The following is a 57,671-nucleotide window of genomic DNA, read 5'->3' as shown; positions in this document are numbered from 1 at the left end:
CAACAAGTGGAACAAATGTCGGACACGCAAGAGGAATTATTTTCGCCTTCGTACTTAAAGAAAGTAGAGCAGTTTCATATGCACCACTTTTAATTGTTCCTTCAGTAGCGAGTACTACAATTTCATTCCTTTTTGTTTTCTTTTCAGCAGCACGTGCTCCAGCATTAATTACACCGATAACAGGGATCGATAGATGGGTTTGTAAACTATCTAGAGCAACTGCTGTTGCAGTATTGCATGCGATGACAAGCATCTTGATATTATGTTTTTCTAATGTTTTCGCCATTTGCCATGTGAACTTTTGTACCTCACGCTTATCTCTTGGTCCATATGGGCATCTAGCTGTATCACCGATATAATAAATGGTTTCATTTGGTAATTTTTTCATAATTTGTTTTGCAACTGTTAAGCCGCCAACACCTGAATCAATAACGCCAATCGGGGCATTCACTTAAAACCGCCTCAATCCTCTTTCATTTGTAAATGAAATTTTTGCAATAATTTTGATAAAAGTTCTACTTCTTCTTTGTCAAAATCTACCAATAGTTCATTTAAGTAATTTTGACGTTTTCAATCACTTCTTCAATTAATCTTCACCTTCTTGAAGTAAATGAATGTGCACTACTCGGCGGTCTTGGTCATCACGAATTCGCATTACTAATTCATTTTTTCCATACGATCAACTAAATCTGTCGTCGTACTAAATGCTAAATACATTATATTCGATAATTCACCAATTGTCATATCTCCCAATTCATGTAACCACTGAAGTGCAATAAATTGTGGAGGAGTAATAGTATAATTACTAAATTTCTCTGCCTTCTTGTTTAATTAGATGAGAAGTATAACGAAGTTTTTTCTCTAAAAATGCAACCTCTACATGACTGTGTATTTCACTTACTTTCATTGTCTTACATTCACTCCTCAAGAACTGTACATCAATTACGCTTTGGCGTAATTGCAACCGTCAATTATCATACAGTAACAAAAATATCTGTCACTAAGCTTTCATGCTATAAACAGCTAAACATGCATTTAGGCTGAACAATTGACGGAGGCTACTTCCTTCTTATTTTTATTTTTAAAAGAAGTAAGTTCTGCATCCATTCTCACTACCTATTTAGAAGTGACGTATACCGAATATGAATTTTCAGTACACAATAAATGCTGATTGATTTTCTAGTTCTATTTTGAAGTGTTTTTCATTAAATAGCAAGCATGATTCAATGAAGTGATAATTCGTCAAGCCTAAGCAATTCAATCAATGCTTGGGATCGACTAGAAACACCCAGCTTTTGAATTGTATTTGAAATATGATTACGCACCGTCTTCTCGCTAATATTGAGTTTTTGTGAAATTTCCTTTGTTGAGTAATCCAAGATTAACAATTGGAAAATTTCACGTTCTCTTTTAGTCAAAAGCGAACGATGCTGCGGGCTATTCATAATGGCAACACCCTCCTATCTCCTCTTCTATGTAAAGTATGTTAAGACTTGATAGGCTGTGAGGGCATTTTAACTATTTCCCAAGCAATATTTTTTCTTTTTCGACTTCCGTTAAAGGTACTGCTTTTCCAGTTCCCTTATTAATTTGCACAATTGTCCCTCTGCCCGTAAAGCAAGTTTCATTATTTTCGTTTTTGGCTAGATAATGTAAGTCTAAAGAAGACTTCCCAATCCTTGCTGTCTTAACAAAAACACGTAGTTTCTCATCAAAAAATACTTGTTTTACATAATCACAATGGAGGTCTGCAACTACAGGTATCAATTCCGGTTCCCTTGACGTCCATTCATTCATGAAACCAATTGACTTTAAATATTCAATTCTTGCATATTCAAAATAAGCAAATGGTACAGTATTGTTCAAATGTCCAAACATGTCAGTTTCTGAAAATCTTACGGTTACCTCAACAAAAAACTGAAACTCTTCTTCCCACTGTTGAGAATTTTCGATATAACTCGGCTTCATATGTTTCCCCCTCTGGCTACAAGTTTAATATTCATTAATTATACAATAATTAATGAGTCAACTTAGTACTTAAACTTTGTATATTCCATTTTTGGAGGAGTATTATTCAATCCATATCCAACAGACACTACTTATACTACTATAGTTTAAGAATATGTTTTAGTCATCTAATCATTGATATTCATGATGTGAACGTGTTTGTTAATTCTTAATATTTTATGCAAGAAAATAAAATAAGGCATCAATAAATCGAATGATTTATTAATGCCTTATAATGAATTGAATTAAATCTCTAATTAACTAGTAATCTAAATTAGTCTACCATGTGGTCAGATCCGAAGAAGTTACGGAACATTTGAACAGAAGTAGCACGGTTTAATGAAGCGATTGAAGTAGTTAATGGAATTCCTTTTGGACATGCAGCAACACAGTTTTGAGAGTTACCACAGTTTGCAAGGCCACCATCTCCCATAATTTCTAATAAACGTTCGTCTTTAACCATCGCACCAGTTGGGTGTGTGTTAAATAGACGTACTTGTGAAAGTGGAGCTGGTCCGATAAATGAAGATTTTTCAGATACGTTTGGACATGCTTCCATACAAACACCACAAGTCATACATTTAGATAATTCGTAAGCCCATTGACGTTTACGTTCTGGCATACGAGGACCTTCCCCTAAATCATAAGTTCCATCGATTGGAACCCATGCTTTAACTTTTTTCAATGCATTAAACATACGAGTACGGTCAACTTGTAAGTCACGCACTACTGGGAAAGTTTTCATTGGTTCTAATTTTACAGGTTGTTCTAATTGGTCAATTAATGTTGAACATGATTGACGAGGACGACCATTAATTACCATAGAACAAGCTCCACATACTTCTTCAAGACAGTTCATATCCCAAGTTACTGGTGTAGTAGTTTTACCATCAGCAGTAACAGGATTACTACGAATAGCCATTAAAGCAGAGATTACGTTCATACCAGGGCGATAAGGAACTTCGAATTTTTCCCAACGAGTTGCCCCACCTTCAGTATCTTGACGAAGGATTTCAAGTTTAACCGTTCTAGTAGTAGTTCCTACGGCTGTTGTCATGATTAATGACCTCCCTTTTATTATTACTTAGAATAGTTACGTTCACGTGGTGGAATTAAAGATACGTCTACTTCTGCATAAGTAATCACAGGTTCACCAGTTGCTGGATCAAACTTCGCCATCGTTGTTTTTAAGAAGTTCTCATCATCACGCTCTGGGAAGTCTGGTTTGTAGTGAGCTCCACGAGATTCGTTACGTAAAAGTGCACCTTTAGTAATTACACGTGCAAGATATAACATATTTTTCAACTGACGAGTGAAGTGTGCGCCTTGGTTACTCCACTTCTGAGTGTCATTGATGTTAATGTTTTCCCAACGCTGTAGTAACTCTGTAATTTTTTCATAAGTCGCTTCTAATTTATCGTTATAACGTACAACAGTAACGTTGTCAGTCATTAATTCACCAAGTTCTTTATGAATTAAGTATGCGTTTTCAGTACCATTTAATTTTAGGATTGCTTCCCATTTCTCTTGTTCTTCTTTTACACGTGCGTCATAAAGAGATTGCGGAAGATCTTCTGCATGCTTTTTCAGACCTTTAATATATTTCACGGCGTTCGGACCTGCTACAGAACCACCATAAATAGCTGATAGTAAAGAGTTTGCACCTAGACGGTTTGCACCATGTTGTGAGTAATCACATTCACCAGCAGCAAATAAGCCAGGAATTTCTGTCATTTGATCGTAATCAACCCATAAACCACCCATTGAATAGTGAACTGCAGGGAAGATTTTCATTGGTAATTTACGAGGATCGTCACCTACGAATTTTTCATAAATTTCAATGATACCACCAAGTTTAACATCTAGTTCATGTGGATCTTTATGAGATAGATCTAGATATACTACGTTTTCACCGTTAACACCTAATTTTTGATTTACACAAACATCAAAAATTTCACGTGTTGCAATATCACGAGGTACTAAGTTACCATAAGCTGGATATTTTTCTTCTAAGAAGTACCATGGTTTACCGTCTTTATAAGTCCAAACACGACCACCTTCACCACGAGCTGATTCTGACATTAAACGGTTTTTGTCATCTCCAGGAATCGCTGTTGGGTGAATTTGAATCATTTCACCGTTTGAATATGTTGCACCTTGTTGATAAACAATAGAAGCAGCAGATCCAGTGTTGATTACTGAGTTAGTTGATTTACCGAAGATAATACCAGGACCACCAGTTGCCATAATTACAGCATCTGAACGGAATGCTCTGATTTCTTCATTTTTCATATCTTGTGCTACGATACCACGGCAGTGGCCTTCGTCATCAAGGACCGCACCTAAGAATTCCCAGTGCTCATATTTTGTAACTAGACCTGCAACTTCGAAACGACGAACTTGTTCATCAAGTGCGTAAAGTAATTGTTGCCCAGTTGTTGCACCAGAGAATGCAGTACGGTGATGCATTGTTCCACCAAAACGACGGAAGTCTAAAAGACCTTCAGGTGTACGGTTGAACATAACTCCCATACGGTCAAATAAGTGAATAATTCCAGGAGCAGCTTCACACATAGCCTTAACTGGTGGTTGGTTTGCTAAGAAGTCCCCACCATATACTGTATCATCAAAGTGGATCCATGGAGAATCCCCTTCCCCTTTTGTATTTACTGCACCATTAATTCCGCCCTGTGCACATACAGAGTGTGAACGTTTTACGGGAACTAATGAGAATAATTCTACTTCAGTGCCTTCTTCGGCAGCTCTAAGAGTAGCCATTAAACCGGCTAAACCGCCACCAACGACGATAATTTTGCTCTTCGCCATAATTATTACTCACTCCTCTAATTTTGCTGAAAACCCTAATGGATGTCCTACTCTCTAATTAGCTTATTATACGAACGCTAGAATTGCAGCCACACCAATAATACTTACAAGAACAAAGAATATCATTGTTACGTATGTTGCAACTTTTTGAGAGCTAGGTGATTGTGTAATACCCCAACTTACTAAGAATGACCAAAGTCCGTTAGCTAAATGGAAAGTAGCAGATAAAATACCTACAATGTAGAACGCTAACATTAAAGGATTTGAAACAATTTGTTCCATCATATTGAAGTCTACATCTGCTCCAAGAGCTTTTTGAATACGAGTTTGGAAGATATGCCAAGCTATGAAAATCACTAAGAATACACCAGTAAAACGTTGTAATGCGAACATCCAGTTACGGAATGTGCCGAAACGATTTACGTTATGTGTAGCAGTAAAGGCAATATACACACCGTATAAACCGTGGAATAATAATGGTATGTAGATTACTATCCACTCAACAATTAACAGTAATGAATGTGGTACTAAGTCCATCACTCCTGTAGAATTGTTGTAAGCATCTTCTCCACCAGTTGCGGTGAAGTTCAAAGATAAGTGAAACACTAAGAACAAACCTACTGGAATTACTCCTAATAGAGAATGTAAGCGTCTCCAGTAAAACTCTCGATTGTTTGACAAGATTGTTACCCCCCTCAGTACTTTTGAATAGTGAGCCAATTTCGTCAACAAATTGTAATTGTTCATTCATTGACTCAGCAGTTCAGTTTGGTACAATATTATGACATGTCCATTGTACTCTCAAGATTTAGTAGCGTCAAGGTTGCTCCTAATTTTTATTGTATACAATATAAGTAAGTTTTTTCTACTTTAACAACATTTCTTCTGTTTAAAGTACATATTTAACTTTTTTCGCGGTAAATAAGAAAATTCGAGAGGAGTTTTTTACATGTCTTCCTATGAAATAAAAACTGTACCCGCCTTTGGTTATGAATTATTCCGGGACCATTTACTGCCTGCTATACTAGGAAAACACCAAGATGATGTTCTATACTGGGCAGGAAAAGATTTAGCTAGAAAATTTCCATGCACTGATAATCAATTAATTATTTCCTTCTTTGAAGATGCTGGTTGGGGCAAACTAACATTAGAAAAGGAAGAAAAAGATGGTTATATCTTTCATTTAACAAATGATGATGATTTATTAAATATTTCAAATCGAACATTCCGTCTTGAAGCAGGATTTATCGCAGAGCAGTTACAAATTTTTAAAGGATACTTAACTGAATGTTATGATGAAAAAAAAGAAAAACAATGCTTAGTAGAATTCCATGTGAAATGGGATCTTAAAGAAAGAGTAAACGAAAAATAATTGGACCTCACATAATTTTATAGGTCCATGAAAAAGGCCGTCTCAATCAAAATGAGACGACCTTTTTTATTTATTCGAATGCACATTGGAAGACTAAGTGCCGCGATTTTGTCGCGTTGAAACATGTCCAGAAATTACCCTCGCTTGCGTTGGTAATTTCCCCTAACAATTTTTGGCATCCACCGAAGACTTGGGCCAACAGGACCTTGGTCACATATAGCTGATGCCACAGCAAGTGGCATTTTCAGCGATAAGTGGTGTTCTTTAATCTGAGTTCTTTAATTTTGATTCAGAGTTGAGTCCTTTGTTAGAATTGCAAAACCTTTTGAATTCATATGACCACTTACGGTTCTACTGAATGAAGTTAAACGTATTCTTCAACTAAATTAAATTCGTCATGCAAAGCATTTGCTGCTCGAACCATATCCTCTTGAGGCACTACTACTGACACCTTAATTTCAGATGTACTTACCATTTTAACAGGTATATTTTCTTTACAAAGTCGGTTAAACATACGAGCTGCAACACCAGGGTTAGAAACCATTCCTGAGCCAACAATCGATACTTTTGCTAATCCAACTTCAAAATCTGCGAAACTAAATCCTAATGTACTTTTATTCGATTCAAGTACTTTGATTGCATCAGCAAAATCTTCTTTATCGATTGAAAATGAAACAGTTGGTTTTACCCCGTCAATTACAGATTGAACGATAATATCAACATCAATTTGATGATCTGCTAATGTTGTAAATATATTAGCAAGTAAAGCATGTTCATATTTTTCATAGCCTACTGTTAATCGAATAATTTCTGCTTCATATGCTACACCACGAACAATTAAGTTTTTCTCCATTTCAACCTCTCCCTTTATTAACGTACCCGGAATATCACTCGTACTGGAACGAACTATAATTGGCATATCGTATTTTTTTGCCATTTCTACTGCACGTGGGTGAACAATTTTTGAACCTAGATGAGTTAGTTCGAGCAGTTCATCATAAGAAATTTGTTTTAATTTTTTTGCTCGTGGCACTATAGATGGTTCTGCAGTATATATACCTTCAGAGTTTGTTAAAATCTCAACACATTCTGCTTCAATTGCCGCGGCTATCGCCACTGCCGTTGTATCAGAGCCACCCATTCCTAGTATAGAAATTTTATTATTTTTGTAATCAAATCCTTGAGAGCCCGCTACAATTGGAATGTCACCCTTACTGATATAGTTAATGATTGATTCAATTTTAATCTGTTCAATTCGAACCTTTTGATTTACTTCAACAGTTTCAATTCCTGCTTGCCATCCTGTTAATGAAACAGCTTTAAAGCCGCGTTGTTGAATAGCAATCGCTAAAAGAGCACTAGTAGCTTGCGACCCTATAGATTGCAAAACATCTAATTCACGTTTTGATGGTTGTTTTGAAAGTGCATAAGCAAATTTTCTATAGGGTTCTTCCAGTAATTCTTCTGAAGAAACAACAACAATAATATTACGACCTCGTTTTTTCTCTTCAACAATTCGTTTCGATATTTGCTCAATATTCGCTGGTGTAGATAATGAAAAACTATCAATTTTTACAACTACACTTGTCATCCTTACACTCCCCTTTAATAAACCGCTCTTCAACTAAAATTTGAAATATTAAAATCTTTTATTAATTAATTTTATCATACTTTAGGATTTGAAATAGATAAAATAAAGAAGCAACCATTCACAAAAAAACGTGAAGAGCTGCTCCATTTCTTCCATATAAAAAATCTATATACAACATTTCCCAATTTCCATATTACAGTACAATTATTCAGTTGTTGATGGATCTTTTTGGAAATGATTATAAATTGCAGTTGCAGTATTACTTGGAATATTCGCTTCCATTAAGTCTTCAATTGTTGCTTCTCGAATTTTTTTGATTGACCCGAAATGCTTAAGTAATTGTTTTTTACGTTTTGGTCCAACACCTTCAATTTCGTCTAGCACAGAATGAATGGCATTTGTACCATGTTGCTGACGAAGGAAAGTAATCGCAAAGCGGTGCACCTCATCCTGAATTCTTTGTAATAAGTAGAAGCCATCACTTGTTCGTTTAAGTGGAATTGGTTCTGGTGGATCTCCATATAGTAATTGGGAAGTATTATGTTTATCATCTTTTGCTAATCCAGCTATCGGAATATAGAGACCAAGCTCATCCTCAATTACTTCTCTCGCAACTTCCATTTGTCCTTTCCCACCATCAATAATAATTAAATCTGGTAAAGGTAAATTTTCTTTTAGCACACGACTATAGCGTCTACGTATAACTTCTTGCATTGCTCCATAATCATCATGTTTGGCTGCTTCTCTCAGCTTATATTTTCGATATTCCTTTTTCGCTGGCTTTCCATCAATAAAAACGACCATGGCAGAAACGGCATCAGTACCATGCATATGACTATTATCAAATGCTTCAATACGAAGTGGTGTCCCAATATACATAGCATCACCCAATTCTTCGCACGCTCCAATTGTTCTTTCTTCTTGACGTTCAATTAATTGGAATTTTTCATGTATTGCAATTTCTGCATTTTTCATTGCTAACTTGACGAGTTCCTTTTTCGACCCTCGTTTTGGAATTATTACCTTTATATCAAGTAATTTTTCCAAAATGGTTTCATCAATTGTATCGGGAATAAATATTTCCTTTGGCTTAATATGTTCAGCTATATCATAAAAACGACCAACAAATGTTAAAAACTCCTCTTCCGGGTCGCGATATATTGGAAAAATGGAAACATCTCGTTCAATTAATTTTCCTTGACGCACAAAAAATACTTGGACACACATCCATCCTTTTTCCACTGAATAACCAAATACATCTCGATTCGATAAATCACCAGAAACAATTTTTTGTTTTTGCATTATTGTCTCTATATGTGTTATCTGGTCACGGAATTCTTTAGCACGTTCAAATTCAAGTTTTTCCGCTGCATCCAACATTTTGGCTTCCAAATCTTTTTTCACTTCTTCATATCCACCGCTTAAAAACTTCGATATTTCATCGATCATATCATCGTATATTTTCGGCTCCACTTCTTTTACACAAGGTGCTAAACATTGGCCAAGATGATAGTACAAGCAAACACGATCTGGTAGATTTGCACATTTTCGTAAAGGATAGATTCGATCCAAAAGTTTACGAGTTTCATTTGCAGCAAAGGCATTTGGATAAGGGCCGAAATATTTCGCCTTATCTTTCTTCACTTTTCTAGTTGTAAGTATACGCGGATATTTTTCATTTGTTATTTTAATATAAGGATAGGATTTATCATCCTTTAACATAATGTTATATTTTGGATCATGTAGTTTAATTAAATTTAATTCTAAAATTAATGCTTCTAAATCACTCGATGTAACAATATATTCAAAGTCCACAATTTCACTAACTAGTCTTTGAGTTTTCCCATCATGTGAACCAGTGAAATAGGAACGCACACGATTTTTCAGCACCTTTGCCTTTCCAACATAGATAATAGTTCCTTGTCGGTCCTTCATTAAATAACATCCAGGATTTTCTGGAAGAATAGCTAATTTATTTTGAATGGTTTCATTCATTGACATCACCTAAAATTCTCTTTTTTTTATTATACGGTGAATAGGGGGCTAATAGAAAATAAAATAAGTTTGTTAATTTTTATCAACAACTTTAGTAGTTGTTAGGTATGTAAACTAATTTGTAAACACTTTACAAACGATAACAAAAAAACTGAGCACAATAGTGTACTCAGTTTTTTAATCGTTTATTAAAATTATTTATTTGTATTAATGAAATCGATTAATGCTTCTTTTGGTTGGAATCCAACAGTTTTTCCTTTTAGCTCCCCATCTTTGAAAAGTAGTAAAGTTGGGATTGACATTACTTGATATTCTGCAGCAGTCGCCTGGTTATTATCAACATCAAGTTTAGCAATTTTAACTTCATTTCCAATTTCTGCATCAATTTCTTCTAAAACTGGTGCAATCATTTTACAAGGTCCACACCAAGTTGCCCAAAAATCTACTAACACAACGCCTGAAGCGATTTCTTCTGAAAAGTTTTGATCTGTAACATTAACAATTGCCATTTAAATTGCCTCCTTAAATCTAACATCTGAATGTAGTATAGCACGATAAAAAAAAGAACGACAGTAAAGTGTTTTGGATTAGAGATGAAAATTTTACATAAATTTCATATAAATTAAATAATTAATCCAATAATAAAACACGTCCCATTATCGTTATGAGACGTGTTTTCTTGCAAAATTATGCGTTCACTTTTAATGCTTTAAATTCTTCAATAAGTAATGGAATCACTTCAAATAAATCTCCAACAATTCCATAATCAGCTACTTTAAATATATTTGCTTCCGGATCTTTATTAATTGCAACAATTACTTTTGAATTTGACATACCAGCTAAATGTTGGATTGCACCTGAAATACCTGCTGCGATGTATAAATCTGGTGTTACAACTTTACCTGTTTGTCCAATTTGTAATGAATAGTCACAGTAATCTGCGTCACACGCACCCCTCGATGCTCCAACTGCGCCACCTAGTAAATCAGCAAGTTGTTGAAGTGGTTCAAATCCTTCAGCTGACTTCACTCCACGTCCGCCAGCAACCACTACTTTTGCCTCAGATAAATCTACACCAGTAGTAGATTTTCGAACAACTTCCTTAATGATTGTACGTAGGTTTGTAATTTCGACTGATAATGCTGAAACTGCACCCGTTCGCCCTGTATCCTTTGTTAGTGGGGCAATATTATTAGGACGAACAGTCACAAATGTAATGCCCTCTTTAACCTTCACCTTTTCAAATGCTTTACCAGAATAGATAGGTCGAATATAAACTGCTGCACTACCAGACCCTTCAATTTCTGTTACGTCTGAAATTAACCCAGATTGTAATTTAGAAGCAATTTTTGGTGATAAATCTTTTCCTAATGAAGTATGACCAAAAACAACTGCATTTGGTTTTTCTTGATTATAAACCGCTAAAAATGCTTGGCTAAAACCGTCTGATGTATATGTTTTCAGATGAGGATGTTCAACTGTTACAACACGGTCAGCTCCGTAAGCAATTAACTCCCCAGCTAATTGTGAAACCCCGTCGCCAATTAATACACCTACAACCTCTCCACCATCTGCAATTTGTTTAGATGCAGCAATGGCTTCAAATGAAACATTACGTAATACCCCTTCACGAACTTCAGCTAACACTAACACTTTGTTTGACATGATAACCCCTCCATTACCGTTTCTGTACTATTTTTGATCTTTAGACAACCTTTGCTTCCGAATGAAGTAAATTTACAAGTTCCTTTACTTGCTCCGATAATTCACCCTGTAAAATACGACCAGCTTCTTTTTTCGGAGGTAAAAATACTTCCACTGTTTCAACTTTTACTTCTACGTCATCTTCGTCAATGTCTAAATCATCTAATTCTAGTTCTGCTAGCGGCTTCTTTTTCGCTTTCATGATACCTGGTAAAGAAGGATATCGTGGCTCATTTAATCCTTGTTGTGCAGTTACTAATAACGGTAATGAAGTCTCGATTATTTCTGAATCCCCTTCGATGTCACGCACGATCTTAACGCTTGTACCATCAATTTTTAAATCTGTAATTGTTGTTACATAGTTTATGCCTAATAGGTCAGCTACACGAGGTCCTACTTGTCCAGTTCCACCATCAATAGCTACGTTTCCAGCTAATATTAAATCAACCTCTTTATCTTTAAAATACTCAGCTAGAATTAAAGCAGTTGAATATTGATCTAATTCATCTAAATCATCTTCGGTATTAATTAGGACAGCTTCGTCTGCTCCCATTGCTAATGCGGTACGTAGTTGTTTTTCTGCATCTTCTCCCCCGATAGTAACAACCGTTACCTTACCGCCCTTAGCATCTCGAACTTGTATAGCTTCTTCTATTGCGTACTCATCATACGGATTGATGATATATTCAGCACCATCGTCTTGAATTTTCCCACCTGAAATAGTAATTTTTTCCTCTGTGTCAAACGTGCGTTTTACTAATACAAAAATGTTCATATTAGACCCTCCCCTTTTGCTAATTGAATATTATTAATTCTACTTCGGCGTTATTCCATCAAAGAATTTCGGACTCGTCTTTTCACGAGTCATCCCCTTACGAAATCACATGACTAGCCGGAAGATTTAATATTATTCAGCCTTTAATTAGTAGTTCTACCAATTAGAAAGCAAGGTCTGGATTCACTCGCAACTAAAGGTAGTAGATGCTGAATAATATTATTTACCCGTAAAAGTTGGTTGACGTTTTTCGATAAATGCTTGGATTCCCTCTTTAGCATCAGCCGACTCAAAGACTGTACCAAAGCTCTCTGCTTCCGCTTTAATTCCCTTATGGAAAGCATCACTTTTACTGAACTGTAGCATTGTGATTGCTGCTTGCAATGCAATTGGACTCTTTAATGCAATTTTTTTAGCAAGCTCTAATGTTTTCGGTAGAAGTTCTTCTACAGGGAAAGCTTTATTTGCTAGTCCCCATTCCACTGCTTCTAAACCAGAAATCGGCTCACTTGTAAACAACATTTCAGCTGCTTTTGCAGTGCCAACATATCGCGGTAAGCGTTGAGTTCCACCAAAACCAGGTATTAAACCAAGACTTAATTCGGGTAACCCTAATTTTGCATCTTCTGCTACGTACCTGATATGGCAACCCATAGCAAGTTCTAAACCGCCACCTAACGCAGCTCCATGAATAGCTGCAATTACAGGTTTATCATAAGATTCAATTCTTTCAAATACTTGTTGACCTAGGCTAGCAAGCTTTGAAAACTCTGAACCTGAAGATACTTCAGTAAATTCTTTGATGTCAGCTCCAGCTGAAAAGAAGCGACCGTCCCCATGGAGGACAATAACACGAATTGAAGGATTATGATCAATTTCATCCAAAATGGAATTAAGTGCTGTAATTAGTGCACTAGATAATGCATTTGCAGGTGGTCGTTGAATTGTAATGAGTCCAACCCCATCCTCAACGGATAACTTAAGAAAGTCCATTTTTCCATCCCCTTTTACCCTTTAAGTCCATTTAATAATAGCTCTCTAACTTTTGGAACATTATCTAATAAATCATAACGAAACTCATTCATGACCCAAGATGTAATGGTCTCATCAATTGTTCCAAAAACCATTTGTCGTGCTAAACGCACATCCATCGTTGGGTTAAATTCTCCATTTAACATACCCTCAATTAAAATATCATCTAGCAACTTTAAATATTCTTTTAATATTGTATTTATTTTTATTCTTAGTTCTTTATTTGATTGTCTTAACTCTAGTTGTGTCACTGTTGCGAGGTGGCGGTCTATTGCTAAAACTTTAAAATGATTTTCAATCATCTGGGACAATTTATCCGTAGAAGATTCACCTATTTGGATAATTTCTTGTAAGCTTTCTACGAACAAACCCATTTTTTCTTGAAATACGGAAATCAGGATGTCTTCTTTGTTTTTAAAATACAAATAAATTGTTCCATCAGCGACACCGGCTTGCTTTGCAATTTTAGATACTTGCGCATGATGATAACCATTTTCTGCAATGGCAATAATCGCCGCGTCTATAATTTGTTTGTACTTGGGTTTTTCGCGTTTCAAGTAGTTCACCACCAAAAAAATATGAAAATATGAATGACCATTCATTCACATTTTCATATTATAATTAATAGAAGATTCTGTCAATAGAATGTTAAGCCTCTAATTGAGACAACTTAGCTTTTTCTTCTTCGAGCAATGTACGCCTCAATATTTTACCAACAGCGGTTTTAGGTAATTCAGTTCTGAATTCATAAAGACGAGGTACTTTGTAAGAAGCGAGATTCTTCCTGCAATATTTATTTAATTCTTCTTCGGTCATCGTTTTTCCTTCTTTAAACACAATATATGCCTTAACCGTTTCGCCGCGATAAGGATCCGGAACTCCAATTACCACACATTCTTGTATTGCTTCTATTTCATAAAGAACTTCTTCAACTTCACGGGGATAAATATTAAACCCACTCGCAATAATCATGTCTTTTTTACGGTCAACAACATAAAAATATCCTTCGCTATCCATATACCCCAAATCTCCAGTTAAAAACCAACCGTTAATAAATGAAGCAGATGTATCCTCTGGGCGATTCCAGTAACCTTTCATCACTTGTGGCCCTTTGATGGCAATTTCTCCAATTTCACCAGAGGGTAGAATCTCTCCATTGCTTGATTTAATAATGACTGCATCGGTATCTGGCCAAGGAACACCAATCGATCCTTTCACACGTTTACCCCAAATAAAATTTGCATGGGTGACTGGTGATGTCTCCGTTAAACCGTATCCTTCTACCAGTTTACCTCCTGTTATTTCTTCAAAACGCTCTTGAACTTCTACAGGGAGAGGGGCAGAACCACTGATACAAGCTTTAATGGATGACAAATCATATTTCCCAACATCCGGATGATTTAAAATACCAATATACATTGTAGGGGCGCCAGGGAATAGTGTTGGTTTTTGTCTATCAATTAATTTTAATGCCTGTTCAACATCAAATTTAGGTATAAGAACCATTTTGTTTGATTTAACAACAGATAACAACAATACGGTTGTCATTCCATAGACGTGGAAGAATGGTAGCATACCTAAAATTGCTTCTTCACCTTCTTTACATTTAAATAACCACCTGTCGCACATTTTTGTGTTTGCAATGAGGTTTTTATGAGTTAACATAACACCTTTAGGTAATCCAGTTGTACCACCTGTATACTGTATTAATGCTAAATCTTCATTTATATCAATCTCTAATTCAATTGGTCGCGCAACTGCAATTCGCATAATTTCGTTAAATAAATGAGATATCCCTTTGTGCTCAACTTTCACGCTAAATCCATATTGCCTCTTTTGTATAAACGGATAAACCAAATTTTTAGGGAATGGTAAATAATCTTTAATAGCTGTTATGATAACGTTTTCAATTTTGGTTTCTTTGATCACTTTCATGACTCTTGGATATAAGATATCCATTGTCAATAAAACTTTTGCTCCCGAGTCCATCATTTGATACTGCAATTCTCTTTCGGTGTATAAAGGATTAGTCTGGACAACGATTCCACCTGCAAATAATGCACCATAATATGCAATTACTGATTGCGGACAATTAGGAAGCATAATGGCAACTCGGTCTCCTTTTTCAACACCAATCATTTGTAAATAATTCGCAAACTTAAGTGACGACTCATAAAGTTCTTTATACGTTAGTTCCCTACCTAAGAAATGAATTGCAATTTTATTTGGGTTCTTTTCATATGCTCTAACCAAGAAGTGTTGTACAGGACTATTATCATAGGTCAAACTGCGTGGTATTTCTTCCGGATATTGAGAAAGCCAAACCTTATCAGACATGATTTTCCCCCTTTGAGCAAGAGTTAGAATTTTCTTACTATTTATTATAATTAAAAAGAAATTAATTATCAATCAAATTTTGGATAAACTACAAATTTTAGCTAGAAAACGTAATCATTATACTATTTATTGCGTATTTTCTATAACATTCACTTTGTAATTTGATGTCGATTATTGAGAGTTGAATTTTTTCCAATATAATATTCAACAAGATTATCTTATATAAAAAAAGCTAGTAAATAGCATGAAATGCTATTTACTAGCCAACTTTATTTAACGTAAAGTGCATTATAATGTTATTAAATAGTAAATACCTACAAGGATAAATAGAACACAGCATATTATTAATGCCTTCGCTAACTTTTCCATAAATTTCTCTCCTAAGTGATACTTGCGCCAATAACAAACGATAATCCTAATGAAATTGTAAACGAAATAAACCCTACAGAGCGGTTATCTTTTGCGATTTCATCGTCTACTTTAAAATTTGGTGTGAAAAATTCAAAAAGTAGATAAGCGAAGATTAATAATACAAAACCGAATAATCCCCAACAAATCATTTGTAATAAACTAGAATGGCTTTCAATTGAATATCTAAAAATATTACAGACACCTAGTATTTTACCACCTGTTGCTAATGCAACTGCAACATTTCCATTCTTTATTTCTTCCCAGTTTTTATATTTAGTGACAATTTCGAACAACACCATTGCGACAACCAAACATAGTGTTACTACACTAAAATAACCAACTGTTTCTACTAAAGGATGTTGCCAAAAATTTGTACCCAGCACATTTTCATCCCCTCAAATCGAAATTAAAACTCAGAAAAACCACTTATATCTTTTTATTTTAATTCAACAACTGTTACGCCAAATCCACCTTCGCCCGCTTCCCCAAAGCGGAAAGACTTCACTCGTTTATGACCCTTTAAATAATTTTGGATTCCTTGACGTAATGCGCCGGTTCCTTTTCCATGGATAATCGAAACACGTTGATAATTAGCTAGTAAAGCATCATCAATATATTTTTCGGTTTTTAAAATAGCTTCTTCATAACGTTCTCCACGTAAATCCAACTCTAATTTCACATGATTATTTCGATTTTTAATATTTGCCATTGTAACTGTTTGCTTTTGTTTTTCTGGTTTAACGTACTGTAAATCAGAGTCCTCTAATTTCATTTTTAAGATTCCAATTTGTACAACCCATTCATGATCAGAGACTTTTTCTATTAAAGTTCCTTTTTGCCCGTAACTTAAAACTTTTACCTCATCGCCAACCTGTAAATTTTGAGCTCGTTCTCTTATAACTGCTTGTTTTTTAAGTACTTTATTTTCTTCTTCTGGAGCAGCTTCCTCAAGTCGCTTCTTCGCATCAATTAATTCATGCTCCTTAACCGCTTGGGCAGCGTTTTTCTTCATTTCTTTAAGCTCTTCAATAATTTTTTCAGCTTCTTTTTTAGCTTCATCAACGATTTTACGAGCTTTCTCTTTTGCTTTTTTCTCTAAATTTTCTTTTTTCTCATCGAATGTTTGTAATCGTTCTTGTAAATCCTCTTGTAAACGCTCCGCTTCTTCAAGGAGAGCATGAGCTTCATCCGCTTCTCTTTCTGAACGAAGACGGCTTTCCTCAAGTGATGCAATCATCGACTCTACTTCATGTCGATCTGTACCAGTAAAGACTCTTGCGCGTTCAATAATAGTTTCCTTTAATCCTAACCGTTTAGAAATTTCAAAGGCATTTGAACGTCCAGGAACACCGATTAATAATCTATAGGTTGGACTCAATGTTTCAACATCAAATTCTACACTTGCATTCACAACACCTGGTCGATTATATCCATAAGCTTTTAATTCAGGATAGTGCGTTGTAGCCATTATTCGAGCACCACGGTCCACCACTTCATCTAGTATAGAAATGGCAAGTGCAGCTCCCTCCTGAGGATCTGTTCCTGCTCCAAGTTCATCAAATAAGACTAGGGAGCGAGAATCAAATTTACTTAATATATCAACAATATTCACCATATGTGAGGAGAAAGTTGATAAAGATTGTTCTATTGATTGTTCATCACCTATGTCAGCAAATAGTTGGTCAAATACTGCCAGTTCGGAGCCATCTAAAGCAGGTACCGGGATTCCGGCTTGTGCCATTAACGTACATAAACCAACCGTTTTGAGCGTTACGGTTTTCCCCCCTGTATTAGGTCCCGTTATCACAATTGCAGTGATATCACGTCCAAATTCAATTGTATTAGGTACCGCAACATCAATTGAAATTAGCGGGTGTCTTGCACGAACTAGTCGAATATACCCTTCATCATTCATTTTGGGTTTTGAGCATTTATTTGCTTGTCCGTATTTGGCTTTTGCCAGGATAATGTCGATATCTCCTAAAATTTGAACAAGTACAAAAATTTCATGACTGACTTCTTGTACTTTTGCAGATAATTCCATTAATATTCGTTCGATTTCAACTTGTTCTTTAACTTTTAGTCTACCGATTTCATTATTTAATTGAACAATTGAGTCCGGTTCAATGAATAATGTTTGCCCTGAAGAAGATTGATCGTGAACAATCCCACCATAATGAGAACGATATTCTTGTTTAACTGGTATTACAAATCGATCATTTCGAATGGTAACAATTGAGTCAGAGAGCATTTTTGCTGCATTAGCACCTCGTGTTAAACTCTCTAACTTTTGACGGACTTTCGCCTCCTCAGCGCGTAGTGACTGTCTAATAGAACGTAACACGGTACTTGCAGAGTCCAATACTACTCCATTTTCATCAATACAATCATTGATTTCGTGCTGTAAACCAGTTAAAACTGGCATTTGCTCTTTTCGTTCTAAAAAGTGCGGTATGTTAATATCTCCTTCTGCCTCGATATCTTCAATAAAATTACGAAGGATTCTACTTGCCCGAATTGTACTTGCAATTTCCATTAATTCAGTTGGACTTAACATTCCACCAATTTGGGCTCTTTTTGAGTGTGGTCGAACATCAAAAATCCCACCCATTGGAACATTTCCTTTAACACGTAAAATTGATAGTCCCTCATCCATTTCATCTAACAACTCAACCACTTGATTGAACTCTGTTTCAGGAATCAGTTGGTCAATTGCACTTTTTCCGATAGAAGATGTACAAAAGTTTGCGACTTGTTCCCGTACTTTATCAAATTCTAACGTTTTCAATGCTCTTTGTGCGATCACTTCAGTTACATCTCCTGTCTGTTTACTTAATCTCTATAGTACATTTACTTATTCTTTCGTATAAAAGTTTCAAATTGTTGTAAAGACCATGTATTTACAACTAATTCTTTCTTAACCCAAGCTTTTTGCGCATAACCTACACCAGTTGCCATACTAGATAATTGTTCAATTGCATGGGCATCTGTATTAATGGCTACTGGTACATTTAGTGCCATGGCCATTTCTAAATGTTCTGCACACAAGTCAAGACGGTAAGGACTAGCATTTAATTCAAGGATTTTACCATATTCAGCAGCCCATTGTATTAATGTTTTCATATCAGGATTATAACCTTCACGTTTACCGATTACTCTTCCTGTTGGATGTGCAATCATATGGACATATGGATTTTGAATTGCTTGATGCAGGCGTTCCATGATTTTATCTTGTGATTGGGTAAAACTTGAGTGAATAGAAGCTATAACAAAATCTAGTTCTTTTAATACTTCATCTTCAAAGTCTAATTGGCCATTTGGCAAAATATCCATTTCTGTTCCAGCGAATAGTCGAAAATTCGAATGTGTTTCATTAAACTCATAAATTTCCAATCGTTGTTTCTCTAAACGTTCTGGCGTTAGCCCATTTGCTACTCTTAAAAATTGTGAATGATCCGTAATGACCCCATGTGTATATCCACGATCGATAAGTGCTTCTCCCATCTCTTGAATTGAGTGAGCTCCATCTGACCATGTTGTGTGCATATGTAAGTCAGATAGAATGGAATCAAGTGTAACTAAATTCCCAATCTCCTCTAAACGCTCTAATTCTTTCCCACTTTCCCTTATAGTTGGTGGAATAAATGGTAAATCAAAATGTGCATAAAACGCTTCTTCGGATTCAAATGTTTGTACTGTTCCATCTGGTTGTTCAACACCATACTCACTAATTTTCTTATCTTGTTGCTTTGCAAGTTGACGCATACGCACATTATGGTCCTTCGATCCAGTAAAATGATGCAAAGCAGTTGCAAATTCTGCAATACTTACAAGACGAAAATCAATACTTAATGGGTGATCCATATCTAAAATGACCGAAACCTTCGTATCTCCAGCACCAATCACTTCTTTAATCACAAGAGTAGATAGCAGATGTTCCCTTACTATTTCAGGGTCGCGTGTTGCAATGATAAAATCTAAATCCTTACTCGTCTCATTTACTCTTCTAAAGCTTCCTGCAACTGAAAATTTTTGAATTTCTTTTATGGACGAAAGTAATTTCGAAAGCTCCTCAACAATCGGCTCTAATGACCAATATGGATGACGTTCATTATGCAAACCAAACTGTTCAAGTTCTTTTAATATTTTTTCTTCTGTTTTTGCACCAAAGCCGGCTAATTTTTGAACTTTGTTAGATAAGCAAACTTCTTTTAAACTATCAATTCCATCTACACCAAGTTCTGAATAAAGTTTTGCAAGTTTTTTTCCGCCTAAACCAGGCAATTTTAAGAGTGGAATTAATCCTTTTGGAACAGACTCTTCAAGCTCTTTTAATTGTGTTGACTCCCCTGTTTCCATAAGTTCCTGGATAACAGCAGCTGTTCCTTTCCCAATACCTTTTATGGCTGTTATATCACCAATAGCACTTAAACTACGCTCATCTGTCTCTAGTGCTGCTGCAGCCTTTCTAAAAGCTGATATTTTAAAAGGATTTTCACCTTTTAGTTCTAAATATAATGCAATTTTTTCTAATGTTTGAATTACAATTTTTTTATTCACGTTATTCCCTTCTTTCCATAAATCAACTTTATTTTATTCGGTTCCTTGAATGAAGTTAAAAAACTTCCCTCGATTCGAGAGAAGCTAATAGAATATTCGCTTATTCAGTATAAATGTACCACCAATGTTGAAACAGTTTAGATAATACTGGTGTATGCTCAAGCATAAATCCAACAATCACCGAACTTCCCATAAAATTTTGAACTGATGGAACGGGAATAAGAGCAATTACATACATCGCAATAAATAAAACAAAATAAAATTCTGCAAAGCAAAGAACAGCCCCTAAAACACGGTTAATTGAATTCAATATAGGTAGGTATGTTAAGAAGTCAAAAATTGATCCCACAATTTGCAATGCAATTTTCACCGCAAAAAATATGACAGCAAATGCTATGACTCGATAAAATGTACGATCAACATCAAGCGAATCTAACATCAATGTCAGGGATGCATTTTCAGTAAACCCTGGATACGGTATCCATAGGACAAATTTATCTGCTAAAGGTTTATAGTATATATAGGCAACAATTAGTGCAATAAAAAAACTTGCAAGGTGAATGACTTGCACAACGAAGCCTCTTTTAATTCCTACAAGTAAACTAGCAGCAAAAATTAAAATTAGTATTAAATCTAGCATTTACTTCAACCCTTTAATCTTTTTAATTCTTCCTCGAGCTTTTCCACTTGTTCTTTTAGTTTCAAAAAATCATTAACAGTGTTTACTGCTGTTAAGACCGCTAGTTTTGCAGTGTCTAAGGATGGATTATGTATACTAATTTCTTTCATTTTATCATCTACTATGGAAGCTACTAAACGCATATGGCCAGTAGACTCAGTCCCTACCATTTTATAAGTATGACCGTAAATATCCACCGATATTCGATTTTTTTCTTGTTCAGCCAATGTGGTACCCCCTACAAAACGTAAACAATGATCATGAATTTATGAGAAAAGCGGAAGGCGCCCGCTTTTCAGCGACAAGCATAAGGCGAGCGCTGACAGAAGGCGCTCTTTGCCTTCCGAAGCGATTGACTTATGACCTCGAGCTGATGGCGCCTGGAGCTAGACACCAAAAATCAACTTAGATTAAGATTTTTAGGTGTTTTAAAAGTAGCAATTATCCAATAAAGCGACACAATTCCCTACTAGATTAGAATTTTTTACAAAATTATATATAATACCTATCATACCATTGTATGTTTGAATTAGGCAACATAACCATCGATTTAGAGCCAATTCATTACTCGAATTTGCCTTACCGTGAAAGTAGATTGCGCGTAGAATATGCTGTTATTTGACGAATTTTATTAGTTTATAAAATTTTAAATTAATGTAAAATTGAGGAAGATAACAAGCTTAGTGAAGAATGGATCGAAGAAATTTATGTTATATTTTATTGATGATTGTGTATCATGGAAAGCTTATTACTATCATAATGTAACCTGGAACTTATTTACGCAAATCAGTAGCTGATCATGAAAGGAACGAATTTATGTCAAATATCGTATTAGTACTTTCACTTGAAAAACAAAAGGAAGTAAAAGCATATTATTCAGCTTCTAAGGTTGACCGGAATGCACCAGGAGTAATCTTTGCTGCCAAACTCCCTGATACTGCTATAACCGTCTACAAATCAGGAAAAGTAATGTTTCAAGGAAGTGGAGCTGAAAGAGAGGCAAGTAAATTTGGAGAAGTTAATACTACTGCTTCACCTCAACCAAATTCTCCAGTTAAAACTAAAGGGGACAAACTTCCGGAAGATTTCCACATCATGTCCGTTATAGGATCCGATGAAACAGGAACTGGAGACTATTTTGGCCCCGTTACCGTTGCAGCAGTATACGTACCTAAAGATAAAATTGAGCTGATTCGCGAGCTTGGCGTAAAAGACTCTAAAATGCTGACAGATTCAATCATGTTAAAAATGGCAAAGGATATAATGCTTGTCTGCCCATACAGTATCTTAACTTTAAACAATACCAAATATAATGAAATTCAGGGGAAAGGCTATTCACAAGGTAAAATAAAAGCAATGCTCCATAATCAGGCTTTAAAACATGTTTTAAAAAAAATCGAGCCTGAAAAACCAGATTATATTTTAATTGATCAGTTTGCTGAACGTGATACTTACTATAAGCACATTCAAAATGAAAAAGAAATAATTCGTGAAAATGTATTATTTTCAACGAAAGCTGAGCAATTACATGTCGCTGTAGCTGCTGCTTCAATTTTAGCGCGCTATGCCTTTTTAAAAGAAATGAATCGTCTTTCTTCCGAAGTTGGGATTACTCTACAAAAAGGTGCAAGTAATAAAGTAGACGAAATGGCCGCAAAGATCTGGCTAAAACATGGAGAAGAACAATTAAAATCGATTAGTAAATGGCACTTCGCCAATACGGAGAAAGCAAAGAAGATCATCAACTTAAAACGTAAAAAATAAGAAGAAGGGGCAAAATAATTGCCCCTTCTTCTTATTTAATTAACTTGCTTATTGCTTTGAACGTTTCGCCCTTAGCAATTTGTTGCATTTCGTATAATGCCATTTCTACGCTTGTTACTTTTGCTCCTAATTGCATCATTTTTTGAATACCAATTTGACTGTTTCGTTCAGTACGTGATGAAACACAATCAACCAACACTTCCACCTCATAATTGTTCGCTAATAAATGAGCTGCTGTTTGATAAACACAAATATGTGATTCAATTCCCGCAATTAATACTTTCTTTCTTCCTGTTGCTTCTAGCTGTGTTACAAATTCTGGTGTATCATAGGCACTAAAAGTAATTTTTTCAATCGGTGTTAAATCCGTGAGATGTTGTGAAATTTGGTCTACAGTAGGCCCAAGTCCTTTTGGATATTGCTCTAACCAAATACAGGTAAATCTAACAATCTAGCACCTACTGTCACTTTCTCAATATTATTAACAATAATTTCACTTTCGTTTACAATTTGAGCTAGTTTTCCTTGGATATCAATTAAAACTAAAACCGTATCATTTGATTGAAGCATTTAATATCTCCTTTTTACTTTTAACTTTCTTCTACTCTATTTATTACATATTTTCTAGAAAAAAGAAATATTCCCTTCTTCAGTTCAGGGAAATTTATCCGATTATATTCAAGGTACTACAACTTTGAATACATTGTGATTTATCCACCAACTTCCATGAAAACTAAATTGTTTACATTTTGTTTACAGACAAATAAAATTTACATATTTAATAATTAGACCTACTTCTTTGTATTAAAGAGAGGAATTGAAATTTATGCTTAAACTAAGTTGGCTAATAAGTCTAGGGATTACTTTAATCGGATTTTTATCCATTCAACAATTTTTCACCATACAACCTGAAGGGGTTTCCGCTAATGGCAATTTAGGTTTAGTTGGAATCGTAATTGTCACTCCTTTTTTACTATTAAGCCTTTATACTACTTATCGTTTTTTCCTTGTACGAATTAAAGAAGGAAAAGACAAAGTAATGAAAATTATTTCAATCTTTGTCGGATTTTTTATGATTGCAGTACTATTCTACCTTGTGATTGATTACAAAAACACTGTCGTTACTTCATTGGAATCCAATATTAACATCGATGAGTTTCCACAATTAAATGAATTTACATTTGATATTTTCTTTAATTTTTACACGTATGCCCTAGTACATACAGTTAGCGGAGTCATCGGCACAATGGTTGGCTTCATTCAGCCAAAGAAAACAAAAGAAGAGTTAGCCAAATAAAGGCAACTCTTCTTTTCTAATTTCATTATTACTTCTACCATAAGCATAGGTAAACAATTACTATAGCTTATCGTACTTCTGCACCCGCTTCAGATAATGCTTTTAATACTTTATTATGGGCATTTACTACTTCGTCATCCGTTAACGTACGTTCTGGATCAAAGTATGTTAATGAGAAGGCTACAGATTTTTTACCTGCTTCCATCTTATCACCTTCATATACATCGAACACTTTTACATCTTTTAATAATTTTGTTCCAGCGTCACGAATAACTTTCTCGATTTCTCCTGCTGGTTTATTGCGGTCAAGTTCTAATGCGATATCACGAGTAACTGCTGGGAAGCGAGGTACAGCAGAGTATACTAACTCTTCTGTTACCGTTTCAATAATTGCTTTTAAGTTTAATTCAGCAACGAATGTTTCTTTTAAATCATATTTCTTACGTTCTATCGGGTGAAGTCCACCGATTAGTCCAACTTTTTCACCATCAAGTAGTATGGCTGCTGTTTGACCAGGGTGTAATCCATCGACAGATGCTTTTTCATAAGAAACTCGATTAGTTAACCCTAATTTTTCAAATAATCCTTCAACAATTCCTTTTGCTACAAAGAAATCTGCATTTAATTTCTCACCTTGCCACGAATTGTCAACCCATTTACCTGTCACGACAAAAGCAAGATGTTCTTCTTCATATGGAAGTTCTTCTGCTGTTTGACCAAGGAATACAGATCCAATTTCATATAAGGAAACTAATTCAGCTGAACGTGCTACATTATAGCTTGCAGCTTCAACTAAATGTGGAATTAAGCTTTGACGTAGAGTTGCTCTTTCTTCACTCATTGGCATCAATAGTTTAGTCGTTTCTTCCGCTTTAAGAGCAAATTTTTGCGCCAATTCGTCCGAAGTTAATGAATACGTTACTGCCTGATAAAGTCCAGCACCTTCCATGAAATTACGCACTATACGGCGTTTCAATTGGTAAGGAGTTAGCCCCCCAATTTGAGTATTTCCTTCAGGAAGAGTAATCGGAATTTCATCATAACCATAAAGCCTTGCGATTTCTTCTACGATATCTTCCTCGATTTTAATATCTTGTCGTCGAGTTGGGACATCAATAATGAGTAAACCGTTTGCAGCTTCTACATCGAATTTTAATCGTTCTAAAATAGCTAGCATGTCTTCTAATGAAATTTTCATTCCTAGACGAGTATTAATGAAATCTGGCGACACCACTACGCGTGCAGGTGTTTTATCTAATTGATCAACTAGAACAGTACCTTCTAGCACTTCACCATTAGCAAGTTCGACAAGTAATTGCGCTGCACGTTCTGCTGCAAGGATGACACGGTTGGGATCAACACCTTTTTCAAAGCGAGCAGATGAATCTGAACGTAAGCCAATTTCTTTTGAAGTACGGCGAACAGATTGACCGTTAAAGTAAGCTGCCTCAATTACTACCGTTGTAGTTGACTCAGTAACTTCAGAATTCGCACCACCCATTACCCCAGCAAGAGCAACTGGTTCTAAACCATTCGTAATCACAAGATTATGATCATTTAATGTGCGTTCTTGGTCATCTAATGTAATGATCTTCTCGCCTTCTTTGGCAAGTCGAACAACGATTTCTTTCGTTTCTAGTGAATCATAGTCAAAAGCATGTAATGGTTGGCCATATTCCATTAGAATGTAATTCGTAATATCCACTACATTATTATGAGGGCGCACACCAGCAGCCATTAAGTAGTGCTGTAACCAAAGTGGCGATTCAGCAATTTTTACGTTTTTAATTACTTTTGCAGCATATAAAGGATTTTCTTCTAATGCATCAACACGAAGTTTTAAATAATCTTCTGCTTTCTCAGAAACAGTTTCATACTGTATATTCGGAAGGTTTACTTCTTTCGATAAAATTGCAGCCACTTCATAAGCTACACCAAGCATTGATAAAGCATCCGAACGATTTGGTGTTAAACCTAATTCTAAAACTGTGTCACGCAATCCAACTAATTCTAATGCATCACTTCCTGGCACTGCATCTTCTGGTAATACATAAATTCCTTCAGCATATGCTTTTGGTACTAAACGGCTTTCTACTCCTAGTTCTTGCAATGAACAAATCATACCGTTTGATTCTTGACCGCGCATTTTTGCTTTTTTAATTTTAATGCCACCCGGTAATCGTGCACCCGGTAAAGCTACGATTACTTTTTGACCAGCATCTACATTAGGAGCACCACAAATAATTTGTCGTACATCCCCTTCACCCACCTCAACTTGACAAACGTTTAATTTGTCTGCATCTGGATGTTTTTCTTTTGACACAACATACCCAACTACGATGTTTGTCATTCCTTCTGAACGGTCAATTACTGCATCCACTTCAATTCCTGAACGCGTGATTTTTTCCGCTAATTCTTGTGGTGCTAAACCATCTATATCAACATATTGTTTTAACCAATTTAATGAAACTAACATGTTCGTACCCCCTTACCCTTCTGTTCTATGGAATTGTGATAAGAAACGATTGTCATTTGTATAGAAATGACGAATATCATCTACTCCATATTTCAACATCGCAATGCGTTCTGCACCGATTCCAAATGCAAATCCAGATACTTTCTTCGAATCATATCCAGCCATTTCTAATACATTTGGATGTACCATGCCGGCACCTAAAATTTCAATCCAACCTGTATGTTTACATACGTTACACCCTGAACCACCACATTTATGACATGAAACGTCTACCTCAACAGATGGTTCTGTGAATGGGAAGAAGCTTGGACGTAGACGGATTTCTCTCTCTTCTCCAAACATTTTTTTCGCTAACGCATCAAGAGTTCCTTTTAAGTCACTCATGTGAATATTTTCCCCAATTACTAAGCCTTCAATTTGCATGAATTGGTGTGAATGTGTTGCGTCATCATTATCACGACGGAATACTTTACCCGGGCAAATAATTCGAATTGGTTCACCTTTTTTCAGCTCCATTGTACGAGCTTGAACAGGTGAAGTGTGTGTACGAAGAAGTGTTTCTTCTGTAATATAGAAAGTATCTTGCATATCACGCGCAGGATGACCTTTAGGAAGATTTAATGCCTCAAAGTTGTAATAGTCTTTTTCAACTTCTGGTCCTTCTGCAATTTCATAACCCATAGAAACGAATAAATCTTCAATTTCCTCAATAACTCTCGTTAAAGGATGACGATTTCCTGTTTTAATTTTACGACCTGGTAATGTAACGTCTACAGATTCTTTTTCTAGTTGTTCCTGAATTGCTTGTTCTTCTAAAACAGCTGCCTTTTTCTCTAATTCAGCCGTCACATATTCACGCACCGTATTTACTAGTGCTCCCATTTTAGGACGTTCTTCTGGAGATAATTTCCCCATCCCTTTTAATAAATCTGTGATTGGTCCCTTTTTTCCTAAGTAAGCGACACGAACTTCATTTAATTCTTTTAAGCTCGTAGCCGCTTGCAATTTCTCTAAAGCTTCTTGTTCTAATTGCTTTAATTGCTGTTCCATTTGAAAACCTCCTTAATAAATTTACTGCTGTATCATGTTATTGAAGGATTGTAAGTTTTGAGTTTAGTCGTTTCATTCAACTTACATAACCGGTACAAATTAAAAATAAGCAAAATAAAAAACCCCATCCCTAAAAAAGGGACGAGGTTTGAATTCGCGGTACCACCCTAGTTATTGCTCTTCACAATCACTTCATTTACATAACGACAAATTGCCGGCATTCCTTTACAGCAAAATTGCTGGTCCCAGAAGCTGCTTACGAGGTGAACTTCGATATTCTGCACGCTATGTAAGCTTTCAGTCAAGGCTCACATTCCCTAAAACATGCACTGAATATTTACTCTTCTCGCTAGAACGCATTTTAATTATTATTTTTAATAAAGAATAATTTTATAACAATAACATTCTACGACAACTAAAGTTTTGTTTCAAGTATATGAAATATTACCAAAAAGTGATTATTAAAAAATTGTTCTCCATTATTACCACATATTTTTGTAACTTTAGTTAAATTATCGAACAAATTGGTATAACAAAATCCCTGTAGCCACTGCAACATTTAACGATTCAGCTTGTCCAAAGATTGGGATTATGACATTTTTATCTGTCTTTACAAGTAATTTATGGTCGATTCCACTACCTTCATTCCCTACGATTAAAGCGAATTGATTCGTTGATTCCACTTCTGTATATTGAATAGCATCATTTAACGCTGTTCCATAAACCGGAACACCTTTAGCCTGTAAATCATCTACCCAATCAAGTAAGTCTCCTTTTACAATAGGTATATGAAAATGGGACCCTTGTGCAGAGCGAACTGTTTTTGGGTTATAGGCATCTGCACAGCCTTTTCCTAAAACAACCGCATCAATTCCTACTGCATCAGCAGTACGAATCATCGTACCAATATTCCCTGGATCTTGAACGGCATCTACCAATAGTACCTTCCGCCATTTAGATTGACTTTCTTCACTTACCTCAAGTTGTTTACAGTGTGCAAATATTCCTTGAGATTGTTCGGTTTCAGCAATTTCCTTAGCGACAGAATCCGCGACTTCAATAATTGTGACATTATCCGTTGGCCACAGAAGCGGTATTTCTACATCTTCACGAATAATGATTTGTACAACTTGTTCCTTATTCTTTAATGCCTCTTCTACTAAATGAAATCCTTCTACAATGAATTCTCCAGTTTTTTCTCTTTCTTTACGAGTAGACGTAAGTTTTTTCCAATGTTTCACTAATGAGTTTTGTGTCGATTCGATACGTTTCATCCTATTTAATTAACCGCCTTTTATTTCGTTTCAATTCTTAAAAGTTAATTGTACAGCAATTATTCCATACTGTACAAACCTACATATTACATATTGATGTCTTTCGAAATTTTCATAAGCTCCTCGCCCAATTTTTCAATTTGAGCCTCTACTGTTCCTGGACCAAAGGAAATTCTGAAAAATTGACGTGCTGTGGTTAAGCTGTAACCCATTGCTAAAATTGCTTTCGTACCAGATGCGCTATTTATATCACATGCACTTCCTGTTGAGATACAAATACTCTCTTCATTTAATTTTAGCATAACAAATTGACCTTCTAACCCATTTAAACATAGTCCACATATACTTGGTAATTGGTCTTCTTTTGGAGCCTCAATTAAAGTGCAGTGAGAGTCTTCAATCAATTTACTTAATCGCAAACGTAATTTCCAATAGTAATTAACATCATATTGAAATTGTTCTATCGCTACTGCCATTGCAACAATAGACGGAGTGTCTACAGTTCCTCCGCGCACCCCTTTTTCATGGGTGACACCAGGAAATACAGGTGTTATTCTGCGTCTTGGATTAATGTAGATCGCTCCACATCCCTTTGGTCCACCTACTTTATGTGCAGATATAGTGATTGCATCGACGAACTTAGAGAATTCTTCAATTGGCAATTTACAAAATGATTGTACGCAATCAACATGATACGGAATACTGTGACGCCTTGCAATTTGTGCTATTTTTTCTACAGGTTGAATCGATCCAATCTCTGAATTAACATGCTGAATAGTAATCAATACTGTATCTTCACGTATAGATTGCTCAAGAAGATCAAGATCTATAATCCCGTCTTGTGTGAATGGGAGTTTCGTAATTTGGTAGCCTTCTCGCTCTAACGTGTTCACTGCAGCATGAACACTTGTATGTTCAGCTGCCGATGTAATGATATGCTTCCCTTTTCCAGCACGAGCTAACGAAAGAATTGCAAGAATATTCCCCTCTGTTCCACTACCTGTAAAGACGATACCATCTCGGTTTACACCTAATTTATCGGCAATGATAGTTCGTGCATTCTCTAAGTGATAAGCTGCTTCCCCACCTGCATCATGCAAGCTAGAAGTGTTTCCAAACATATTTTTTGCAGCGTGACTATATGCCTCCACTGCTGCATCAGTCATCGGTGAAGTCGCTGCGTAATCAAGATAAATCATCGGTTTACACCCTCGTTTCAAATCAATAAATTTCATCTTAAAAGTCAATTAGATTGTAACAAATTTTTGATGTATTTCGTTAAAACATTCTCTACAAGAGTGGAATTTTGCCCTTTTTTTGTATGAAATAAACTCTTGTAATCTCTTTGATTTTATGTAAAGATATGTGTCAAGACAACTGTAAAGAAGGTAGCTATATGAATATCAAAACTGACATCGTGATCATAGGAAGTGGTGTTGCAGCACTACAAGCAGCACGAGTTCTATCTCAACGTTTTGACGTTCACCTTGTGACGAAATCAGAAATAACAAATGGTAGCTCCTATAAAGCTCAAGGTGGAATTGCCGCTGTAACAAGAGAAGACGACCATATTTCATACCATATTAGCGATACGTTAATGGCAGGGGAACATCATCATACAGAACAAAATGTAGAAACATTGGTAATTCAAGGTAAGGAAACGATTAAACAAATGATCAATGAAAGCTTTCCTACCGACCGTACTCCTGATGGCTCTATTTCTTTAGGTCTTGAGGGTGCCCATAGTAAACCACGAATCGTTCACTCTGGTGGAGATGCTACAGGAAAGGCATTAGTTGACTATTTGCTAACAAACCTCTCAGAAAAAGTTCATATTCATTCATTTGAATTTGCTTTTGAACTTCTTTTAAATCAGGCCGGTGAATGTATCGGGGTTAAAACGAAAACGGAGAATCAGGAAAATTGTTATTTCGCATCATACGTAATTTTAGCAACGGGTGGAGCAGGTGCTCTATATGCATGTACATCTAATGTTTCTAATAGTTATGGTGATGGGATAGCTCTCGCTTATTTAGCAGGAGCAGAAATAGCAGATATGGAATTTATCCAATTCCATCCAAGTTTATTATATATAGATGGTAAATCAAGAGGGCTAGTTTCCGAAGCAGTTCGCGGTGAGGGTGGGTATTTTGTCGATGATAACGGCCGTAAAATTATGCAAGGTATTCATCCACTAGGTGATTTAGCGCCAAGACATATCACTGCTTATGAAATGTACAAAGAACGTGCCAAAGGAAATAATGTGTACGTTGATATATCCGAAATTAATCATTTTGAAGATAAGTTTCCTACTATAACGAAACTATGTGAAGAACATGGTGTTTCAATTAATGAGGGGCGAATTCCCATTGCTCCCGGTAGCCATTTTCTAATGGGTGGGGTTGTTGCTGACTGTTACGGTCGTACAAGTATTCCTAGATTACTAGCTGTCGGTGAGGTTGCTTGTACCGGTGTCCACGGGGCAAATCGACTTGCTAGTAACTCCCTATTAGAAGGGGTTACTTTCGGAAAGTTAATGGCTGAAAATTTATTAACAAATGGCACTATACAACAGAACTTCCAACCAGTAAAGCAACAAAAGAAACCATTTCACTTAAATTTACTTTCTGTTAGAACACTTCAAAATAAAATGTTAGAACTTGCAGGTATAGTTAGGGATTCAGAAGGATTACAGAGTTTAATAAAACAACTCCCTTCTTTTAAAATAGTTAGAACCTTAAATACGGATTCATTATGTCGTAATGAACTAGAGTTATTTTTTATGCATATTACAGCGACATTAATAGCGAATGCAGCTCTAGCTCGAACAGAATCACGAGGGGCGCATATTCGAAAAGATTATAAAGAAATAAGCAAAACTTTGGGAAAACAATGGATTATTTTTTCTAAAGGAACAATGAATGTGAGGGATAATCTCTATGAACATAATCAAACTAGAAGATATGTTAAAGCAGTTCTTTAATGAAGATATAGGAGATGGAGATCTTTCCAGTGAACTTCTATTCTCACCTACCGAACAAGGCGCATTTACATTTTATGCAAAAGAAGAAGGAATCTTTTGTGGAGAGCAAATCATCAAAACCGGATTTTCTATTATCGATCCTACTCTTAAGGTAACGCTATTACATAATGACGGTACTCCATTAAAAAAAGGTGACGAAATTGCAATAATTGAGGGTTCTTTCAGAAGTCTATTAACTGGAGAACGTGTGATATTAAATTTAATTCAACGTATGAGTGGAATTGCAACAAATGCCTTCAACGCTACTCTATTAACAGAAGGAACAAACGCTAAAATTTGTGATACAAGAAAAACGATGCCTGGATTAAGAATGTTAGATAAATATGCGGTTCGAACTGGAGGTGCTTTTAATCACCGAAGCGGTTTATATGATTGCATTATGTTAAAAGATAATCATATTTCTTTTGCGGGTAGCATAACAAACGCCGTGCAAATAGCAAAATCGAAAATCGGACATACCGTTAAAATTGAAGTGGAAATTGAGACGAAGGAACAATTGCTTGAATCGATTGAAGCTGGTGCGGATATCATCATGTTTGATAATCGTACCCCTGAAGAGATTCGTGAATGGTTACCTCTTGTTCCCGATCATGTAATAACAGAGGCATCAGGTGGGATTACATTAGAAAACCTTCGTGGTTACGCTGAAAGTGGCATCCAATGGATTTCTCTTGGGTCGTTAACTCATTCCGTTAAAGCGTTAGATATTAGTGCCTTAGTGCAAACGAAAGGAGCATATTAATATGTCTGTAACTTGCGCAATCCCGACAAGTGGTATGTTACCAGAAAAATATCGAAAAATGGACCGTGCTGAAATGGAAGCCCGTGTTCGTGAAATAAAAGAAAAATTAGGGGATCGATTATTTATCCCTGGACACCATTATCAGAAAGATGAAGTGATTCAATTCGCTGACGCAATTGGAGATTCACTTCAGTTAGCGCAAGTGGCAGCAGCAAATAAAAAAGCAGAGCATATCGTATTTTGCGGTGTTCATTTTATGGCTGAAACTGCAGATATGCTTACTACAAATGAGCAAGTTGTCTATCTTCCAGATATGCGTGCTGGCTGTTCTATGGCAGATATGGCAAATATTTATCAAACAGAAGAAGCTTGGGAACAGTTAGTTAAACTTTTCGGAAATACAATCATCCCTTTGACATATGTAAATTCCACAGCTGCCATTAAGGCATTTACTGGTCGCAATGGAGGTTCATGCGTTACTTCATCAAATGCGAAAAAAATGGTAGAATGGGCATTTACACAAAAAGAACGTTTATTCTTCTTACCTGATCAACATTTAGGTAGAAATACGGCTTTTGATTTAGGCATCCCATTAAACCAAATGGCTGTCTGGAATCCAATAAGTGGAGAGCTTGAATATGAAGGCGAGCTGGATGCTGTTAAAGTCATCCTTTGGAAGGGGCATTGTTCAGTACACCAAGGCTTTACAGTCGAAAACATTCGACAAGTTCGCGAAAAATATCCTGATATGAAAGTTATTGTTCATCCTGAATGTTGTCATGAAGTTGTTGAAGCTAGTGACGACAACGGTTCTACCAAATATATCGTAGATGCCATTACTAATGCTCCTGCAGGTTCAAGTTGGGCAATTGGTACTGAAATGAACTTGGTGAAACGAATTATCGCAGAGCATCCTGATCAGCACATTATTTCTCTTAATGAAAATATGTGCCCATGTTTAACTATGAATCGTATTGACTTACCTCACCTACTTTGGTCATTAGAATTGATTGAAAATGGTCAAAGGGGAAATGTTATTAAAGTCGATGAAGAGACTGCAGTACAAGCAAGATTATCTTTAGAACGAATGTTAGCTTACGCCTAAGTGTTAAAACCGCAAGGATTCCCTTGTGGTTTTTCACTATGCAATTTATTTCAAATTTTACTGATTTGTATGCATAGTTTTATCCACATGTTGCAAACTATTCTTCGAGGAGGAGATTATGTATGAATTTTCAAATTAGAGATGCAATTACAGCAAATGTTCAAGGTGACAGTTCTAGTGAATTTCGTAATACTGTAGAAGATGCAATTTCACGTGGAGATGAACATTTATTACCTGGACTAGGCGTTTTCCTTGAAAAATGGTGGAAAGCATCTAGTGCTGATGAACAACAAGCTTTCACAGAAAAACTATCAAAAGCATTCCAAAATTAATGTGAAAGGCTGACTAAATGTCAGTCTTTTTTATTTTTTGTTTATCCCATCCCCTTTTCGTCAACTAAGTTGACAATTTGCACAATTTATCATATACTAGTTATAGTCAACTTAGTTGACAATTCTAGATTGGGGGCAAAAATAAATGTTTAATAAAGGTGATTTAATTATTTATTCATCCCATGGATTATGTCATATCGACGATATTACAGAAAAGACTCTTTCTGATGTGACGAAAAAATACTATGAATTACATCCACTAAATAATGCAAATTTAAAAATTAGTACCCCAGTTGATAATCGTTCAATTTCTATGTTAGAAATTATGTCAAAGAAACAAGCAGTAATCATTCTGAAATCATTTAGAGAACTTGGGATCGATTGGATTGAAAAAAGTCATCAAAGAAATCAATTCTATTCTGATGTTGCTAAGAATGGTAGTCGCCTTGAAAAAGCTAAAATAGTGAATACACTAATGCGTAAAAAACATGAAATCGAAATGAATGGTAAAAAGTTTTCCGAGTACGATCGTAAACTGCTAACTATCATCCAGAGTATTTTATTTAACGAACTAGCCTTCTCCTTAGAGACAACATTTGATGAGATCCATACGAAGGTTGAGAACTATTTGCAAATTGATGAAGGTTCACTTGTTGGTGAACACTAAAATATAAAAAAAATATGCTAACAACCTAATATAGCCATTTTTGTTTAACAAACAAACTAAAAAGCAATCCAGCGTCTCCCGGATTGCTTTTTTCTATGTAGCGATGCGTCATTCCATCTTGAAATCAACATCGCATATCAAACAATTGTAGCGAGTCCCCCACAATTGAAGATTAATAACTCTTCCAGATAAGAATATTCCAACTGTATATTCTTACCTCTTCCTTAATAATTATACAACACCTAATCCCCAAAATCTAGGCTAAATAATAAATTTTTCCAACAAGTTGTATTCTTTATACGTAACGTGTAGATGTGCAGCATTAGTACAACTTATTTATAACGATTATGCAAGTAACGATACTAGTACTGCTTTTTGCGCATGTAGTCGGTTTTCTGCTTGCTCGAAAATATAAGAGTTTGGACCATCAATTACAGATGATGCTACTTCTTCTTCACGATGAGCTGGTAGGCAATGTAAGAACATATAATCTGGTTTTGCATGACGTACAAGTTCATCATTTATTTGATAACCTTTAAAGTCTACTAAGCGTTTTGCTGTTTCTTCTTCTTGCCCCATTGAAGTCCATACATCAGCATAAACTGCATCTGCATTCTTTACTGCTTCGATTGGGTCGTTTGTTACTTTTACTAAACTTCCATTTGCTTTTGCTATTTCTTGTGCTTTCTTAATAATTTCTGTATTTGGCCCATATCCTTTAGGTGTTGCTACCGAAATATCCATACCAACATGTGCAGCAGCAATCACTAATGAATGTGCAACATTATTTCCATCGCCTACATAAGCAATTTTTAATCCTTTTAATTGTCCCTTATTTTCAGCAATTGTCTCCATGTCTGCAAGTGCTTGACATGGATGATAAAGGTCCGTAAGCCCATTAATAACTGGAATTGTAGCATGATTAGCTAATTCTTTAACCATTTCATGAGAATTTGCACGAATCATAATGGCATCTAAATAACCAGATAAAACATGCCCAGTATCAGAAATTGGCTCTCCACGGCCAATTTGCATATCACGAGAATGCATGAACATGGCTTTACCACCTAATTGATTCATACCCACTTCAAATGAAATACGAGTACGTGTAGAATGTTTTTCAAAGATCATACCTAATGTTTTACCCTCAAGTAATTTAGGGCATCTACCCGCTTTAGTGATTTTTTTTAACTGTGTTGCTAATGTAATTAACTCTTCCACTTCTTCGCTTGTATAATCAAGTAACGTTAATAAGTCTTTCCCTTTTAAACTTGTTACCAATTTTAACTGTACCTCTTCTAAAAGTTTCATAATATTCCGCCCCTTATTTCAATGATGATGTAATTCATTATACATATGTATATTTATTAAATCAAGTGCATTTTTATTATTTTTAATCCATCCCTCATTTTATTGGATATTCACTTTTGTAGTATAAAAATACTACTGTAATTCTCAGAAAATTGATGTATCAAAACAATTAACAAGAGTATTTTAATAAATATTCAAAATTCCATTAATACGCAATTTATTCATGACGCAACCTTACTATATATATGCATCATTTATTAAAAAAGACATAAAAAAGAACGAAGATTTTAATCATCTTCGTTCAAATGTTCTTTTTGATCAAGTATAGAAGGTTTGGTTCCGATCAGCTCTTAATTAGCTCTTTTATTAGTCGAATATAATTTTGTTTACTGTTGCTCGGTCTAGCTTTTTAATGATTTCTACAATTAACTTAACCGTATTTTCGTAGTCATCGCGATGTAAAATGGCTGCATGAGAATGAATGTAGCGTGTAGCAACGCCAATAGACATTGCCGGTACACCATTAGCTGTAATATGGATGGAACCAGCATCTGTTCCTCCACCAGGAATTGCTTCATATTGAAAAGGTATTTTATTTTCTTCAGCAATATCTATTACAAAGTCTCGTAACCCTTTATGACCAACCATTGAAGCGTCATAGATGATAATTTGAGGACCGTCCCCTAATTTTGAAGAAGCTTCTTTTGCTGTGATTCCTGGCGTATCACCGGCTACCCCTACATCAACTGCAAAGCCGATATCAGGTTGAATTTTAAAGGTTGCTGTTTTTGCACCGCGAAGACCGACCTCTTCTTGAACATTCCCAACAGCATATACGATATTTTCATGTTTCACATCTTTTAATTGGCGTAATACATCAATGGCAATTGCGCAACCAATTCGGTTATCCCACGCTTTTGCCAATAACATCTTTTCATTTTTTAAGACATTGAATTCGAAATAGGGTGTAATCATATCCCCTGGTCGAATCCCCCACTCAAAAACTTCATCCTTAGAGGTTGCTCCTATATCAATAAACATATCTTTTAAGTCCACAGTCTTTTTGCGTGCATCTACAGGTAAAATATGCGGTGGTTTAGATCCAATTATCCCTATTATCTCTTCACCTTTACGTGTTGTGATTGTTACTCGTTGAGATAACATAACATGACTCCACCAACCACCAACTGTTTGGAACTTAATAAAACCTTTATCATCAATTTGAGTTACCATAAAGCCTACTTCATCTAAATGGCCTGCAATCATTACTTTAGGTCCGTTTTCATTCCCAACTTTTTTAGCAATTAAACTACCTAAATTATCTTGTTCAATTTCGTCTGCAAATGGTTCGAGATATCGTCTCATTACTTCTCGAGGTGCTTTTTCATTTCCGGCAATCCCATTCGCATCAGTTAATTCCTTTAACATATTCAGAGTATGATCTAATTCGGCCATTATTTCGCCCTCCTAAATAATTTCATCTTATTATAGCGCTACTATTGCTGATTTAGAATTAATTGCCCTTAATATCCAGTTCTTTGACGTTCATAATTTTTTTCATTTTTTTCAAGATATGCATTTATAATATCTTCTAAAGTAAACCCTAAGTTGTATGCTAATACGCCATAACACTGCCAAATGGCACCGTAACCATCTTCTGTAGGATTATGAATGAAAGTTAAAATGACATCTTGTGTACGTAGAAACCATTTTGTTAAATCTTCTTTCATTTGTGTTTCTGGCCATCGTTCAAATGAATATCCTTTTTCATTACCTAATGAAAGTAAAAAGTGAATCGAGTCAACAAATTCTTCTAAGATTATTTCTCTTTCGGATGGACCTTTCGTACTCCAAAACTTAAAACAGCGTGTTTCATTGGCAAGTTCTGCTAGTTCAATCATTAACGCTAGCCCTTTTTCCACAAATACATCATGTTTAATATTTTGATTCTTTTCAATAAACGAATCTAATTCTCGCTGCATCTCAAACAATTGCTTTAATTCCATAAAATATCCCTCAATTTCTTCAAAAAAATGAAACTTATTTACCCCTATAATCGTAAAGGAAATTACAACCTATTTACAAGGGGGAACTTTAATTGGCTCTTCTTCTACTTCGCATATTAATAATCGCGCTGATTATATATATATTCTATAAAATAGTGCGTTATTTAACAGACCCAAAACGAAAATTAGATGATGCTTACGAAAAAGGTCAATACTATTTTTATGATGATGTAAAAAACGTGAGAAAGAACTTTTTTATTTCTTATAAAGGTGCCCTCTTTGAAGGTGAGAAATATCTAGGTACAACCGATGATGCATTTGAAGTCGTTTCCATTTTTGTTTGGGTACACGATGCAATGAGTCTTCAAGGATTAACAAAAGAGGACTTCTTATACTTAGAAAAGGAAATTTTAATGAATTATCCAAAGGCAAAAATTAATTGGAAAAATCCTATTGAACAATTGATGAAAGAAAATTGAAAAGCACTCACTGTTTTTTTGCGACACAAAAATAAGGATTGTCTTTCACTGCACAAAGTATGCATGTTTGACAATCCACTTATTTTATATATTTGTTCCAATATTTATATCCACAGTCTAGAATGATAATTTCTTCATTATTTAGAGCACGTTGTATTTACCTTACATAAATTTATTTTCATTTAACAATCTTACTACTACTGTCGTTCGCCAAATTTTGATTCCACATTTAATACAGGAATGATTAAAGTTCATATACACGTACTAATAAAAATAATTGAATTGCCGTAATTAATGGAAAACCAAAGGCAAATGAATTATGTTTCGTTTTATGACGGAATAAATACATCCCTAATACTCCACCCGTTGCACCACCTAAAATGGCAATGGTAAATAAAGTTCTTTCAGAAATACGCCATTCATGCTTTTTTGCCCGCGTCTTATCAATCCTCATCATAATGAGTAATACAATTGACATAACAACTATGTATGCTAATAATGCATTTCCCACCTTGACCACCTCCAATTTTCTATTATACAGGAATACTTAAAATCCTACATTCGTGTCCATAAAAAAGGACAAAACCCTAAAGGATTTTGTCTTTTACACTGAATAAACCACGCTTGTTAATATTTTGCACCTGTCGCTTTGCTTTCGGTGCAGAAATAAAAAAATTGCGGCTTGTGGACCGCAAGCTTAATACAATCTATTTTGCACCTGTCGCTTTGCTTTCGGTGCAGAAATAAAAAAATTGCGGCTAAGGCCGCAATTTTAATACAATCTATTTTGCACCTGTCGCTTCCCTTTCGGTGCAGAAATAAAAAAATTGCGGCTTATGGGCCGCAATTTTAATAATATATTTTGCACCTGTCGCTTTGCTTTCGGTGCAGAAATAAAAAAATTGCGGCTTATGGGCCGCAATTTTAATAATATATTTTGCACCTGTCGCAAGCTTTCGGTGCAGAAATAAAAAAATTGCGGCTAAGGCCGCAATTTTTTTATTTCGCTACCGCTTTTTTAGCTGAATCAGCTAATTGAGCGAATGCTTGAGCATCGTTTACAGCTAGGTCAGCTAACATTTTACGGTTAACTTCGATACCAGCTACTTTTAAACCGTGCATTAAACGGCTGTAAGAAAGACCGTTAATACGAGCTGCTGCGTTAATACGAGTGATCCATAATTTACGGAAATCACGTTTCTTTTGACGACGGTCACGATATGCATATTGACCTGATTTCATTACAGCTTGGTTAGCTACTTTATATAATGTATGTTTTGAACCAAAATAACCTTTTGCTAATTTTAAAACTTTTTTACGACGCTTGCGCGTTACTGTTCCGCCTTTTACGCGTGGCATACTAATTACCTCCTGCTAATTCTTCCGAATGTTTAATATAAATCACGAACAATGTATTACATAAAATGAATTATTTCATGTAAGTTAATAGAGATCTGATACGTTTGAAGTCACCAGAAGTCATTACTTTACCTTTACGTAGGTGACGTTTTTGTTTTGTTGATTTGTTAGCGAATAAGTGGCTACCATAAGCACGGTCAAATTTTAATTTTCCTTTGCCCGTTTTTTTGAAACGCTTCGCAGCGCCACGGTGAGTTTTCATTTTTGGCATATCGAATTTCCTCCTAAACTATTCGTCAATATTACTTTTTCTCGTTCTTCGGTTGTAGAACTAAGAACATGCTTCGGCCTTCCATCTTCGGCTTCTGTTCTACCGTAGCTACTTCGGCACAAGCTTCAGCAAAACGATCTAAAACACGTTGACCAATTTCTTTATGCGTAATGGCACGACCTTTAAAACGCAATGAGCATTTTACTTTATCGCCTTTTTCAAGGAATTTAACTGCATTACGTAATTTTGTTTGGAAATCATGTTCATCAATTGTCGGACTTAAACGAACTTCTTTAATATTGATGATCTTTTGATTTTTACGAACTTCACGATCTTTCTTTTGCTGTTCGAACTTAAATTTACCATAGTCCATGATACGTGCGACTGGCGGCTTGGCTTGAGGAGCCACTAGGACAAGATCCAAGTTTGCACGAGCGGCAATATCTAACGCTTCGTTACGCGTTTTTACTCCTAGTTGATCACCATTATGATCGATTAAACGTAATTCACGTGCGCGAATGCCTTCGTTTACATACATGTCTTTGCTAATACTAATCCACCTCCGAGATTGTGTCGCGAATACATGGTTTGGGCAAGTTGCCCGGTTGAACGGTACACTTCCTATGTATGTCCATAAAAAAAGGACGGACATTTTTAGAAGATGTCCGCCCGCTGTATATACATACGCATAGTTTAGCGTATAATCAATTCAACGTGTAAATACCTGTTAACAGCGTTAGCGTTATAGCAGGTGAGAAGCGGGCAGCCTCTACTTCAACCACAAACTTGTATTCATAACCTAATCAATATTATCATCTAGGTAATTGAATGTCAAATAAATATTTTTCTTATTCAAACTAATTTATCGACGAGATTTATTATACCAATTCATACAATAAAAATAAAGTACTAATTTTGATAAAGTGTCAATTTTATTCCGTTATTTTTTCAAAAGATGTTCTTAATACATCATCTTGTTCATATACAGTTACATTTATTTCCTCACCATTCGTCGAGATTATTCTTGTTGTACCTTCTTTTAATGGTTTTAATAATGCTTGATTCGGAATTGGTGGATAATTATATGCGTATTCTCTTTTAATTTGATCACTTGTATAGGATACAATTTTCACTATGGACTGATCTTCAATAGTAAACTCTGCATTTCTCCAATTATTAAAATACTCTCTAAACGTTAGTCTGCGTAAATTCGTATAATTATCTTTTTGTTCTTGTAACTGATTAATCAGAAGTACAAGTTGTGCACGAGTTACAGGTTTGTTGATTCCATACTCTGTCTCTGATAATCCAGATAGAAGATTGAACTGTTTTAACGTCATGATTTCTATTCCGTGTTGTTTATAAACTTCAGCTACATTTTTATAATTATAATAAATATCTTTAAACTGCAAAGGATTGGAATGCGCACTAATTGACAACAAAGGTACTTTAAATGCATTCACTAAGATTCTTGCCATCTGACCTCTCGTTAAATATTCATTTACCCCAAATTCATAGTAATTATAGCCACCTATAATCAATTCACGAAACATCACATCAATATATGGATAAAATTGATGCGTGCTAGGAACATCCCTAAAATTAGCAAAGTCATCTACATTTTTATAATCCAAACCTGCTGCTACAGCTATCATTTTAGATGCTTGTCCACGTGTTACTTTTTCATATGGATGAAAATAAGGCAAAGTGCTACTAATGGCACCTTGTTCAATCATATTTTCCACTGCTGGGTAAAAATTATCTGATGGTTTTACATCTTTATAATGAACACTTGCATCTGCTGTAGAGTTATTAAATAACAGACTAAAACTAAGTACAACTCCAAAAATTGTTTTTCTCATGATCTTCACCCCACTTACCAATTATACCCTAATTTGTAAGTGGGGACATATACATAAAAAACGCACCGACTAATGTCGATGCGTTTGGTAAATTATTTTGTAATTTCAGTTTTAATGTTAGCTACGAATTCATCAAGTGAAATTGTTTCAGAGTCTTTCGAACCGTAACGACGTACGTTCACTTCATTTCCTTCTACTTCTTTATCCCCTAGAACAAGCATATACGGAATTTTTTTCATTTGAGCTTCACGGATTTTATAACCAAGCTTTTCTTCTCGGTCATCCATCTCAACACGTACGCCTTCTGCTTGTAATTTTTCAACAACATTACGTGCATAGTCATAGTGTACTTCATTCGAAACTGGAATTACTTCTACTTGCACTGGTGCTAACCATGTTGGGAAGGCACCTTTGTACTCTTCAATTAAGAAGGCTACAAAGCGCTCCATTGTAGAAACAACACCACGGTGAATTACAACTGGGCGATGGTGTTTACCGTCTTCTCCGATATATGTTAAATCGAACCGTTCTGGTAATAAGAAGTCAAGTTGAACTGTTGATAATGTTTCTTCTTTACCGATTGCAGTTTTTACTTGAACATCTAGTTTTGGACCATAGAATGCAGCTTCGCCTTCAGCTTCAAAATAGTCTAATCCTAAGTCATCCATTGCTTCTTTTAACATACTTTGCGCTTTTTCCCACATTGCGTCATCATCAAAATACTTTTCTTTATCTTGTGGATCACGGTAAGATAGGCGGAATTTATAGTCATTTAAATCAAAATCTTTATAAACGTCTAAAATCAATTCAACAACACGTTTGAATTCTTCTTTAATTTGGTCTGGACGTACGAAAATGTGTGCATCATTTAAAGTCATTCCACGTACACGTTGTAAACCTGAAAGTCCACCTGAACTTTCATAACGATGCATTGTTCCTAATTCACCAATACGAATTGGTAAGTGGCGGTAAGAATGCATAGATGATTTATAAACCTCCATATGATGTGGACAGTTCATTGGACGTAATACCAATGTTTCGTTATCCATTTCCATTGGAGGGAACATATCTTCTTGATAGTGATCCCAGTGACCAGACGTTTCATATAAAGTTTTTGAACCTAATACCGGTGTATAAACATGTTTGTAACCAAGGCGCACTTCTTTATCGACGATATAGCGTTCAATTGTACGGCGGATTGTCGCACCATTTGGTAACCAAAGAGGTAAACCTTGACCTACAGTTTGAGACAAAGTAAATAATTCTAATTCTTTACCAATTTTGCGGTGATCACGTTCTTTTGCTTCTTCAAGCATTTGAAGATGATGTTTTAAATCTTCTTTATTGAAGAATGCAGTACCGTAAATACGTTGAAGCATTTTATTATCTGAGTTACCACGCCAGTAAGCACCAGCTAATGATAATAATTTAAACTCTTTTAATTTACCTGTTGAAGGTACGTGAATACCGCGGCATAAATCAAAGAAATCACCTTGATAATAAATCGATACTTGTTCATCAGCTGGAATTGCTTCAAGTAATTCTAATTTATATTCATCACCGATTTCCTCGTAAATTTTTTGCGCTTCATCACGAGTAACATTTTTGCGATCAATCTCTATATTTTCAGAAATAATTTTTTTCATTTCTTTTTCAATTTTCGGAAGATCCTCTGCTGAAATAGGAGTTGGTGAATCGATATCGTAGTAGAAACCCCCTTCAATTACTGGACCAATTCCTAACTTTACATCTGGGAATAAACGTTTTACAGCTTGAGCTGTTAAATGAGCAGTAGAGTGACGTAAAATTTCAAGAGCTTCCTCTGATTTTGGTGTAATAATTTCGATTGCGCCATCTTCTTCGATTGGTGTTTTTAAATCAATTAGTGTTCCATTTAACTTACCAGCAAGAGCTTGCTTTTTAAGACCCGGGCTAATAGATCCAGCAATATCTGCTGTTGATGTACCGCGCTCAAATTCCTTTATAGCACCATCTGGGAAAGTTAATTTGATTACTTCTGACATGTTAGTATCTCCTTTATTGGTTAATTAAAATAAATTACAAAACCTTTGTTAGATGCCACGCATAACAAGAACAATTACCCATATTAATTATTGGAATCTTGCCATAAACAAAAAAGCGCCATCCCTAATAAAAGGGACGACGCGTATGCTCGTGGTTCCACCCTTCTTCCTTCCGAGTATACACTCAGGACGAAGCTCTAGGTCGGTTAACGTACCGATTCAACGTTGATGGATTATCCCCATCAATGCTCCAAGGTAGTAAAGGTTGCGATCGTACTAGGAAGCTTTCAGCCAAGGCCTCCCTCTCTTCAAGTCGTATCACAAACTTGTTGTCCTCTTCAAAGCAAGTATATAGATAAATATTTACATTGAAAGTATACGCTCGAATTCACGGAAATGCAACTGCAATCTCCAAAATTCGATTACTATCGTCTACGGTTTGACCCACCCATTTGAATTGGAATCGTAATTGCTTTAATACGTTCCATAATTCGGGCTGCTTTTACTACTTCAACATCACCGCGCGATGATTGTGCTAAATGATGCTCTAATCCAGTATAGTCAAAATTCGATGTAATAAACGTAGGTAATTGCTCACTCATACGATAATGTAAAATTGTACCGAGAATTTCATCGCGCGTCCAGCTTGATATTGTTTCAGCACCAATATCATCTAACATGAGAACTGGCGCTTTTTTCACATAATCCACTTTCTCTTGTAATGATTGATCTTGGATTGAATTTTTCATTTCACGGAAAAACTCTGGGACAAAGACCACTACAGATCTAACTTTTAAGGTTGCTAATTCATTTGCTATTGCGCCTAATACAAATGATTTACCAACACCAAATTCACCATATAAATAAAAGCCTTTTGAAGGTAATTCACCTGTACTTTTATATTGTGCTATAAAATCAGCCGCTTTATTCGCAATATCGATTCGTGATCTATTGTCAATCTGTAAGTCTTTTAACGTTGCTTGAAGAACATCCTTTGGCATATGCATGCTTGAAATCATATCCTCAACGATTCGACGCTCATCTTCAATCATTTTTTGCTCACAACGCTCATATTCCACATCAATTAAATTATGAGAAATCACAAGTTTAGGAACAAATCCTTTTAAATAATTTGTACATTGTTCTGTTGTACCACATTTACAGCAAGACGTAGATTGACTGATATATTCATGCAACCTAGGCAAACTTCGATCAACCATTTCTTTATTAACAACTTTGTCATTGGCCGCTAAGAATTTTTGTACTTGCTCATTTTCTAAAATTTCTTGACGAATAGCATTATAGCGTTGTTGAAATGATGGTACTTGTATTGTTCTTTGTAATGCTTTATTAATTGGTTCGATTTTATTTCACCTGCCCATCTTCTACGCCTAATTTTTGCAATATTTTTTGGCGCTCTTGTTCAAAATCAATAGCGGAGTTTTCCGACTGTTGTTCTTCTTCAGTTTTTGGTTCATTTCGCTTATAGAACCATTCTGGAACTTGTTCTTCTCTTCTTGTATTTTTACGATTCGACTTTTTATAGACAGCCGAGTTGGGTTGCTGTTTATTGTCGTTTTCATTTTTCCATTGAACGTATTGATCGCGCTCAGTACGTGCAAGTTCCATTGCTTCTTTTGCTGTTTTTAAGTTTTTACGAATCCAATGATCTGCAATTCTTTCAACATACTTTCTTGGCAACTTCATATCTGTGGTAAGCATGACATACTCAAGTAGTACATTCACGACACCGACTGGCATCCCGTGCTTAAGGATTAAATCATCTGCTAATTCAACCGATGAAGTTAGCGGTTCTTTCCCATTATTAATATCCCTTAAGACTTGAATTGGTGGTGTCTTTTCTAAATATTGAAGAAGTTCTTGCTCTTTCGTAAGAGTTTGAGACTGTTGCTCTTGCTGTAGCTCTCTAGGCTGATTAAATGTTTTCTCCAATTTTGGTGCGTCTTTTGAAACAGTCAATTTATAAAAATCGGCTGCTGCTTTTCTTAGACGTTCACGAGATATATTCATTTGATCATCAAGCGCTAATATGACTACCTTTTGCATATCTAAAGGTGTTAGTTGATATAAAAACGCAAGCTTTGCAATACTTTCTTTTATTTCAACAGTTATTGAACTAGAAGGTATAAGTTGTTCGGACAAACCTGACATTAATAAGTTGAAATCAAAAGAAGCATAATAAAACGGGTAATTTTTTATAGATTTATTCCCTTCATGTCCCAAAAGATCTTGTGGAACATTTGTATGCACTGGTTTATAAACATCAATAAAGGTGCGGGAAACCTCTTGGTATGCTTGTTTATGATCCGGTTTAATAAATCGTTTTCTTAACTTCCGATATGCTTGCTCGCCAATTTTACTAAATAAAAACATCGATAATAAAGGATCATCAAAGAAAGAAGTTGCATCTAATGGCCTAACCAATTCATAAATAAAACTTCGACCATTTTCTTGATCTTTTCGCCAAGTACGAAGTAATCCAATGGCCTCGAGAGCAATACGCGCTTCAAACACTTTTCCGATTGACATGTCTAACACATTCATTAAATGGTAATGTGTAAACAATGTATTTGTAGAGTCTTCACCCTCCGCCCACAATGTTAAAAATAAACTAATTGGTTCCGGCCCCGTTAAAGGTTGGTAAAATAGCGTAATTAATTGTCGTTCATTGGTCGATAATGAATGAGGGAGTTGGATTTCAAAATGATCCAGTGGTTGTACTTCTTTATACAAATGAACCATTTTATCCCTCCTAATTTTTATTTTCTCTCATCTGACTGACGTTGAAGTAATTCTTTTAGTTCAGAGATAAATACACTTATATCTTTAAACTGTCTATATACAGAAGCAAATCGAACATATGCCACTTCGTCGATTTGTGCGAGCCTGTCCATCACCATTTCGCCAACTTCCTCAGAATGAACTTCCGCATTGCCTAAACGTCTTAAATCTTTTTCGATTGACATGACCATTTCATTTAACGTTTCTAGCGGTACTGGCCTCTTTTCACAAGCTCGAATTAGTCCGCGCAATACTTTTTCTCGACTAAATTCTTCGCGTGAACCTCCTTTTTTAACAACAATTAAAGGAGTTTCTTCAATTTTTTCAAAGGTTGTAAATCGAAAACCACAAGATTCACATTCACGCCTTCTCCGAATTTCTTTATTATCATCAACTGGTCTTGAATCAATTACACGTGTACCGTTGAATTGACAAGCTGGACATCTCATAAAATTCACCTGATTCAATCTTTTTATTTCATTATAACAAATTTATTTCCCATAGAAACAACTCTATGGTTTATGTAGAAGTTCATTTTAATATATTTATTATAATTTAGCGAATATAAAAGAAAAAAGGCAGAGAATCCTCTACCTTTTTAAGAATATTAATTACGATTTAACTAAAATTGTTAAAACTATCTTATACCACTACTTTTTCTAATTCTTTCACAACTTTTTGCATTAAGTCAACGACACGTGCTGAGTAACCCCATTCATTATCATACCAAGCAAGTACTTTAACTTTTCTAGAACCAATTACCATCGTTAAAGGTCCATCTACCGTTGAAGAATAAGTTGTTGTATTATAATCAGTTGAAACTAATGGTTCAGTTGTAAAGTTTAAGATTCCTTTAAGTGGGCCTTCTGCTGCTGCTTTGAATGCACCATTTACTTCTTCCACAGTAACATCTTTTTCTAAATCTACCACTAGGTCAACTAATGAAACATTAGGTGTTGGTACACGTAATGCCATACCGTGTAATTTACCTTTTAACTCAGGTAACACTAAAGATAATGCCTTTGCAGCACCTGTTGAAGTAGGTATAATTGATTGAGCACATGCGCGTGCACGGCGTAAATCTTTATGTGGATTATCAATATTTTTTTGGTCATTTGTATAAGCATGAACAGTTGTCATTAATCCACTTTCAATACCAAATGTATCATTTAAGACTTTTGCTACAGGAGCTAAGCAGTTTGTTGTACATGATGCATTGGAAATAACATCATGTTTACTAATATCAAGTAGCTCATCATTAACACCCATAACAATTGTAATATCTTCGTTTTTACCAGGTGCAGTTAAAATTACTTTTTTAGCACCCGCTTCAATATGCATTGCAGCTTTATCACGTTCGTTAAATTTACCTGTCGCTTCAATTACTAAATCAACACCTAATTGTTTCCATGGTAATTGTAATGGATCACGTTCACTAATAAGTTGTACTCGCTTACCATTAACAATTAGTGCGTCTTTTTCTACAACAACAGTACCATCGAATATACCGTGATTTGTGTCATACTTAATTAAATGTGCTAACGTTTCAGCAGGGTAACTTGCATTAATTGCCACAACATCTAGATTATCTTGTACGATTGCTTGTCGGAAAACCATACGACCGATTCGGCCAAATCCATTAATAGCAATAGAAACTGTCATTATAAAATATCCTCCCGTTTATAACGAATTAATTATGATTACTTTTCTCCCAATTAGTATAGCACATTATCGAAAAAGGTGAACATAATATTAAGGTAAATAAAAAGTTATTATTTTCTGAAAACAACATCGATTCAAGATATATCCGACCTAACATTAGTGTTTAAAAAATAAAAAGCCGTTACACATTAGTATAACGACCTTCATTTCAATCATAGATTAGAAAATTTTCCTCTGTACTATAAAACATTCCAATTTTTTAAAATCGTTTCTAATTGCTTTTTGGTTTCCTCAAAAGTGGAATTGTTATTAACTACAGCGTCTGCACCTTGTTCTTTTATAGATATAGGCAATTGAGTACTAATTCGAGCAACTGCCTCTTCTTTACTTAATTGATTACGATCCATTAATCTTTTTAATTGAATTTCCTCAGTAACTGAAACAACTAAGATTTTTTCTACAAAGTGTTGAAGTTTGCTCTCAAATAACAGCGGGATATCCATAATCACAGTTTTTTCTCCATTTGCAATATATTCATCACGTCTACGTAGCATTTCTTGGCGTATAGCAGGATGAATAATATCATTTAACATCTTTCTTTTCGTTTCATCATGAAAAATAAGGGATCCTAATCTCCCACGATTTAAATGACCGTCATCGGTTAGAATATCTTGTCCAAAGACTTCAGCAATTTTTTTTAAGACAGGAGTTCCGGGTTCAACAACCTCCCGCGCAACTAAATCTGCGTCTACAATTGGTAAGCCATATGCTTTTAACATATTAGCCACTGTACTTTTTCCACTTGCAATACTTCCAGTTAATCCAATAATCATTTATTAAACACACCTTAATGTTGACACTTTGGGCAATAAACGGACGTTCGCCCTGCAATTGTCATAGATTTCGTATTCGAACTACAATTAGGACAGATCTTTTTTCCATACATTTTTAAACGATGTTGCATTCCTCCAGCCTCGCCATTGATATTTCGATAATCCGAAATAGTTGACCCTCCCATTTCTATACTTTCTAATAAGATTGTACGAATGGTTTCAAAGAGCTGAACTTTTCTTTCTTTACTAATACGACTAGTTTTTCTGCCTGGGTGAATCCCCATTTTAAATAATGCTTCCGTTGCATAAATATTGCCGCATCCAGAAATAACATGACCATCCATGATTACTTCTTTTATTGGCTTATTTAGATATTTCGGTAGCTCACATTTTTTTAAGAAGTGTTCGCAAGCACTTTCATCAAACGGTTCAGGTGCCATTTGAAGTAATGGTGGGTGATCTTCAATACTAGAAATGAATCGCATCTCACCAAATCGACGTATGTCCGAAAATACAAGTAATTCTCCTGATGTTAAATAGAATATAGCATGTATATGTTTTCGAAATTTCCCCTCTGTTATTTCATTTAGATGTTGTACAACGAACCATGCACCCGTCATTCCTAAATGATTAACAAATAAATAGGATTGTCCACCTTTTTCAACCTCAAAATAAATATATTTAGCCCTGCGAATTACTTTTTTGATTTTCATGCCACTCATTACTTGTTCAAAAGTTTGGGGTTCTATATTTTTTACTATGCATTGCTTTCCTTCAGCAAAGGATTGATAGATTGTATTTGAAAATTCAACCCGATCAATTGTCTTCCCTTCAATCGTTGGAGCGAGCGCCCGAACGACTCCTTCAACCTCTGGTAATTCAGGCACGTGATCACTCCCTTACTTCGCTTCGTACCAAGTGTCACCATAAGAGAAATCTACCTTTAAAGGAACTGCTAACTCAATGGCATTCTCCATTACTTCTGGTACTATGCGTTCTAAAATTTCAATCTCTTCTTTAGGTGCTTCTAAAATTAATTCATCATGTACTTGAAGAAGTAGCTTCGATTTTAATCCTTCTTTTTTCAATCGTGCATCCATATCAATCATTGCTTTTTTAATAATATCAGCCGCACTACCTTGAATTGGTGTATTCATTGCAGTTCGTTCAGCAAAACTACGTAAATTAAAATTCGAGCTTGAAATATCAGGCAAATAACGACGTCGATTAAGGATAGTTGTAACAAACCCTTTTAATTTTGCGTCTTGGACAATTGTATCCATATATTCCTTTACGCCTGGGAAGCTTTGTAGGTACTTATCAATAAATTGACCCGCTTCTTTTCGTGTAATATTTAAGTTTTGAGATAATCCATAGTCACTAATTCCATAAACAATCCCAAAGTTTACAGCTTTTGCGGCACGACGCATATCTGATGTTACTTCATCTGCTGGAACGTGAAATACATCCATGGCTGTACGAGTATGAATATCCATTCCTTGTTTAAATGCATCAACTAAATTTTCATCATTCGACATATGAGCTAATACTCTAAGTTCAATTTGTGAATAATCGGCAGAGAATAATACCCACCCCTGATGAGATGGTACAAATGCTTGACGTATTTTTCGTCCTTCTTCCAATCTGATTGGAATATTTTGCAAGTTTGGATTTGTTGAACTTAGTCGTCCTGTTGAAGTAAGTGCTTGTTGGAAAGTTGTATGCACCTTACTATCCTCTGGATGAACTTCCTTTGTTAACCCTTCGATATACGTTGAGTTTAATTTTGCTAATTGTCGGTATAACAAAATATGTTTTACAATATCATGCTCTGATTCTAACTTTTCAAGTACATCTGCAGCTGTGGAATATCCAGTCTTTGTTTTCTTAATAACTGGTAATTCAAGTTTTTCAAATAAAATAACACCTAATTGTTTAGGCGAATTAATATTGAATTTTTCCCCAGCTAATTCGTAAATTTCCTTTTCGATTACGACTAGCTTTTCTGTAAGTTCTTGTCCCATTTTTTCTAGAGTACTAATATTTACACGTATACCTTCACTTTCCATTTTTCCTAATATAGAAGCTAACGGCAATTCTAGTTCTTTATATAAGTTATATTGTTCATTTTCACTAAGTTTATCTTCTAATGTCGGTTTAAGTGTCCACACAGCAAGAGCTTTTCTTGCAACATGTTCTGCAAGGACCTCTATCGATGGAACTGCCCATTTTGCCCCTTTGCCATAAATAACTTCATTAGATTGAACATCACGATAACCAAATTCATTGGCAAGGACCGCAACATCCTCTCCAGAAATTGCAGGATTTACAATATAAGAAGATAGTAACAGGTCAAAGGAAACACCCTCTATAAAAATACCATAACGTTGTATAGCAGCTTGTGCTACTTTACTGTCAGATAAGTATTTCTCTTTTGTTGCATCTTCTAGCCACAGTCGTAATGGTTCACTTTTGGCTGCAACATCAAAAGGAACAAACAAATTGCTCTCACCATTAGATAAACCAATCCCCAAAACTTTACATGTATGATAATGATCATTTTCAAGCTCTACATGAACAGCCATTTGGTCCTTTAATAAATCTGTTGAAACTTCATCAATAATTGAAAAAGAGATCTCTTTTGTTTCATGTACTTGACTTTGGAACTCACTTTTTTCAATTAACGATTTAAATGAAAGTTCTTGCCATACATTAAGTACTTCTTCTTCATTTGGTCCTGGGTAGGCTAAATCATTTAATGTAATAGTAATTGGTGCATCCGTATTAATTGTAGCAAGCTGTTTGCTTAATTTCGCTTGCTCTTCGTTCGCTACCAATTTCTCTTTCATTTTAGAAGCTTTCATGCCTTCAATTTGGTCATATAAATTCTCAACAGTTCCATACTCTTTTAAAAGTTTTATGGCTGTTTTTTCTCCAACCCCAGGAACTCCCGGGATATTATCAGATGTATCCCCCATTAAACCTTTCATATCGATAATTTGATTTGGTGTTAATCCATATTTTTCTTCGATATGACTCGGTGTATAGTGTTCTATGTCTGTCATCCCTTTACGTGTGATGTAAACGTTAATACGATTAGATGCCAGCTGCGTTAAATCCTTATCTCCCGAAACAATGACGACATCAAAATCTTCTTTCTCCGCACTTTTTGCTAAAGTACCAATAATATCATCAGCTTCATACATTTCGAGTTCGTAGCGTTTAATTTGATAGGCATCAATTAATTTGCGTAGGTAAGGAAACTGCTCAGAAAGTTCAGGTGGTGTCTTTTGTCTGCCACCCTTATATTCTTGAAAAGATTCATGACGGAATGTTGTTTTTCCTGCGTCAAATGCAACAAGCATTTTCGTTGGTTTTTCTTCTTCTAAAATCTTTTGTAACATTGTGGTAAAACCATATACAGCATTTGTATGGATTCCACCTTCGTTCGTAAGTAAAGGTAATGCAAAAAATGCACGGTATGCTAAGCTATTTCCATCTAATAGCAATAACTTTTCTTTTGTCATTCAAATAACTCCTCGTAATTGGTATGTAATTAATTACCCTTTTGCTTTAACTTTAGCTTGAAAGGAACTTTAATTCCATTATAAAACACGTATTCATCGTAAAACGACAAATACGTGTTATTATTTTCATTTATTTGGATTTGATTGTATTTTTAGATAGGTTTTTATAAAAAATTTCTTCATAAATAACAGTGAGTAGGAATGCATTAATGAATGCAAAAACTAAATATAGAGGCATTCCACCAAGATTATACGACATCAGCGATCTGAAAAATACTTCAATCGCACCTACTTGGGCAAAGAAAAAAATCATTCCTATTCCAACTTGCCACATTGGTCGTTGGTCTTTTCTCTCTTGGAACTTAAGCACTTTTTTAAAGCTGCTTCTTACATTTTCTGAAATTAGTAGTGTTAAAGGGAATAATATAATAAACATTACTGGAATATTGAAGATTTCCACTTTCATCCAAGAGTATGGTGTTGGACTATATAAAGCAGTCATCGAACAAGACATAACAAACGCTAATAGTAAATTTTGGATACATTTATTCAAATTTTGCATCAACAACCATCCCTCTCTTTTTAGATTAATAGAATAAACACTGCCTATTTATTATAACAAGAATTATATTAATATAAAGTAGTAAATATTGTTATTGACAGAGTAATAAGAGAATTTTCGTAAATAAAAATAAAGAGACTGGGACAAATCCAAAAAACATCAGTTTCTCAAAATGAGAAACTGATGTTTTTTTGCTGTTAATTCTAATAATGAATCCTATTAAGTATCCGGTGAGAGCGGACTAAGAGGCCAACACGACGTTGGTCATGGGAGCGATGCCACAGGACGTGGCGCTTTCGCTCCCCACACAAGCCGCAAAGCCACGTAGTACGTGTCTTTACGACTTGTCTTTGTGCTTTGTGAAAGGTCCGCTCACATAAAATTTGTCCTTCTAAACCTTCCGAAAACTGGCGCGGCTTACAGTGGTAGGCCGCAGTTTTTCGGAGAATGGCTAACAGTTATTGCTCTCAAACTGTAAAATATCAATATCTTACTAAAAATAATAGTGGCTTTCCTTAATAATTCTACTTATGTCCCGGCCTCTTAACAATGAATCGATTATTAATTTACTTTACTGTAGCTTTAATTTAGTCCAAAGAACCGGATAAAATTTGTGCGTATGGTGAATCGGAAGGTAAAATAATGACAGTATCATCACCGATCGTTTTCTTATAAGATTCAAGTGTTCTGTATAACTCATAAAATTCAGGGTCTTTCGAAAATGCTCTATTATAAACCTTAGCTGCTTCGGACTCTCCAGCAGCAATAATTAAAGATGCTTCTTTATCTGCAGTAGCAAGTAACTCTTTTACTTGTCGATCCGTTTGTGCTTCTATTCTACGCTTTTCTGCATCTCCTTCAGATAAATACTTTTGAGCAATCGATTCACGCTCTGAAATCATACGAGTATAGACAGATTGCTCATTTTCTTCTGGTAAATCAGTTCGACGAATACGCACGTCTACCACTTCAATCCCATAGTTATCTTTTGTTAATAACTCATTTACTTTTTGCGTTACTTGGTCATTAATACTACCACGTGAGGAATTTTCATCATTAATGATGTCATCATAATTTAATTGACCAAGCTCAGTACGAATAACGGAGTAAATAAATTCCTCCATTCGGGATTCCGCATTTACTAATGATCGAGCGTTTGAAATTAAAGCTTTAGGATCAGTTACGTGCCAAACTGCATAGTTATCAATGATAATACGTTTTTTATCTAATGTATTAATTTCTTCTTCTGTCATGTCATAAGTCATTAAATTTTTAGGTAAAGTTGTTACACTTTGAATAAAAGGAATTTTGAAATGTAGTCCTGGTTCTTTTTCGTATCTTACGACTTCACCAAATTGCCGTACGACTTTATATTCGTTCTCTTTCACAACATAAATATTTGCAACAATAATAATCAGTACTGCAAAAATTGCTGTTAAAAGAATTGCTGATTTTCCCCATTGGCGAAGATTAACGGGTTTTTTCCCTTTCTCAATCTTCACATCTTGAATGTTAGATATTTTATTCTTTTTTGGCTTCTTCTCACCAAAAAGTCCACGGACAAATTTCTCTAAATCACCGTCAAATTGGTTATTATTGTTGTTACTCATTGCTTAGCACTCCCTTCAGTAGAATTCTCTTCAGCTGTCTTTGGTGCTGAATTTACTGTTGGCTGTAGCGGTAAATACTTTAATGTTTCACCATCATCGTTCATGATATAGATTTGTGCATTCGGCAAGACATTCTCAAGTGTTTCTAAAATTAATCGTTGACGTGTAATTTCTTTGTTACCACGATACTGTTCGTATAATTTATTGAATACTTCAACCTCCCCTTGAGCCTTTTGGATACGGGAAACTTTTTCCCCTTCTGCCCTTGAAATAATCGCATCTTTTTCCCCTTGAGCTTCACTCAATTGTTTGTTTTCATATTTTCTTGCTTCATTTGTCTTTGTATTTTTAGTTTCTCTTGCATCTGTCACTGCAGTAAAAGCAGCACGAACTTCTTGGTTTGGTAATTCAACATCTTGAAGTTTTACTCCTAGGATACTGACCCCAATATCATACTTATCAACTAAAGTGACAAGTAGATCTCTTGTACTTGCTTCAATTTCTGCTTTTCCATCTGTCAAGGCTTCGTCAATAGTAGAACTACCAATAATCGAACGAATAGCACTCGATGTGGCATTATGTAGTATTTCCTTTGGATTTTGTGCGTTAAATAAATATTTTTCAGGTTCTGTAATCTTCCATTGTACAACTAAATCTGTTAAAACAATGTTTTCATCTCCAGTAATCATCTTTGTTTCATCATCATATGCAATCAGTTCTCCGTCTTCAGTTTGTTCATATCCAAACTGTAAACTAAACGTTTCTTTCGACAATACTTCCACCTTTTGAACAGGCCAAGGTAATTTGAAGTGCAACCCAGCATCAGTGATCGTCTCATCTGCTCGACCAAAGGTGATCACAACCGCCTGTTCTGATTCATCTACTGTGTACCAAGTTGAAAATACCGATATAAGTAAAATAATAGCTAGGATCCCTAATCCAGTAATAGTTAAAGTTCGTTTAACACTCATATTGTTCCCCCTATCAAACTTTTTGTAAAACTTTTGTAATCTTATGCTTATCTACGTAACAAATACGAAAAGGTTTCAAAAAATCCATCTTTAGTAATCATTAGAATGGAAGCTTTATAAAACTCATGACACATTCTTGTTAAGCTGATAAGACACTTTTGTTATGCGGTGTCAAAAAAAAATAGCGAACTGAATATCGTTCGCTATCTTAGACTAAATGTCTATGCACTATGCTAATTATTAAATCTGAAACAGGGGGGTTTCTATTAACTACTATATTCGGAAAATATGAAGTTAGTATCACAGTTATGTTAATGTATTGTTAAGTTTACAACTTGTGAATAGGGATAAATACTTTCATACAGCTACCCTTTCCAACAGTACTTTCTACATAAATTTTCCCATGATGAGCCTCTACTAAATGCTTCACAATAGCCAGACCCAGACCTGTCCCACCAGAGTTACGACTTCGAGCCTTATCAACGCGATAGAATCGTTCAAAAATACGTGCGATTTCAGTTTTTTCTATTCCAATTCCCTGATCTTGTACTTCAACAATTCCATATTCATCGGTGTATTTAATTCGTAATGTAATCGTCGTATCCTCCGGTGAATACGTAATGGCATTCGTGATTAGGTTGGTGAAAATTTGCATTAACCGATTAGCATCACCATTAACCATTACATCTCTTTTGATATCTACAGCAAATTGCATATTCTTTTCATCCATCCTTGGGCTTGTCAGTTCTACTGCACGAATCAGTACTTCCTGTAAGCTTGTAGGACTAAATGAAATTGTATATCCCTGTCTTTCGATTTTTGATAACTCAAGTAAGTCTTGAATTAGCATTTGTAGACGATTACTTTCTTGGTAAATAATATCTAAAAATGAAAGCAACATCTTTTCATCCTTAAAGGCACCATCTAACAATGTCTCAGAAAATCCTTTAATAGATGTAATAGGCGTACGCAACTCATGTGATACGTTTGCAACGAAGTCCTTCCTTACTTGCTCCAGACGAACAAGTTCAGAGATATCATGCATGACAATTACGACACCAAGCCATCTACCATGCTCTCCTACTACTGGTGCACCATAGATTTGCTTATAAAAGATTTCTTGATCGACGACAACCTCTATTTGTTTTCTATAGGGAAGTTCAGTTAAAAATACATGATCAATAAACTTTTCAATTTCTTCCGGTAGCCCTAAAGTTAAAAAACTTTTCCCTCGAACTTCCTCTAATGTTAACTCAAATTCATCTAAAAATTTACCATTTACTATGGACACATTTCCTTCACGGTCAATCATAATGAGTGCACTACCCATATTTTCTATTAGTGTTTTTAATC

General features: G+C 35.3%; 54 protein-coding genes and 1 pseudogene (2 of these 55 cut by a window edge). 9 read left to right on the top strand and 46 right to left on the bottom strand.

Features of this window, described 5'->3' with window-relative positions; all coding sequences use genetic code 11:
* From racE to JOD29_RS00750, 7 genes and pseudogenes are all read right to left on the bottom strand, one after another.
* Nucleotides 1-451 carry the 5' portion of a glutamate racemase gene (gene racE, locus JOD29_RS00780; RefSeq protein WP_124762351.1) on the bottom strand. 344 nt of this gene lie to the left of the window's left edge, so the window shows 451 of its 795 coding nt (coding positions 1-451); the start codon lies at nt 449-451; its stop codon lies off the left edge, out of view.
* Between the two features lie 11 nt (nt 452-462).
* Nucleotides 463-907, bottom strand: a pseudogene (locus tag JOD29_RS00775) (MarR family winged helix-turn-helix transcriptional regulator).
* A gap of 316 nt (nt 908-1,223) precedes the next feature.
* On the bottom strand, nt 1,224-1,445 hold the full coding sequence (locus JOD29_RS00770; RefSeq protein ID WP_036173760.1) for a helix-turn-helix domain-containing protein: 222 nt from the start codon (nt 1,443-1,445) through the stop codon (nt 1,224-1,226).
* 73 nt (nt 1,446-1,518) lie between these two features.
* Nucleotides 1,519-1,968 (bottom strand): acyl-CoA thioesterase, encoded by a 450-nt coding sequence (locus tag JOD29_RS00765; RefSeq protein WP_124762353.1) that lies wholly within the window; start codon nt 1,966-1,968, stop codon nt 1,519-1,521.
* Nucleotides 1,969-2,281: 313 nt separating this feature from the next.
* Nucleotides 2,282-3,064: a succinate dehydrogenase iron-sulfur subunit gene (gene sdhB / locus JOD29_RS00760; RefSeq protein WP_124762355.1), complete on the bottom strand. Its 783-nt coding sequence runs from the start codon at nt 3,062-3,064 to the stop codon at nt 2,282-2,284.
* A 23-nt stretch (nt 3,065-3,087) separates the two neighbouring features.
* On the bottom strand, nt 3,088-4,833 hold the full coding sequence (gene sdhA, locus JOD29_RS00755) for a succinate dehydrogenase flavoprotein subunit (RefSeq protein ID WP_124762357.1): 1,746 nt from the start codon (nt 4,831-4,833) through the stop codon (nt 3,088-3,090).
* A 66-nt stretch (nt 4,834-4,899) separates the two neighbouring features.
* Entirely contained in the window at nt 4,900-5,514 is a 615-nt protein-coding gene (locus JOD29_RS00750; protein WP_124762359.1) for a succinate dehydrogenase cytochrome b558 subunit, read from the bottom strand.
* A 268-nt stretch (nt 5,515-5,782) separates the two neighbouring features.
* Between JOD29_RS00750 and JOD29_RS00745 the strand changes: the two genes are divergently transcribed.
* Nucleotides 5,783-6,205, top strand: coding sequence for a YslB family protein (locus tag JOD29_RS00745; RefSeq protein ID WP_124762361.1), 423 nt, complete (start codon nt 5,783-5,785; stop codon nt 6,203-6,205).
* Nucleotides 6,206-6,569: 364 nt separating this feature from the next.
* On the opposite strand, the gene JOD29_RS00740 is transcribed toward JOD29_RS00745, so the two are convergent.
* The 13 genes from JOD29_RS00740 to zapA form a co-directional block, all read right to left on the bottom strand.
* Nucleotides 6,570-7,796, bottom strand: coding sequence for an aspartate kinase (locus JOD29_RS00740; protein WP_124762363.1), 1,227 nt, complete (start codon nt 7,794-7,796; stop codon nt 6,570-6,572).
* Between the two features lie 204 nt (nt 7,797-8,000).
* Entirely contained in the window at nt 8,001-9,791 is a 1,791-nt protein-coding gene (uvrC, locus tag JOD29_RS00735; RefSeq protein WP_124762365.1) for an excinuclease ABC subunit UvrC, read from the bottom strand.
* A 194-nt stretch (nt 9,792-9,985) separates the two neighbouring features.
* Nucleotides 9,986-10,300, bottom strand: coding sequence for a thioredoxin (trxA, locus tag JOD29_RS00730; RefSeq protein WP_124762367.1), 315 nt, complete (start codon nt 10,298-10,300; stop codon nt 9,986-9,988).
* A 178-nt stretch (nt 10,301-10,478) separates the two neighbouring features.
* On the bottom strand, nt 10,479-11,456 hold the full coding sequence (locus JOD29_RS00725; RefSeq protein ID WP_124762369.1) for an electron transfer flavoprotein subunit alpha/FixB family protein: 978 nt from the start codon (nt 11,454-11,456) through the stop codon (nt 10,479-10,481).
* 40 nt (nt 11,457-11,496) lie between these two features.
* Entirely contained in the window at nt 11,497-12,270 is a 774-nt protein-coding gene (locus JOD29_RS00720; protein WP_124762371.1) for an electron transfer flavoprotein subunit beta/FixA family protein, read from the bottom strand.
* Between the two features lie 219 nt (nt 12,271-12,489).
* Nucleotides 12,490-13,263: an enoyl-CoA hydratase gene (locus tag JOD29_RS00715; protein ID WP_124762373.1), complete on the bottom strand. Its 774-nt coding sequence runs from the start codon at nt 13,261-13,263 to the stop codon at nt 12,490-12,492.
* Between the two features lie 14 nt (nt 13,264-13,277).
* A complete protein-coding gene (locus JOD29_RS00710) occupies nt 13,278-13,859 on the bottom strand; it encodes a TetR/AcrR family transcriptional regulator (RefSeq protein WP_124762375.1) in 582 nt (193 codons plus the stop codon).
* A gap of 91 nt (nt 13,860-13,950) precedes the next feature.
* The gene (locus tag JOD29_RS00705; protein ID WP_124762377.1) at nt 13,951-15,639 is read right to left on the bottom strand and encodes an AMP-binding protein; all 1,689 of its coding nucleotides are present in this window, start codon (nt 15,637-15,639) and stop codon (nt 13,951-13,953) included.
* Nucleotides 15,640-16,019: 380 nt separating this feature from the next.
* Nucleotides 16,020-16,433, bottom strand: coding sequence for a DUF350 domain-containing protein (locus JOD29_RS00700; RefSeq protein WP_124762379.1), 414 nt, complete (start codon nt 16,431-16,433; stop codon nt 16,020-16,022).
* A gap of 53 nt (nt 16,434-16,486) precedes the next feature.
* Complete coding sequence (locus tag JOD29_RS00695) at nt 16,487-18,856, bottom strand: endonuclease MutS2 (RefSeq protein ID WP_124762381.1); 2,370 nt, start codon at nt 18,854-18,856, stop codon at nt 16,487-16,489.
* Nucleotides 18,857-18,900: 44 nt separating this feature from the next.
* A complete protein-coding gene (gene polX / locus JOD29_RS00690) occupies nt 18,901-20,610 on the bottom strand; it encodes a DNA polymerase/3'-5' exonuclease PolX (protein ID WP_124762383.1) in 1,710 nt (569 codons plus the stop codon).
* Nucleotides 20,611-20,710: 100 nt separating this feature from the next.
* Complete coding sequence (locus JOD29_RS00685; RefSeq protein ID WP_124762385.1) at nt 20,711-21,250, bottom strand: CvpA family protein; 540 nt, start codon at nt 21,248-21,250, stop codon at nt 20,711-20,713.
* A gap of 5 nt (nt 21,251-21,255) precedes the next feature.
* Nucleotides 21,256-21,516, bottom strand: coding sequence for a cell division protein ZapA (gene zapA, locus JOD29_RS00680; protein ID WP_124762387.1), 261 nt, complete (start codon nt 21,514-21,516; stop codon nt 21,256-21,258).
* Between the two features lie 589 nt (nt 21,517-22,105).
* Between zapA and rnhC the strand changes: the two genes are divergently transcribed.
* Nucleotides 22,106-23,053 carry a ribonuclease HIII gene (rnhC, locus tag JOD29_RS00675; protein WP_124762389.1) on the top strand — a complete coding sequence of 316 codons (948 nt, stop codon included), beginning with the start codon at nt 22,106-22,108 and terminating at the stop codon, nt 23,051-23,053.
* Nucleotides 23,054-23,084: 31 nt separating this feature from the next.
* On the opposite strand, the gene JOD29_RS20325 is transcribed toward rnhC, so the two are convergent.
* Together JOD29_RS20325 and JOD29_RS20320 are read right to left on the bottom strand one after the other, a co-directional pair.
* The gene (locus JOD29_RS20325; protein ID WP_476738490.1) at nt 23,085-23,408 is read right to left on the bottom strand and encodes an isochorismatase family protein; all 324 of its coding nucleotides are present in this window, start codon (nt 23,406-23,408) and stop codon (nt 23,085-23,087) included.
* Between the two features lie 68 nt (nt 23,409-23,476).
* Nucleotides 23,477-23,623 carry a cysteine hydrolase family protein gene (locus JOD29_RS20320; RefSeq protein ID WP_239585506.1) on the bottom strand — a complete coding sequence of 49 codons (147 nt, stop codon included), beginning with the start codon at nt 23,621-23,623 and terminating at the stop codon, nt 23,477-23,479.
* A 256-nt stretch (nt 23,624-23,879) separates the two neighbouring features.
* Here JOD29_RS20320 and JOD29_RS00665 point away from each other — a divergent pair, with 256 nt between their 5' ends.
* The gene (locus tag JOD29_RS00665; RefSeq protein WP_124762391.1) at nt 23,880-24,350 is read left to right on the top strand and encodes a nucleoside-diphosphate sugar epimerase; all 471 of its coding nucleotides are present in this window, start codon (nt 23,880-23,882) and stop codon (nt 24,348-24,350) included.
* A 67-nt stretch (nt 24,351-24,417) separates the two neighbouring features.
* Here JOD29_RS00665 and pheT read toward each other — a convergent pair whose 3' ends face one another.
* The 4 genes from pheT to JOD29_RS00645 form a co-directional block, all read right to left on the bottom strand.
* Entirely contained in the window at nt 24,418-26,826 is a 2,409-nt protein-coding gene (gene pheT / locus JOD29_RS00660) for a phenylalanine--tRNA ligase subunit beta (protein ID WP_124762393.1), read from the bottom strand.
* A 12-nt stretch (nt 26,827-26,838) separates the two neighbouring features.
* A complete protein-coding gene (gene pheS, locus JOD29_RS00655) occupies nt 26,839-27,876 on the bottom strand; it encodes a phenylalanine--tRNA ligase subunit alpha (protein ID WP_124762395.1) in 1,038 nt (345 codons plus the stop codon).
* A 512-nt stretch (nt 27,877-28,388) separates the two neighbouring features.
* On the bottom strand, nt 28,389-29,150 hold the full coding sequence (locus JOD29_RS00650; protein ID WP_124762397.1) for a TrmH family RNA methyltransferase: 762 nt from the start codon (nt 29,148-29,150) through the stop codon (nt 28,389-28,391).
* 86 nt (nt 29,151-29,236) lie between these two features.
* Nucleotides 29,237-30,349, bottom strand: coding sequence for a cysteine desulfurase family protein (locus tag JOD29_RS00645; protein ID WP_124762399.1), 1,113 nt, complete (start codon nt 30,347-30,349; stop codon nt 29,237-29,239).
* A 197-nt stretch (nt 30,350-30,546) separates the two neighbouring features.
* Here JOD29_RS00645 and nadB point away from each other — a divergent pair, with 197 nt between their 5' ends.
* From nadB to JOD29_RS00620, 5 genes are all read left to right on the top strand, one after another.
* On the top strand, nt 30,547-32,133 hold the full coding sequence (gene nadB, locus JOD29_RS00640; RefSeq protein ID WP_124762401.1) for an L-aspartate oxidase: 1,587 nt from the start codon (nt 30,547-30,549) through the stop codon (nt 32,131-32,133).
* Complete coding sequence (gene nadC, locus JOD29_RS00635; protein WP_124762403.1) at nt 32,090-32,935, top strand: carboxylating nicotinate-nucleotide diphosphorylase; 846 nt, start codon at nt 32,090-32,092, stop codon at nt 32,933-32,935. Before nadB ends, nadC begins: the two co-directional genes overlap by 44 nt.
* Nucleotide 32,936: 1 nt before the next feature.
* Nucleotides 32,937-34,040, top strand: a complete 1,104-nt coding sequence (gene nadA / locus JOD29_RS00630) for a quinolinate synthase NadA (protein ID WP_124762405.1) — start codon at nt 32,937-32,939, stop codon at nt 34,038-34,040.
* A gap of 122 nt (nt 34,041-34,162) precedes the next feature.
* Nucleotides 34,163-34,372 (top strand): small acid-soluble spore protein SspI, encoded by a 210-nt coding sequence (gene sspI / locus JOD29_RS00625; RefSeq protein ID WP_124762407.1) that lies wholly within the window; start codon nt 34,163-34,165, stop codon nt 34,370-34,372.
* Nucleotides 34,373-34,517: 145 nt separating this feature from the next.
* Nucleotides 34,518-35,039, top strand: a complete 522-nt coding sequence (locus JOD29_RS00620) for a CarD family transcriptional regulator (protein ID WP_124762409.1) — start codon at nt 34,518-34,520, stop codon at nt 35,037-35,039.
* A gap of 345 nt (nt 35,040-35,384) precedes the next feature.
* Here JOD29_RS00620 and argF read toward each other — a convergent pair whose 3' ends face one another.
* The 3 genes from argF to JOD29_RS00605 all read right to left on the bottom strand — a co-directional run bounded on the left by argF (nt 35,385) and on the right by JOD29_RS00605 (nt 38,356).
* Nucleotides 35,385-36,350 carry an ornithine carbamoyltransferase gene (gene argF / locus JOD29_RS00615; RefSeq protein WP_124762411.1) on the bottom strand — a complete coding sequence of 322 codons (966 nt, stop codon included), beginning with the start codon at nt 36,348-36,350 and terminating at the stop codon, nt 35,385-35,387.
* A gap of 366 nt (nt 36,351-36,716) precedes the next feature.
* Complete coding sequence (locus JOD29_RS00610) at nt 36,717-37,805, bottom strand: M42 family metallopeptidase (RefSeq protein WP_124762413.1); 1,089 nt, start codon at nt 37,803-37,805, stop codon at nt 36,717-36,719.
* A gap of 68 nt (nt 37,806-37,873) precedes the next feature.
* Nucleotides 37,874-38,356: a dUTP diphosphatase gene (locus JOD29_RS00605; RefSeq protein WP_124762415.1), complete on the bottom strand. Its 483-nt coding sequence runs from the start codon at nt 38,354-38,356 to the stop codon at nt 37,874-37,876.
* Between the two features lie 92 nt (nt 38,357-38,448).
* Here JOD29_RS00605 and JOD29_RS00600 point away from each other — a divergent pair, with 92 nt between their 5' ends.
* Complete coding sequence (locus JOD29_RS00600; RefSeq protein ID WP_124762417.1) at nt 38,449-38,835, top strand: sigma-w pathway protein ysdB; 387 nt, start codon at nt 38,449-38,451, stop codon at nt 38,833-38,835.
* Between the two features lie 244 nt (nt 38,836-39,079).
* On the opposite strand, the gene JOD29_RS00595 is transcribed toward JOD29_RS00600, so the two are convergent.
* The 17 genes from JOD29_RS00595 to pnpS all read right to left on the bottom strand — a co-directional run.
* On the bottom strand, nt 39,080-39,346 hold the full coding sequence (locus JOD29_RS00595; RefSeq protein ID WP_124762419.1) for a DUF1294 domain-containing protein: 267 nt from the start codon (nt 39,344-39,346) through the stop codon (nt 39,080-39,082).
* A gap of 488 nt (nt 39,347-39,834) precedes the next feature.
* Nucleotides 39,835-40,194 carry a 50S ribosomal protein L20 gene (gene rplT / locus JOD29_RS00590; RefSeq protein WP_124762421.1) on the bottom strand — a complete coding sequence of 120 codons (360 nt, stop codon included), beginning with the start codon at nt 40,192-40,194 and terminating at the stop codon, nt 39,835-39,837.
* Between the two features lie 70 nt (nt 40,195-40,264).
* Nucleotides 40,265-40,465, bottom strand: a complete 201-nt coding sequence (gene rpmI, locus JOD29_RS00585) for a 50S ribosomal protein L35 (RefSeq protein WP_106780348.1) — start codon at nt 40,463-40,465, stop codon at nt 40,265-40,267.
* Between the two features lie 31 nt (nt 40,466-40,496).
* A complete protein-coding gene (gene infC, locus JOD29_RS00580; RefSeq protein WP_124762423.1) occupies nt 40,497-41,003 on the bottom strand; it encodes a translation initiation factor IF-3 in 507 nt (168 codons plus the stop codon).
* Between the two features lie 394 nt (nt 41,004-41,397).
* Complete coding sequence (locus tag JOD29_RS00575) at nt 41,398-42,327, bottom strand: S-layer homology domain-containing protein (protein ID WP_124762425.1); 930 nt, start codon at nt 42,325-42,327, stop codon at nt 41,398-41,400.
* Nucleotides 42,328-42,419: 92 nt separating this feature from the next.
* Entirely contained in the window at nt 42,420-44,351 is a 1,932-nt protein-coding gene (gene thrS / locus JOD29_RS00570) for a threonine--tRNA ligase (RefSeq protein WP_124762427.1), read from the bottom strand.
* A 425-nt stretch (nt 44,352-44,776) separates the two neighbouring features.
* On the bottom strand, nt 44,777-45,715 hold the full coding sequence (dnaI, locus tag JOD29_RS00565; RefSeq protein ID WP_124762429.1) for a primosomal protein DnaI: 939 nt from the start codon (nt 45,713-45,715) through the stop codon (nt 44,777-44,779).
* Nucleotide 45,716: 1 nt separating this feature from the next.
* The gene (locus tag JOD29_RS00560) at nt 45,717-47,114 is read right to left on the bottom strand and encodes a replication initiation and membrane attachment family protein (RefSeq protein ID WP_124762431.1); all 1,398 of its coding nucleotides are present in this window, start codon (nt 47,112-47,114) and stop codon (nt 45,717-45,719) included.
* A gap of 17 nt (nt 47,115-47,131) precedes the next feature.
* Nucleotides 47,132-47,602 carry a transcriptional regulator NrdR gene (gene nrdR / locus JOD29_RS00555; protein ID WP_124762433.1) on the bottom strand — a complete coding sequence of 157 codons (471 nt, stop codon included), beginning with the start codon at nt 47,600-47,602 and terminating at the stop codon, nt 47,132-47,134.
* A gap of 193 nt (nt 47,603-47,795) precedes the next feature.
* The gene (locus JOD29_RS00550; RefSeq protein WP_124762435.1) at nt 47,796-48,815 is read right to left on the bottom strand and encodes a glyceraldehyde-3-phosphate dehydrogenase; all 1,020 of its coding nucleotides are present in this window, start codon (nt 48,813-48,815) and stop codon (nt 47,796-47,798) included.
* A 239-nt stretch (nt 48,816-49,054) separates the two neighbouring features.
* The gene (gene coaE / locus JOD29_RS00545) at nt 49,055-49,648 is read right to left on the bottom strand and encodes a dephospho-CoA kinase (protein WP_124762437.1); all 594 of its coding nucleotides are present in this window, start codon (nt 49,646-49,648) and stop codon (nt 49,055-49,057) included.
* A 14-nt stretch (nt 49,649-49,662) separates the two neighbouring features.
* On the bottom strand, nt 49,663-50,535 hold the full coding sequence (gene mutM / locus JOD29_RS00540; RefSeq protein WP_124762439.1) for a bifunctional DNA-formamidopyrimidine glycosylase/DNA-(apurinic or apyrimidinic site) lyase: 873 nt from the start codon (nt 50,533-50,535) through the stop codon (nt 49,663-49,665).
* 12 nt (nt 50,536-50,547) lie between these two features.
* A complete protein-coding gene (gene polA, locus JOD29_RS00535; RefSeq protein WP_124762441.1) occupies nt 50,548-53,175 on the bottom strand; it encodes a DNA polymerase I in 2,628 nt (875 codons plus the stop codon).
* A 130-nt stretch (nt 53,176-53,305) separates the two neighbouring features.
* Nucleotides 53,306-53,737 (bottom strand): DNA polymerase I, encoded by a 432-nt coding sequence (locus tag JOD29_RS00530; protein WP_124762443.1) that lies wholly within the window; start codon nt 53,735-53,737, stop codon nt 53,306-53,308.
* A 587-nt stretch (nt 53,738-54,324) separates the two neighbouring features.
* Nucleotides 54,325-55,347 carry a protease modulator HflC gene (gene hflC / locus JOD29_RS00525; protein WP_124762445.1) on the bottom strand — a complete coding sequence of 341 codons (1,023 nt, stop codon included), beginning with the start codon at nt 55,345-55,347 and terminating at the stop codon, nt 54,325-54,327.
* Entirely contained in the window at nt 55,344-56,318 is a 975-nt protein-coding gene (gene hflK, locus JOD29_RS00520; RefSeq protein ID WP_124762447.1) for an FtsH protease activity modulator HflK, read from the bottom strand. Before hflK ends, hflC begins: the two co-directional genes overlap by 4 nt.
* Before the next feature lie 328 nt (nt 56,319-56,646).
* Nucleotides 56,647-57,671: the 3' portion of a two-component system histidine kinase PnpS gene (gene pnpS, locus JOD29_RS00515; protein WP_124762449.1), read on the bottom strand. It continues 424 nt past the right edge of the window; the window shows 1,025 of its 1,449 coding nt (coding positions 425-1,449); its start codon lies beyond the right edge, outside the window; the stop codon is at nt 56,647-56,649.

The organism is Lysinibacillus composti (assembly GCF_016908465.1).
Taxonomy (GTDB): Bacteria; Bacillota; Bacilli; order Bacillales_A; family Planococcaceae; genus Ureibacillus; species Ureibacillus composti_A.
Note: the sequence above shows the minus strand (reverse complement) of the source record. Positions and strands in the feature narration are given on the sequence as shown.

Excerpts from the sequence above, each read along its gene's own strand:
- hflK (WP_124762447.1), bottom strand. The coding sequence starts at position 56,318 with ATGAGTGTTAAACGAACTTTAACTATTACTGGATTAGGGATCCTAGCT.
- argF (WP_124762411.1), bottom strand. The coding sequence starts at position 36,350 with ATGAAACTTTTAGAAGAGGTACAGTTAAAATTGGTAACAAGTTTAAAA.
- JOD29_RS00665 (WP_124762391.1), top strand. The coding sequence starts at position 23,880 with ATGCTTAAACTAAGTTGGCTAATAAGTCTAGGGATTACTTTAATCGGA.
- JOD29_RS00645 (WP_124762399.1), bottom strand. The coding sequence starts at position 30,349 with ATGATTTATCTTGATTACGCAGCGACTTCACCGATGACTGATGCAGCA.
- pheT (WP_124762393.1), bottom strand. The coding sequence starts at position 26,826 with ATGTTAGTTTCATTAAATTGGTTAAAACAATATGTTGATATAGATGGT.
- JOD29_RS00725 (WP_124762369.1), bottom strand. The coding sequence starts at position 11,456 with ATGTCAAACAAAGTGTTAGTGTTAGCTGAAGTTCGTGAAGGGGTATTA.
- JOD29_RS00685 (WP_124762385.1), bottom strand. The coding sequence starts at position 21,250 with ATGCTAGATTTAATACTAATTTTAATTTTTGCTGCTAGTTTACTTGTA.
- rpmI (WP_106780348.1), bottom strand. The coding sequence starts at position 40,465 with ATGCCAAAAATGAAAACTCACCGTGGCGCTGCGAAGCGTTTCAAAAAA.
- JOD29_RS00575 (WP_124762425.1), bottom strand. The coding sequence starts at position 42,327 with ATGAGAAAAACAATTTTTGGAGTTGTACTTAGTTTTAGTCTGTTATTT.
- JOD29_RS00605 (WP_124762415.1), bottom strand. The coding sequence starts at position 38,356 with ATGGAATTAAAGCAATTGTTTGAGATGCAGCGAGAATTAGATTCGTTT.
- JOD29_RS00620 (WP_124762409.1), top strand. The coding sequence starts at position 34,518 with ATGTTTAATAAAGGTGATTTAATTATTTATTCATCCCATGGATTATGT.
- JOD29_RS00745 (WP_124762361.1), top strand. The coding sequence starts at position 5,783 with ATGTCTTCCTATGAAATAAAAACTGTACCCGCCTTTGGTTATGAATTA.
- pheS (WP_124762395.1), bottom strand. The coding sequence starts at position 27,876 with ATGGAACAGCAATTAAAGCAATTAGAACAAGAAGCTTTAGAGAAATTG.
- sdhB (WP_124762355.1), bottom strand. The coding sequence starts at position 3,064 with ATGACAACAGCCGTAGGAACTACTACTAGAACGGTTAAACTTGAAATC.
- coaE (WP_124762437.1), bottom strand. The coding sequence starts at position 49,648 with ATGATTATTGGATTAACTGGAAGTATTGCAAGTGGAAAAAGTACAGTG.
- thrS (WP_124762427.1), bottom strand. The coding sequence starts at position 44,351 with ATGTCAGAAGTAATCAAATTAACTTTCCCAGATGGTGCTATAAAGGAA.
- JOD29_RS00560 (WP_124762431.1), bottom strand. The coding sequence starts at position 47,114 with ATGGTTCATTTGTATAAAGAAGTACAACCACTGGATCATTTTGAAATC.
- polA (WP_124762441.1), bottom strand. The coding sequence starts at position 53,175 with ATGACAAAAGAAAAGTTATTGCTATTAGATGGAAATAGCTTAGCATAC.
- JOD29_RS00770 (WP_036173760.1), bottom strand. The coding sequence starts at position 1,445 with ATGAATAGCCCGCAGCATCGTTCGCTTTTGACTAAAAGAGAACGTGAA.
- JOD29_RS00610 (WP_124762413.1), bottom strand. The coding sequence starts at position 37,805 with ATGGCCGAATTAGATCATACTCTGAATATGTTAAAGGAATTAACTGAT.
- JOD29_RS20320 (WP_239585506.1), bottom strand. The coding sequence starts at position 23,623 with ATGCTTCAATCAAATGATACGGTTTTAGTTTTAATTGATATCCAAGGA.
- sspI (WP_124762407.1), top strand. The coding sequence starts at position 34,163 with ATGAATTTTCAAATTAGAGATGCAATTACAGCAAATGTTCAAGGTGAC.
- JOD29_RS00740 (WP_124762363.1), bottom strand. The coding sequence starts at position 7,796 with ATGACAAGTGTAGTTGTAAAAATTGATAGTTTTTCATTATCTACACCA.
- JOD29_RS00550 (WP_124762435.1), bottom strand. The coding sequence starts at position 48,815 with ATGACAGTTTCTATTGCTATTAATGGATTTGGCCGAATCGGTCGTATG.
- infC (WP_124762423.1), bottom strand. The coding sequence starts at position 41,003 with ATGTATGTAAACGAAGGCATTCGCGCACGTGAATTACGTTTAATCGAT.
- rplT (WP_124762421.1), bottom strand. The coding sequence starts at position 40,194 with ATGCCACGCGTAAAAGGCGGAACAGTAACGCGCAAGCGTCGTAAAAAA.
- trxA (WP_124762367.1), bottom strand. The coding sequence starts at position 10,300 with ATGGCAATTGTTAATGTTACAGATCAAAACTTTTCAGAAGAAATCGCT.
- nrdR (WP_124762433.1), bottom strand. The coding sequence starts at position 47,602 with ATGAGATGTCCAGCTTGTCAATTCAACGGTACACGTGTAATTGATTCA.
- JOD29_RS00650 (WP_124762397.1), bottom strand. The coding sequence starts at position 29,150 with ATGAAACGTATCGAATCGACACAAAACTCATTAGTGAAACATTGGAAA.
- nadB (WP_124762401.1), top strand. The coding sequence starts at position 30,547 with ATGAATATCAAAACTGACATCGTGATCATAGGAAGTGGTGTTGCAGCA.
- JOD29_RS00715 (WP_124762373.1), bottom strand. The coding sequence starts at position 13,263 with ATGGACTTTCTTAAGTTATCCGTTGAGGATGGGGTTGGACTCATTACA.
- sdhA (WP_124762357.1), bottom strand. The coding sequence starts at position 4,833 with ATGGCGAAGAGCAAAATTATCGTCGTTGGTGGCGGTTTAGCCGGTTTA.
- nadC (WP_124762403.1), top strand. The coding sequence starts at position 32,090 with ATGAACATAATCAAACTAGAAGATATGTTAAAGCAGTTCTTTAATGAA.
- JOD29_RS00765 (WP_124762353.1), bottom strand. The coding sequence starts at position 1,968 with ATGAAGCCGAGTTATATCGAAAATTCTCAACAGTGGGAAGAAGAGTTT.
- JOD29_RS00705 (WP_124762377.1), bottom strand. The coding sequence starts at position 15,639 with ATGTCTGATAAGGTTTGGCTTTCTCAATATCCGGAAGAAATACCACGC.
- JOD29_RS00530 (WP_124762443.1), bottom strand. The coding sequence starts at position 53,737 with ATGCAAAATTTGAATAAATGTATCCAAAATTTACTATTAGCGTTTGTT.
- rnhC (WP_124762389.1), top strand. The coding sequence starts at position 22,106 with ATGTCAAATATCGTATTAGTACTTTCACTTGAAAAACAAAAGGAAGTA.
- hflC (WP_124762445.1), bottom strand. The coding sequence starts at position 55,347 with ATGAGTAACAACAATAATAACCAATTTGACGGTGATTTAGAGAAATTT.
- uvrC (WP_124762365.1), bottom strand. The coding sequence starts at position 9,791 with ATGAATGAAACCATTCAAAATAAATTAGCTATTCTTCCAGAAAATCCT.
- JOD29_RS00720 (WP_124762371.1), bottom strand. The coding sequence starts at position 12,270 with ATGAACATTTTTGTATTAGTAAAACGCACGTTTGACACAGAGGAAAAA.
- nadA (WP_124762405.1), top strand. The coding sequence starts at position 32,937 with ATGTCTGTAACTTGCGCAATCCCGACAAGTGGTATGTTACCAGAAAAA.